Below are 57671 nucleotides of genomic sequence, written 5' to 3' on the forward strand. Positions count from 1 at the left end.
AGGCATCTTTCCCGGCCCGTTATCTCGATTTCTTTCTCTGTGCCGCCTCCCCGTTTCCAAGAAGGCGGCACGCTGTCTTTACAATATATCAATGAACTTATTTCTCTGTCTTTCGTTCGCCCTGTCTCCCAAAGCGGCTGCAAATGTACAGCCTTTTTTTTATCCGCCAAGCTTTTTCGAAAAAAAATACCTTTCCTTTTGCCGGCCGATATCAGAAACAGAACCTATGTGAACGTGGCGCCCCGAACGCCCTTTCCGCAAACCCCGGAACTGCTCCGTTGGCGGGGTGCAAATCTACCACCCTTTTTTAAATCCACAAGGATTTTTCAAAACTTTTTTCCCCTTTTTCAAAGCACCACGCACAACCCCCTGTCAACAAGCAACTTGCGCACGGAAAATTCCCCGAAAAAAGGGACAACAATTTAATACTTTTTACCTGAACCGCAAAATAACGGAACGTAAAAATTGACGCCACCCGCGTTAGGCCTGCCCGCCGGAAGGGGGCGCAGCGCCATCCCACGCAGCAAAGCAAAGGATACAGAACAGCACACGGCCAGACAAAAGGAGGGAACGCACAAAATAGTCCTACAAACTTGTATTTACTTCTAAAAACAAGGGATAGCCTATCTTACTCCTTGGACTTGTTCTGATCTTTCCATATATTGGTAAGGGTAGCGTAATCGTATTCTAAAACGGAAGGCTGTCTTTCCAAACTAAAATCGGCAAAGGCCCTTTGAAGAATATCCTCTATAAGATAATCCTCATGCACCTTATCGGGATGGAATTCTTCCTTAATACTTATGCTGAACATTTTGGCGGTAGTATTGTACCAAAAGGCACGCCAGCCACTTCGTAACTCTTTCACCAGATCAAAGGCCGTGACCCCTGTTTGCCTATAGATCAACTTTACCAAAATCTGACCTTCCGTTCGCGTCAGTTTCTTTAGTTCCTCCGAGAATTCGTCTTCAATGAATTTTTGAACCTTGCGCGTAAACCTTCGTTTATGGGAATTCTTTTTTATGTGAGCCAAACTGTCGTTGAGCTCCACCAACCTTTCGGCAGCCAATTTGGCATAGGGATACACCTTCATGGTCTTCCTCCTTAAAATATAATACCTTAACTTATCATTATACGAGGAGAATTTAAGTCTGCCAAATACATAAACCTCATTTAAGGCAATGGAACTTTGGAGAACGGAGTCGCCCTCCATTATAATATACTGCTGGGCCAAGGAATCCAAAGTCTCTTCAGGAACCTGAGCCATCCCCGTAAATCCCATTATCCCTAAAAATATTACCAATAATTTTTTTTCCATTAAATCTTAAAATACAAAAGCCTTGCCAAAATTAATGATAAAGAAAGCAGCTTGCTATTAATTAAAAGTGAATATTGTTAAGTTTGCATTCAAAATATACGTAAATGAGCGCTAAAAAGATTCTTACCAAAAAGTCCATTGATTTTTTAGAAAAATATTTAAATAATCCTTCCCCCACCGGATATGAATGGGAAGGACAAAAATTATGGATGGAGTATTTAAAACCTTATGTAGATACTTTTATCACCGACACTTATGGAACCGCTGTGGGGGTCATAAACCCAGAGGCAGAATACAAGGTGGTCATTGAGGGGCATTCCGATGAAATATCCTGGTACGTAAACTACATTACCGATAACGGCTTGATCTATGTAATCCGCAACGGAGGAAGCGATCATCAGATTGCCCCCTCCAAATGGGTGGATATCCACACTAAAAAAGGCATTGTAAAAGGAATATTTGGATGGCCGGCCATTCACACCAGGGATAGCTCTAAAGAGGAATCCCCTAAATTGGACAACATTTTTATAGACATAGGTGCCAAGGATAAGGCCGAAGTGGAAAAAATTGGGGTGCACGTAGGATGTGTCATTACCTATCCGGACACTTTCCAAATTCTAAATAAGGATAAATTTGTTTGTCGCGCCTTGGACAACCGAGTGGGCGGTTTTATGATCGCGGAAGTAGCCAGGCTACTGAAGGAAAATAAAAAGACCCTTCCGTTTGGTCTTTATATTACCAATTCAGTGCAGGAAGAAATTGGACTTAAGGGAGCTGAAATGATCACCCATAGAATAAAGCCGAACGTTGCCATTATTACCGATGTCTGCCACGACACCACAACCCCTATGATCGAGAAAAAGAAACAGGGCCATACCGAAATTGGCGCAGGACCAGTAATCTCCTATGCCCCAGCTGTACAAAACAAACTTCGGGAACGTATTATTGAAACTGCCCAAACCAGCAAGATCCCATTTCAACGGATGGCCGCTTCCAGATATACAGGCACCGATACGGATGCCTTTGCCTATAGCAATGGCGGAGTGGCTTCTGCCCTGATCTCACTGCCACTTAGATACATGCACACCACCGTGGAAACGGTTCATAAGGACGATGTTGAAAACGTAATTAGACTTATCTACGAAACCCTTCTGAACATCAGGAAAGGTGAAACTTTTAGTTATTTTGAATAATACCGATCCAATCCTCCCTCCGGGGAGGATTTTTTTCGTTTTATAATTGAACAATTGTTACTCAAATAATTTTGCATGGATGATGGATGAATTAATAGATGTATTGGATGCCAACGGGAATTACACCGGCAAATCCATCATGAAATCGGAGGCACATAAAAAGGGGGTTTTTCACCCAAGTATCCATGTTTGGCTTTACACCAAAAACGGAGAAATACTTATTCAACAACGTGCCAAAAACAAAGACACCCATCCGGGACTTTGGGATGTTTCCGTAGCCGGACATATAGGCGCCGGCGAGGATGTAGTCCATTCTGCCATCCGGGAAGTAAAGGAAGAGATTGGACTTGAGATCACAAGTAAGGACCTGCACAAAATAGGGGTATTCAAATACAGCCACCAACACCAGGAAGATTTATTGGACCGTGAGTTCCACCATACCTTTTTATGCGAACTAAAGATGCCTTTGGCCACACTTGAAATGCAGGAAAGCGAAGTGGCCGATCTTAGCCTGATTTCAATGCATACCTTCCAAAACGAACTGGAAAGCAAAACACATTCCAAAAAATACGTCCCTTACGATAGGGATTATTATGAAGCCGTATTTAAGGCCATTAAGAAAAAGCTATAAATTTTTCAAAAACGCTTCCGGTCTATCCATACTGTAGGTTTCCTGTCCTCCATTCACCATATCCTTGACCACAAAGGAATTGTTGTTCATTTCCTGTTCCCCTATCAACACCACATAGGGAACTTTCCTATTATTGGCATATTTCATTTGCTTCTGCATCTTGGCACTAGAAGGATAAAGGTCACATTTTACACCTGCCCTTCTTAATTTATTTATTAGCCTTAAAGAAGTTAATGCTTCCTTGTCCCCAAAGTTCACACAGAGTACCTGTAAGGATCGGTCTATAGCTTCCGGAAACAGTCCCAACTCTTCCAGCACCAAATAAATACGGTCAAGACCAAAGGATATTCCTACCCCGCTAACATTTTGAAGTCCAAAAATACCGGTAAGATCGTCGTAGCGACCCCCTCCACCAATAGAACCCATGCTTACCCCTTCCGGAGCGGCCACCTCAAATATGGCCCCGGTGTAGTAATTAAGCCCCCTTGCCAAAGTAACGTCCAATTTTAAATTTGCGGAATGTAGCCCTAATTCTTCCAAGGTTTCAATGATAAACCTTAGCTCCCCTACCCCTTTGCTCCCTTCCTCGGAATTCTTCAGCAGATCGTTTAAAACCGAAAGCTGTTCCAAGTTAGTGCCCTTGAGAGCGAACAAGGGGGCCGCTTTCTTAATTGCCGCCTCGGAGATATTCTTTTCCCTCATTTCTTTGGAAACGCCATCGATCCCTATTTTATCCAGCTTATCCAGGGCCACGGTAAAGTCGATCAGTTTATCGCGTTCCCCGATTACCTCGGCAATCCCGGCCAATATCTTCCTATTGTTGAGCTTAATGGTTACCCCTTCCAACTTCAGATCTGAAAAAACGGCATCGTACAGCTGCACCAATTCCACTTCCTGCAATAGTGAATCCGACCCCACTACATCGGCATCGCACTGAAAAAATTCGCGAAAACGCCCTTTTTGGGGCCTGTCTGCGCGCCAGACGGGCTGAATCTGATATCTTTTAAACGGGAAATCGATTTCGTTTTGGTGCATTACTACGTAACGGGCAAAGGGCACAGTAAGATCATAGCGAAGGGCTTTTTCCGAAATCTTTGAAGTTAAGGCAGTAGAGTCCTTAGTAGAGTACAAATCATCATCCACCTTATTCAAAAAATCCCCGGAATTAAGGATTTTAAAGATGAGTCGGTCCCCTTCATCGCCATACTTCCCCATTAGGGTCTCCGAATTTTCAAAGGACGGGGTTTCTATGGGTTGAAAACCGTAGGTCTGAAAATGCTTTTTTACCACATCAAAAATATAATTGCGCTTATGGATCTCTGAGGGGGAAAAATCCCTGGTCCCTTTTGGTATGGATGGTTTTTGTGCCATTTTTTTTATTGTGTTGTAAATATAGTGGATTGTAGAATTTTGCCGGTGCCGGAACCATTAAAATTAACCTATAAGGTTATCGAACCATTGGTACAGTTCCCCTTTGGTAATTGCGCCCCCCTGCCTTATCAAATTAAACTTATCCAGGTTTTTATCCGCAGAATACGCCTTGGAGGCCGTTAAATATTCCACAAAATCCGATTGGTAGTTTTTTCTGAACCAGGAAAAGCCCTCTTTGGTACCAAGATCAATGTCCGGGTTCATCACTTTTACCGAAATCAGCTTCATCTCTTTTTCCTGTAGATGGAACAAATGCATTTGTTGGGCGGAAATATTTTCCAGAAACTGTACTTTGGACAATACGCCCTCCCAAATTAAATCGCTAAATACATCCAGTTCCTCTTCCGCTACCTCCGGTTTTTCCTTCTTCAACTTTTCCCATTCTTCACCGGTGATGGACTGTGTAGCCAAAAAGTTGATAAACTCTTGGTGCAACTCCTCCAATTGTTCTCTTGTTAGTCTTGTATATTTCATTTCGCCACTAAATTTCGAAAACGTCCTACCCTTGAAACCAAGGCGGACCTATGAAACAATTGTTTTGCTGTAAATTTTAAGGTAATTAACATAAAAAAGGCCACATAAATGCGGCCTTCTGTATTACTAAACCGGGTAATATTACCCTTTTGCCTCTGCAACCACTTCAAATGCAAAATCGAATACCACATCCCTGTGCAATCGTATTTGGGCATTGTAAGGACCTGTCCTTTTAATGGCACCACCTTGAATGGCAATATATTTCCTATCAAGGGAATGTCCGGCCTTTTCCAAAGCATCTGCCAAATCTATATTGGTGATAGATCCGAACAATTTATCCCCAGCTCCGGCCTTGGCGGTCAATTTAATTTCCAATTGCTTAATGGCTTCCGCAGTTTTATTGGCAGCATCAACAATCTTCTTCTCTTTATGTGCCCTTTGCTTTAAATTTTCAGCCAATACTTTTTTGGCTGATGGCGTAGCAAGAGAGGCCAATCCTCTAGGGATCAGGTAATTTCTACCAAAACCATTCTTTACGTTCACCAAATCATCTTTAAAACCTAGGTTTTGTACGTCTTCCTTTAATATAAGTTCCATCGTCCGTTTCTTTTTATTTTAATAAATCGCCTACATAGGGCATTAAAGCTAAATGACGCGCTCTTTTTACGGCAACGGCCACTTTGCGCTGATATTTCAAGGAAGTACCCGTAAGTCTTCTAGGAAGCAATTTACCTTGCTCGTTTACCAACTTTATTAAAAAATCAGGATCTTTGTAATCTACATATTTAATACCTGACTTTTTGAAACGACAATATTTCTTTTGAGTATTGGTCTCTATATTAAGAGGGGTAAGATACCTGATCTCCCCATCTTTTTTACCTTTTGCCTGTTGTTCTATTGATGCCATAATCCTTATGCTTTAGCTTTTAACTTTGTTCTTCTTCTCTCTGCCCATGATACGGCGTGCTTATCTAATTTTACGGTCAAAAAGCGCATAATCCGTTCGTCCCTTCTGAATTCCAATTCGTAAGGGGCAACCACGTCGCCTTCTGCCGTAAACTCGAACAAATGGTAAAAACCACTTTTCTTGTGTTGGATAGGGTAGGCCAATTTCTTTAGCCCCCAGTTTTCTTTGGCTACCATCTTGGCACCTCTGTTAATTAAGAAATCCTCAAATTTCTTAACTGTTTCCTCTATCTGAACATCAGATAGAACGGGATTTAAAATGAAAACAGTTTCGTAATTGTTCATATGTTTAAAATTTTTTAAGTGTGCAAAAGTAATTATTTTTTATACATATCACAAGAAAATGAAAAAATCTTCGTTATACCTAGAGAAAACATAAGATTGAACTTAACCAAAAACATTTAAACTATGGTCATTGCCATTTACACAACAATTACTGCAATGTTTACAACTTTTGTTGTACATCAACGTGATTTTTAAGTACTTTGTCGATGATTTAACCCCACAAATCAACCATTTATGAAATTAAGAAGCATTATCGTGGACGACTCGTCCATGCAGCGGATGGCAGTTGCCAAACTGGTAAATAACCATCCGAATCTGGCTTTGGTAGCTGAGTACAGTAATGCCATTGAGGCCAAGAACGGCATCAAAAACAATGAAATCGATTTAATTTTCCTAGATGTAGAGATGCCCATTATCACCGGATTCGACCTATTGGAATCCCTAGATAACAGTCCACAGGTAATATTGATCACCGGAAAACCGGATTACGCCCTTAAGGCATTTGATTACGATGTAACGGATTACCTTCACAAACCTATCACCTTGTCACGTTTTGATGCTTCCGTTAAACGGGCCGTAGCCAAATATGAACAGATCAATAAGGTAACGGAGGACGAAGAACATATCTTTGTCAAGAGCAACCTGAAAAAAAGAAAGGTTATTTTGAACGAGATAAAATGGATCGAAGCTTTGGGCGACTACATAAAACTAGTTACGGATGAGGCCAATATCGTAATTTTATCAACAATGAAATCTTTTGAAAAACAGTTGCCGGAAGATAAGTTTTTGAGAATCCACAAATCCTATATTGTCAATTTGGAGAAAGTAGAGAAGTTTAATAGTAAAAATGTAGAAGTTAGTGGAAAACAAATACCTCTAAGTAGAAATAAGAAAACGGAATTGGCAGAGGCTCTGAATAATTTTTAATTATATGTGGTCTACATTGTAGATAACCCTAACGCCTCTGTAATAAGAAATGGCATTAAAGGATTTTTCAATTCTTTTAATGCTATTTTTTGTTTTCACCAAAGAGTAATTCCCCCCAATCTTTACCATAACGTTCTTGATGTATTGATTTCGAATTCTTGCCACGGGCGGATATTCGGGTCCCAATACGTTTTCCCTAAAACTATTTCTCAACGATTTGGCAAACCATTCTGCAGCATCGTTAAGTTTATTGTAATCCTTGTGCTTAAACGTAATTTTGATAATTCTGTTTATAGGAGGATATTTATACTGTTCCCTTTCATATATCTGTTCCTGGAACATTCCGTTATAATCACCGGTGGTCACCTGCTGCAATATCCTATGGTCGGGATTATAACTTTGAATAATTACCTTGCCCCTCTTCTTGGTTCTCCCTGCCCTGCCCGCCACTTGGGTAAGCAATTGAAAACTTCTTTCATGGGCCCTAAAATCCGGGAAATTCAACAGGGAATCCGCGTTCATTATTCCTACCAGGTTTACATTCCTAAAATCGAGTCCCTTGGTCAGCATTTGGGTACCCACTAGAATATCCAATTCCTGTTGCTCAAAGGAAGTAATGATCTTTTCGTAACCGTGCTTGCCCCTGGTGGTATCCAGATCCATTCTCCCCACATTGGCTTTTGGGAACAATGTATTCAGCTCCTGTTCCACCTGTTCCGTACCGAAACCCTTGGTATCCAAAGTGGCTTTTCCACAGGCCTGGCAAGTTTCCTGAAGGGCTATATGATAGCTGCAATAATGGCACCGCAATTGTTTTCTAAGCTGATGGTAGGTTAGGCTTACATCGCAATTTGGACATTGGGGGGCATGCCCGCAGGTGGTACATTCCATAATGGGCGCAAACCCGCGTCTATTTTGAAAGAGAATTACCTGCTCCCCGTTCTCCAATGTCGTTGTAATTTCCTCCAGAAGTCGCTCCGAAAAATGCCCTTTCATCCTTTTCTTTCGGGACTGCTCCTTTATATCTACCAATTCCATATCCGGCATAAGCACATTCCCATATCTTCTTTCTATATGGGCATATCCGTACTTGCCAACCTTTACATTGTAAAAGCTTTCCACGCTTGGCGTGGCAGATCCCAAGAGAATATCGCTACCGTGCAAATTGCCCAAAACAATGGCGGCGTCCCGGGCATGATATCTGGGTGCGGGGTCATATTGTTTAAAAGAGCTTTCATGTTCCTCGTCCACAATAACCAATCCCAAATCCTTAAAGGGCAAAAATAAAGCGGACCTAGCCCCTATGACTATCTGCGCAACCGGCTTATTTTCCAGAACATTGTTCCAGACCTCTACCCTTTCCTGAACATTGTACTTGGAATGATACACCGCCACTTTTTCACCAAAGTAGGCCTGTAATCTGGAAATCAACTGGGTAGTAAGGGCAATTTCGGGAAGTAAATATAGTGCTTGCCTTCCCTGGCTTAAATATTCTTCGATCAGCTTAACATAGACCTCTGTTTTCCCTGAAGAGGTGACCCCATGCAAAAGTACTACCTTGTTATCTTTGAACGACTTTTTGATGTCCCCGAAAGCGGCCTTTTGATAGTCGTTCAAGGATTTTAAGGTTTCTGTTTCCCCATCTTCTTCATACACCACCCGATCGGTCCTAATAAATTCTACTTCCAATACACCCTTATCTATCAACGTCTTGATTATGGAACCGGAACTATTACTGGCCTTTTCCAAATCACCTACTTTTACAGGCTTTTTTGTTACAGCCTGTATTTGAAACAAGGACAATACCACCTGGCTCTGTTTAGGGGCCCTGGACAAACCGTTCAATAAGACCTCCAAATGCTCTTCCGACCTATATTTTTTTCCTAGTTGGACATATCGTACCAATTTGGGTTTATATTGCTCGTACACCTCCTCCTTGAGAAAAATGAGATTCTTTTGTAGCAACCTATTTAAAACCGGGATGATATTCTTTTTGTCCAGAATATCGCTTATTTCCCGGACCCTAAGTATTGATTGATGCTGTAAGGCCTCATAAACCATAAATTCATCATCCAGCAAATCGTTTTCCTCTATATGCGCCCTATCGTTCCTCAGAATCAAGGTTTCACTTTCCAAAAGCAGTGCACTGGGTACGGCAGCGCGAAAGACCTCCCCAATGGAACACATATAATATTGGGCCAACCAATGCCAGAACTTTAGTTGGATATTGGTTACAAGGGGAAAATCATCCAAAATTTGATCGATTTCCTTTGCTTCGTAAACTGTGGGTGCCGTGTTGTGGATTTCGAATACTAGGGCCGTATAAATTTTTGACTTTCCGAAGGGGACAGCAACCCTCATTCCCGGACTTAGCACTTTCGCCTCTTCCTTTGTAACCTTATAGGTAAAGAGTTTTTCTAAAGGAATGGGTAAAATAACATTGATAAAATCCTGCATATTCCCCAAAGTTCTATCCTTCCACCCTTATCCACGTCTGTGTGCGGTAGATGAAAGCCAAATATCCCCTTACCTTTAGCTCATCGGGGTTATCGGGATTTAGCCATAATTTACACCTAAAGGTCATGGCCTGTTCCGGATCGAACAGGGTTTTGCCCTTCCATTCCCCATTGCCAACGTGTTCTACATCCTCAATTATTTTCATCCCCAATATGGGCCGGTTCTTCTTGTCTCCCTCACATTTTCCGCAAACGGCATTTTCCTTTCCTTCTTCCAAGATCTTCACAACATGGCCGTGCATAAGTCCATCTTCCTCATAGATCCTGATAATGGCCTTGGGGTTACCTGTCCTGTCATCTATGGTCTTCCATTTTCCGAAGATGCTCTGTGCTTGGGCGGACATGGAAAAAAGTATGCAAACACTCCAAATGGCCCATCTATTCCTTTCTATCCTGTTTTTCATATTTTTTCCTTAAAGAATTTAACGAGGCATTCAGCTCAAACCCCAGTAGCAAGATATTGGAATTTAACCAAATAAATACCAATAATATCAACAAACCTCCCAATGCCCCATATAATTCATTGTATCGGGCAAATTTTTCAACATATACCCCGAACAAATAGGAAGTAAGGATAAATAGCAAGGTAGTCATCAAGGCCCCGGCGGAAAAAAACTTGGCCTGCCTTCCCTCCTTGGTTCCAAAATAGTATAGAATGGCCGTTATAAAATAAGCCAACATACCCAAAAACAAAAACTTGCCCCATTGCACCAAAATAAGCTGACTTTCATCCACCTCCAACTCTACTCCCCTATGCGTTATATCATATAATCCGATAAGCACATATGCCTCGAAATAAACAAAAATGACGGCTCCCAATAAAAGCAGTACGGACAGCATCAACCCTACCATAAGGGCATATACATATTGTTTAAACATGCTGCGGTTGAGATTTACATGGTAGGAATTTTCAAATCCTACAAAAATTGCATTCACCCCATTGGCCATTAAAAAAATGGAGGTTATAAATGCAATGGCGGAGGAAAGGACATCACCTCTTTCCTGCTCACTGATCTGCAAATAAATTTGACTGAAATAATCGCCCGTTGCCCTTGGCAAAAACGATTCCAAGAAAATTAGGAATTCGGTGTCAAAGTTGGAATTCCCAACAGAAACATAGGGAATAATGAAAGGGATTAGGGTAACCAAAAATATCAACAATGGAAATAGTGCCAAGAACAGACTAAAGGAAATAGAACTGGCCCTTGTTGACAGGGCCCCTTTTACAATTCCCATAACATACATCTCCATAAGGTCATAAAAGGAAAGGCCCTCAAAAGCGGGCAACTTAATTTTTTTCATTAGTCCCACAACCCAACTTACTATGGGGATCCCCTCCAGTTTGCTTTCTATTTCCTGGGACATTTACACGGCTTTGAGACTAAGGTCCATATTGTATATAGAATGTGTCAAGGCTCCCGAAGAGATGAAATTTACCCCACATTCCGCATATTTACGTACGGTTTCCCCATTAATTCCACCTGAAGATTCTGTAAGGCACTTATCCCCTATCATTTTTACCGCTTTCCGGGTATCCTCAAAACTGAAGTTATCCAGTAAAATTCTATATATTCCTTGGGCCTGCAGAATAACCTCTACTTCTTTCAGGTTCCTAGCTTCCACGATAATTCTCAAATCCAATTTTTTATCGGCCAAATATTGTTGCGTTTTTTCAATTGCCTTTGTGATACCCCCGGCAAAATCGATATGGTTGTCCTTGAGCATAACCATATCGTATAGGGCAAATCTATGGTTTTCACCTCCACCTATCTTTACCGCCCATTTTTCCAAAGCCCTTATTCCAGGGGTTGTTTTACGGGTATCCAAAATCTTGGTATTCGTACCCTCCAAAAGTTTTACAAAATAATTGGTCTTGGTGGCAATGGCACTCATTCGCTGCATTCCGTTAAGTACCAATCTCTCTGCCATTAAAATACTTTGGGAACTTCCCGAAACATAAAAAACGATATCCCCAAACTTCACGGGGGTCCCGTCCTTGATCAACTCTTCCACTACCAAGCTGCCATCCACGTATTGGAAAACTTTTTTGGCAAAATCCACTCCGGCAATAATACCATGGTCCTTGACCAAAAGCTTGGCCTTTCCGGTTGCATTAGCGGGAATACATGCCAATGAACTATGGTCTCCATCGCCCACATCTTCCCTTATTGCATTCTTTATAATTAAATCGAGTTCCTCCCTAAATTGCCCTTCCGATATCATGTACTATTTTTTCTACGCTAATTTACTAAAATGTTTGTGCAATTCCTCCTAGGTTAATTCAATCCATACCCAAATGCCCAAAATAAAGTTGACCAATAGGAAAACTTTAAAAAACTGCCGTAAATAAAACCAGGGCAATTGGCAGAATTACCGTATTATCCCCGGCGGCTTCCTTTTGCAATTTAAAATTTACACATTACATTTGCCCCATGACCATAAAACTTTTAGTACTAGGAAAAACGGACAGTTCCCACTTAAGCCGATTAATCGAGGAATATCAGAATAGGTTAAAACACTATATCAAATTTGAATTGGAAATAATCCCCGACCTGAAGAATACCAAAAATCTATCCGAAAACCTACAAAAGGAAAAAGAGGGGGTCGCCATACTCAACAAACTGAACGCAACGGACGTACTTGTACTTCTGGATGAAAACGGGAAACAGAAAACTTCCGTTGAATTCTCGGAATACCTACAAAAAAACATGAACTCGGGCCTTAAACAACTCGTATTTGTTATTGGTGGCCCTTACGGGTTTAGTGATGCGGTATATCAAAAAAGTCAAGGTAAGATCAGTTTATCAAAAATGACCTTTTCGCACCAAATGGTAAGACTGTTTATGGTAGAACAATTGTATCGGGCATTTACCATTTTGAGAAATGAACCCTACCATCATCAATAGCAATAAGCGATTATAAATGAGGAGGTCCCCCATTTATAGTACATGACAAAATTTAATTTCGCAAGATTTTCCTCAATTTTTTACCCAGACCCTAAAGGGAGAAATCAAGGGAAATCAGGCTCCCTTTAGGGTTTGGGGTAAAACGGATTTTACGAGAAACCTTGTTAAAACGATTTTTGTCATGTACTTTCCCATCAATTTTAAGTTTACCCCCTTCCTATAACCGCTAAAGGTTCCGTTTCCAGAATTTGCTTCCAAAAAAAATAAAAAACTGCCTAAAATTAAATTCCAGACAGTCCTTAGTCCTTATTAGCAGGTTTGCCCTAATATAAAACCCTGAATTTAATTGTATTATCTATCTTTTTTAACGCCTTTAGAACATCCTTGTTATACTCTTTGTCCAAATCGGAAATTACATAACCCACTTCGTTATCCGTGGAAAGATACTGTCCTGAAATATTCATATCAAAACGGGCCAAAACTTCGTTGATCTTCGCCATAACCCCCGGAACATTTTTGTGAATATGTAAAAAACGATGTGCATTATTCTGTTTGGGCAGTCTAATATTTGGAAAGTTTACGGCGTCTACCGTATTCCCTGAATTAATATAATCCATTATTTTATTGGGAACAAAATCTGCAATATCGCGCTGTGCTTCTTCGGTACTACCTCCAATATGGGGAGTTAGAATAACGTTTTCCAAGCCTTTAAGCTCTGTTAAAAACTCACCGTTACTTCTAGGTTCCTCCGGAAATACATCTATTGCTGCTCCTGCAATTTTTCCACTTTTCAGGGCATTGGCCAAAGCTTCTATGTCCACCACAAAACCTCTGGACAGATTTATGAACAGGGCACCATCCTTCATTTGGTTAATTTCCCTTTCCCCTATAAAATTCTTATTGGCCTTATTATCGTCTATATGGAGGGTCACCACATCGGAAACATTTAACAAATCCTCCAAGGTACTGCATTTGGTAGCATTGCCCAAAGCCAATTGGTCCCCTACATCGTAATAATAGACGCGCATCCCCAGAGCCTCGGCCAATACCGACAATTGTTTTCCAATATTGCCATAACCAACAATACCCAGGTTTTTACCACGCACCTCTTTTGAATTGGCAGCGGTTTTATTCCATTGACCGGCGTGGATCTCTGTACTACGAGGGAAAATACTCCTCATTAACATGATGATCTCACCAATGGCCAGTTCCACAACAGAGCGCGTATTGCTATAAGGGGCATTGAAAACCACTACTCCCTTCTTCTTACAGGCCTCCAGGTCTATTTGGGTAGTACCTATACAAAAGGCGCCGACCACCATTAATTTGTCCGCCGCGGCCAATACATTTTTGGTGACCTGGGTCTTGGAACGTATCCCTAGGACATGTACTCCTTTAATTTTTTCTATCAGCTCTTCTTCCGTTAAACTATGTTTTAACAGTTCTACGGAAAATCCTTCTTCGGAAAGGGTATCGAAAGCATTTTGATGGACATTTTCCAGTAATAAAATCTTAATTCTATTCTTTGGGTACGATATTTTTCTTGGCAAGTTGTTCACAAATAAAAATTCATCTAAATTAGGTGTAATATAGTCTGCGTTTCTCGCAGCCTTTTCTCTATGCACATTCTCGGTATAGGCAAAAAATTTATCCGCAATACCGGCTTCGCGCATTACATAATCACTATAACCGTCTCCTATTACCTGTACTTCCCCTTGTAAATCCAAGTTTTTTAAACAGGCAATTTTTCCATTGTGGGAGGCCAATACGTTTTCCTCGTCAAATCCTATTATTCTTCCGTTTTCGTCGAATCTAAATGTATTGGCATACACCCTATCCGCAGGAATGTTGTATTCGGCGACTATGGGGTCTATAAACTCTTTAAAACCACAGGAAATCACATAAATATCATCGGAATAATTATGAAAAAATTCCTTGTTGGACGCTATGGATTTGGATATCTTTTGGCGAAGCAATTGTACCAAATTTTCCAAATCGTCCCTGTGCGCATTTAATAGATTGATCCTTTTTTCCAAGGACTGGGTAAAGGAAATATCACCATCAATGCCCAAATTGGTTATTCTTTGGATTTCCCGTATTATATCTTCCTTATCCGACCTTCCGTTAAGCGTGATTTCCGCCAAAACATCCAGTGCCTCTACCCTAGTAAGGGTACTATCAAAATCAAATACATATTTTCTGCCTACCGCAACCATTGAATCTGAATTTTAAGGGGCAAAAGTATGAATTAATTTTGTCCAACTCCCTATTATAGCTAAGAAAAGTAATCGATACTTGATTTTTGCCGGTTTATATAAGAAAATGATTTTTTAGCCCAACCAAAATTAAGAAATCGATAAAATTTTTCCATTGCCTATTCTTTTGGCCAATTTTAAAATCTATGAATTATCACTACTCAAGTTAAAAGGATAGGGGACAGATAAGATCTACCGATGTTCTTGCAATGGCCCAATACACCTTTAGCGAACCCCAAGATAAAACAATCCGGTCAGGATGGCCAATCCAAAACTCAGTAATGTACCTATTAATATGTACTCCGTGAGTTTTCTTGAGTTACTTTCCTTTAGATCATTGAACCTAAAAACAGATTTGGCGGTAATCAACAAACCAATGGCCTCCCATCTACCTAAAATTATAAAGATCAATACAAACAACCGCTCTATAATCCCAATATACTTCCCCGCATTGGGAAGGGATTTATGGTCCAATTCTATTCTGTGCGACATCCCTTCCAATAATTTGGCCATAATTATGGATGATGGGTAACTTACAAATACCACGGCAGTAACCAAGGGCCAATTCATGCCCTGAATAAGACCCACCGTATGCCCTATTAAATCGGAATTAAAGGCACAGCAATACAAAACAACCAAATGCAATACTTGGTCTACAAAGAAAGGAATGGCCTTATTCTTAAAATAAGGGTTGGTATATATTTTTGACAAATCGATGACATAATGGGAAAGTGCAATAATAATTGCCCACCACCATAATTCCATGTCCCAAAGGAATAGCATAATAAGTCCAAAATGAATCAATATATGGAAATACAGGTATTTGGACGCTATTTTGTTGGCCTCTTTGTGCACCACCCATTTTACGGGTTGTAACAAAAAATCCCCCAAAAGGTGGGCCAGCAACAGCTTGGTAAACAATATCATTCCTTAATGTTTTTTAAATTTTCATCGTAATATGCCAGCAAACCCAACACCAAATCCATCCTGGCCCGCTTCAATCGTTGACTTACTGCCGATTGTCTTATCTTTAATTGGTCCGCAACCTCCTGTTGGGATGCGTTTGGCTTTTCTAGGGCCAAACTTACCATTTGTGCCGAAACCGTAGACCAATCGTCCATAAAATTCAATGCAAGCTTCAACATGAGGTTAAAAGTGTCATCCTTTTCGTCATCGCCCGTAATTATGGCCAAATTAAGCTTTTGTTCTTTTAGGGTTTCAAAAATTCTACCGGAACGTTGGTAGGCCTTCCCGTTGGACTGACTTACACTACTGCCCACAAACGTTTCGGATCCCAGGCCTATTCCCATTCGTACATCCAAGTTCTTGATAGATTTAATGAGGGCCTTGATCTGGATCGCCATAGGCAAGGCTTTTCTCGGAGTAGTCCTTATTTGAAATTCATCCCCTCTATAAATCTCCCAGTCATGGGGCGTTTTCCCCTGACGGCCAAGATATTTTTTTAGAATTTCCATCCATTCCGAGGCTGCATAGCGGTCAGAATTAATGATATCCCCTGTAATTATAGCTATCATATATAAGTTAAAATGCTAATATACTAAAATATAATCTAAAATGCTAATAATTAAATTTATAAGTTAAAAAGATTATAATAAATGAACTCATCCAAACTTTTTGATTGAAGCGAACCTGGTCAGGCCGGTTTCAGCCAATTGGAAAAAGTTTAGCTGAATTCAATAATTAAAACCAACGACGAACGATTACGCAATACTTTTGATACTCCTTCCCGAAAATATTCGTCAATACTTCCTCCTCGGGTAAAATCTGAAAGGTGTTCATATAATACACAAATCCAGCTGCCAATAGCGTATTAAAGGCATTTCCCAGATACAGTCCCCAGCTCAAAAGCAGTAGTAACAATGCCAAATACATAGGGTTTCTGGAGTATTGATAAAGACCACTGGTAACCAATGTTGACACTTTGGAAGGGCTAAGTGGGTCTATACTGGTTTTTGAACCAAAAAATTGAAACAGGGAAACAGCCCCAATTAATAATGCCAAAAACAAAAGCAAATACATTAAATAATCCCTTCCAAAAAAATCAAAATAGCCAACTGGTAAATAGGTAGCCAATAGATACATAAATAACCCAAAAATTAAAGCAATGATAAGGGGCGGGATTTTTAACCTCATAGATATGGAATAAAATGATAAAAAATAAAATTATTACTTTTAGACCTTTAGTTGGATTATCCAACCCGAGCTAAAAGAATTATAAAAATAAATAAAATGCAATTGGTATTTGCAACACACAACCCCAACAAACTAAAAGAAGTGCAAATCCTATTTCCAAAGGAAATAAAACTACTGTCCTTAGAGGATATTGGCTGCATGGACGAAATTCCTGAAACCGCAAACGATTTGGAAGGCAACGCTACCCTTAAGGCCAATTTTGTTACAGAAAATTATGGTTACCCTTGCTTTGCGGACGACACCGGACTTTTAGTGGATGCCTTGGACGGGGCTCCGGGGGTATACTCTGCAAGGTATGCCGGGGAACAGAAAAATGCGGACGACAATATGGACAAACTATTGCTCCAATTAAACGGAAAAACCAACAGAAAGGCACATTTTAAAACAGTTATCGCCTTAAATATCAACAATGGACAATTCCTCTTTAAAGGAATTGTTGAAGGAGAAATAACCACTCGAAAAAAAGGTGGACAAGGTTTTGGGTACGACCCTATTTTTAGGCCCAAGGGGTATGACAAAACTTTTGCCGAAATACCAATTTTGCTAAAAAACAAAATTAGCCACAGAGCCAAAGCAATAGAGGAATTACTTGCCTTTTTCAAAAGCCGAACGTATGTCGACAAATAAATCAGGACAAACACCCATCATAATTTCCAGAATAATGGAACGTAACGAGACCCTTGGTGGAATACTGATCGCCGTATTTGCCGCCCTACTTTCCGTAGCGGAACTCGTAAACAACGATCTGGAAGAGGAAATGATGATTGCCCACAGTCAGTTCGTAAACTATTCCAATTGGTACCAATCCAAAAGTATAAAGCAAAGCTTAAAGGAAAGTGAATTGGATTATTTGACCGCCCTAATGGAAACAGGGATAATACCCGAGGACAAAATAACCAGCATTAAAACCAAAATAACACGGACCAAAGGCATGGTTTTGAAATACGAAGCGGAAAAAACCGAAATTCTGGTAGGATCGTCCAATGTACCAAGAGAATATTGGGCACAGGACCTGGACGGGGAAATGGGAAAAATTACAGGAATAAACCAATGGGAACAGCTCTCCCAGGATTACGAAACGGCCACCAAAAAATTCGATCTGGGAAAATTACTATTTCAAATATGTATCGTACTAGGGGCCATTTGCATCATTATCCGTGATAATAAAAAATTACAGAAAAACTTTATTTTACTCATGTTGGTGTTCGGAGCCATTGGAATTATAATTTCGGTATACGGTTTTATATTGGCTCCCTAAAAACTGCTTTCAAAATAAAATATTATAATTAAAAAATTAGCATTACCTTTGCCGCTTCAATTAACGCCGCTGGTATAGCATGTGTTGCCCTGAGTCTAAATAGGTTATAAAAATAATCGCTCTATGCAACATACATATTTGCGATTATTTAAAACATATTATGACAAAATTTGAAGCATTGGGGCTTAAGAAGTCCCTCTTGAATGCTATTTCCGATTTAGGATTTGAATCCCCTTCAGAAGTACAGGAAAAAGCCATTCCAATCTTATTGGAAAGTGAAACCGATTTAGTTGCCCTTGCCCAGACAGGTACGGGTAAAACCGCAGCGTTTGGATTCCCGTTAATTCAAAAAATAGATAACGAAAGTAGAACCACACAAGGTTTGATCCTTTCCCCTACTAGGGAACTTTGCCTGCAAATTACCAATGAGCTTACCTTATATTCCAAATATGAAAAAGGGGTCAATGTTGTGGCAATCTATGGTGGTGCCAGTATTACAGATCAGGCCAGACAAATAAAAAGGGGCGCCCAAATAGTGGTAGCTACTCCTGGTAGAATGAAAGACATGATAGGCCGTGGCTTGGTGGATATCTCCAAAATTGATTATTGTATTCTGGATGAGGCCGATGAAATGCTGAATATGGGCTTCATGGAAGATATCAAAGATATTCTATCCAACACTCCAAAAGAAAAGTCCACTTGGCTATTTTCTGCAACCATGCCAAGGGAGGTATCCGTGATAGCGAAAAAATTCATGCACAATCCGCAAGAAATTACGGTAGGAACAAAAAATTCAGGAGCTACTACGGTTCAACATGAATACTATATAGTAGGTGGGCGCGATCGTTATCCGGCTTTAAAAAGACTTGCCGATACCAATCCCGATATCTTCTCCGTTATTTTCTGTAGAACAAAAAGGGACACCCAAAAGGTAGCTGAAAAGCTTATCGAGGATGGTTACAACGCCGGTGCATTGCACGGGGATCTAAGCCAGAACCAGAGAGATTTGGTGATGAACTCCTTCCGCAAGAAACAAATACAAATGTTGGTCGCTACAGATGTAGCCGCACGTGGTATTGATGTTGATGACATTACGCACGTCATCAATTATCAATTGCCCGACGAAATAGAGACCTATACACACCGAAGTGGACGGACGGGAAGAGCCGGTAAATCCGGTATTTCCATGGTTATTGTGACCAGAAGCGAACTTAGGAAGATCAAGGCCATTGAAAATAAAATCCAACAAGCTTTTATTTCCAAAAAAATTCCTACAGGAATGGAAATATGTGAAATACAGCTGTACCATTTGGCCAATAAGATCAAGGATACCAAAGTAAACGAGGATGTGGACAATTACTTGCCTGCTATAAATGACGTGCTCCATGGTATAGACAGGGAAGAACTTATCAAAAAAATAGTTTCCGTAGAATTTACACGTTTCTTTAATTACTACAATAAAACCAAAGATCTAAATACCTCCGATTCCGGTGATCGTGCAGAAAGGGGAGGATCCAGGGATGGGGATAGCCGTATCCCAGCTGACGGAAACGTTAGATATTTTATCAATGTAGGGGAAAAGGATGGCTATGATTGGATGTCCTTAAAGGATTTCATAAGGGATACCGTTAATTTGGGCAAGGACGATATTTTTAAAGTTGATGTGAAAGACAGTTTTTCTTTCTTTAATACGGATGCAGCTGCTACCGAAGCCATTTTGAAAACTTTCACTGAATTTAAGGTAGATGGCAGATTTGTAAATGTTGAGGTTTCTAAAAATCCAGGCGGAGGCGGAGGCGGAAGCGGAAGTCGCGGAAGAAGGGACAGAAGCAGAAGTGGCGGAGGCCGGGATTCTAGGGATAGCGATCGCAACAAAGGAAGAAGAAGGGAAAGAAGCACTACTAAAGGAAGTTCCCCCAGTAGTTCAGGAAAAAGAAGGACTAAAAGAAAAAGTGATTTCTTTTAGTTAATTGTATATTAAAAAAATACGCTTCGGCGTATTTTTTTAGTTAGTTTACCAATTATAAACATGGATTTTATTTAATGAAAAATTATTTCTTGCCCCTACTGCTCGTTATTGTTTCTTTTGGATATTCCCAAAACGACAAAAATGAAGAAGAGGTAAAACAATTAAAAGCTGTTGTCCATAATGCCCAGACCGATCAACCAATGGAAAGTGTCCATGTCGTAAACCTCAACGAGGTGGTGGGAACGATTACCAATGAAAAAGGAGAGTTCAATATCCCTGCCAAGGTCAATGATACCCTTTATTTTACTTTTTTAGGATTTAAATCCCAAAAAGTAAGGGTTACCAATGATATGTTCAAATTTAAAGAAACAAAAATTTCCCTGACGGAATTGGCATATGCCTTGGAAGAAGTAATCGTTAGACCCTACTCCCTTACCGGCTATTTGGAAATTGATGTCAAGAACCTACCCTTGAACAATGCTTTTCAATACAGTATTTCTGGTTTATCCGTAGGTTATGAAGCCGGGAGCAAGAACCCAAGTGCGGTCACCAAGGTATTGGGGGCCATACTTAATCCCGCGGATCTATTGAGAAATTTATTCGGAAAGAAACCCAACCAATTACGCAAACTACGTCAAATGAAGGAAGACGATCAAATTAGGGATCTTTTGGCCTCGAAATTTGACAGGGAAACCTTGACCGAGCTACTGCAATTGGAAAAAGTGGATATCGAGGATATCCTTAATAATTGTAATTACTCCAAATCCTTTATAACTACGGCCAATGATCTACAGATCCTGGATGCCATTAGCAGTTGCTATGAAGAATACAAGGTCCTGAACAGGGAAAAGTAGTCCCGGGCCACAATATTCCGGTTAAACAAAGAACTGGACGAGCTTCAATTTAACTTTTTTACAAGATTATTTCTAAAAATGTTCCCTAATTTCGTGCACTTCCTATTTTATAGTTAAAATATGTTTCCAACGGTTATTAAATGAAATTGAATAGAAGACAATTTATCCTAAAAATGGTTTTGGGGTCCGTTAGTTTTGTTGTACTTGATTCTTTCTGGCTGGAAACCAATTTTATAGAGTGGACCGAACATGACATATCTGTAACGGAGTCCAATAAAATAAAGGCCGTTCACTTAACCGACCTTCATTTGCATAGAATAAAATCGGTCCATGAATCCATTGCGGACCGAATTAACAAAGAGCGACCGGACGTCATCCTTTTCACCGGGGATTCCATAGAACGGAACAAATACCTAACAGTTTTGGATGATTTTTTAGGTTTATTAAATATCCAAATTCCAAAAGTGGCCATTTTGGGCAATAAGGAGTCTTCGGGTAGAATTGATCTGCAAAAACTAAAGGACATTTATGGGACCTATAATGGTAATTTGCTTATCAACGAACCGTACTTGCTAAAAACCAACAACAGGGAAATTAACATTATCGGATTGGACGACTTGGTTCATGGTAATCCAGATTTTAGAAAAGCTACAGAAGGGATAGACACAACCTTATCTACTATTGTCCTTAACCATTGTCCCGCTTATAGGGAGCAAATAGACCTTATTGGAGAAGAACAATATATTAAACCAACACTCATACTTTCCGGGCATACCCATGGCGGACAGGTAACGTTTTTTGGAAAGCCCTTTTTTACACCGCAAGGAAGTGGTGAATATGTTAAAGGTTGGTACAATAATGACATTTCAAAAATGTACGTATCCAAAGGAATCGGCACAACCTCTATTCCAATACGTTTTGGTGCCAGGGCGGAGGCAAGCATCTTCTACATCTAAGTGCCCATTTCCTTTAATGCACGCTGCTCCTTATAATCCTTTACCTAAGCCATAAAAACATAGCCCACGGTTATTTTAGTCTCCCCAAGTCCTGTCCTTTTTCCAATATGGATTTTAAATTCCGAAGCCCTTCCTCAAAATCCTTACCAACCGCTTTATCCATGCTCATAAACAACATGATAACAGACATTGGAAACTTATTCTCGCCCTTAAAACCCCAGGTAACCTTGGTCTTTCCATTTCCCGATTCCGAAAGATCCAAATAAGAATTGGAGGTAGACCTAAAAGGTTTTATAAACCTCAGCTCGGTCTCTACTCTTTCTCCTTTTATTATTTTTATTATTTCCTGTTCCCCCTCACCAACATCCTTGTTGCCGTTCCAATAATTTATGGCCCCTACCTCCCCATCGGTTCCCGTGAATTTCTTTTCCATATTGGGGTCCTTTTTATCCCATGGTGACCATTCCTGCTGTTTTTTTAAATATTTAATAGTATTGAATACTTCAGCTTTTGGCTTGGAAATTTCTATGGTACGGGAAACATCATAACTTTTAGGTGCCATTAGGGCGAAAATTGCAATTAATACAATGATCCCTATAATAATATAAAGCAATGTAGCCATAAGTTTTTGTGTGTTGGTTAGTCTTGTAATAAATATACGGAAAATATCATTTTGTTCCATGGTAACGGGACAAAACATCACTCAAGCTCCGCACTGATTTCTTGGTCCAATCCAATCTTTTTTCCAGTTTCTCCTCCTCGGTCAACCTCCAATTAATGTTACCCTTGCGCAGTTGATTTGTTAAGGTGTGCAAAATTATTGCGGCCGATACGGAAATATTGAGACTTTCGGTAAACCCGACCATGGGTATTTTCAGAAAGGAATCCGCCTTATCCAATACCTCCTTGCTCAACCCATCGCGCTCCGTTCCAAAAAATAGTGCTGTCCTCCCATCAAACTTAAAATCGGCAAGGGAACAATTGTTCCCACGGGGAGTAGTGGCTACAATTTTGTACCCTCGGCACCTTAAAGTATCAATACAATCCGTCGTATTATTGTATCTTTTTATATCTACCCATTGCTGGGCACCCATAGCTATGTCCTTGTCCAGTCGCTTGCCAAACCTACTTTCTATAAGGTGGGCCTGCTGCACCCCAAAAACATCACAGCTTCGCACCACGGCACTGGTATTGTGCATTTGGTAAACGTCCTCTATAGCTACCGTTATATAATTTGTCCGTTCCTCCAATATGTCCAAAAAACGGGCTTTCCGCTCAGGGGTTATGAAATCCTCCAAATAGTCCAGTAACTTTTGATCTGTCATAAACCTAAGGTATTAAAAAAGAAAACGTTTAATTTTACAAATATTACTATATTCTATCACAATGAAAAAAATAGTAGTTTTAACAGGTGCGGGAATCAGTGCGGAAAGCGGAATAAACACTTTTAGGGATGCTGATGGATTATGGGAAGGCCATGATGTAATGAAAGTGGCCACGCCCCAAGGGTTTCAAAAAAAACCCGATCTAGTGCTCAATTTTTACAACGAGAGAAGAAAACAATTGCTCAAAGTCTTCCCTAATTTGGCCCATAATGCCTTGGTTGACCTGGAGGCCCATTTTGATGTCAGCATCATTACCCAAAATGTGGACGACCTTCATGAACGGGCCGGTAGCTCCAAGGTGATTCATTTGCACGGAGAGTTGTTAAAGGCAAGGTGCAGCCATAATCCCAGCCAAATAATCGAGTGGAATACCGATATAAAGATTGGAGACCTCTCGGAAGGGGGGAAACAGCTTCGACCGCATATTGTGTGGTTTGGCGAGGAAGTACCATTATTGGAAAAAGCGGCCCATATTACACAACAGGCCCAAATATTAATTATTATAGGCACCTCGATGCAGGTTTATCCGGCCGCTAGTTTAGTGCATTATGTATCCAGGGATACCCCCATTTACTTTATTGACCCAAAACCTAATATTTCCCGCACCGATTTTATTGATCTCACCATTATACGGGCCAGTGCCGTAAACGGAGTGCCCCAATTGGTATCCGATCTAATTGGTGACAGGTGTTAACCCCTAAAATTTATTGCCCTTTCCGATATAATGACTTATTGAAAACCACAAAAAAGCAAGGATATTTGTGACCTACATAGAACTTTATAATGCCCTCATTAACGTTGACCATTCCAGGACCAAAAGAATGGAGATGTCCAAGCTTTTGGCAAGTAGGCCCTCCAACGTTGCGACCCTAATGGAAATTGCCTTTCAAGTATATGACCCTGTATCCTGTAAAGCAAGTTGGGTCTTGGAATTTATGGCCAAGGAACATTTGAACCATCTTTTTCCGAGTATGGATACCTTTGTTCACCATATTGGATACGTACATTTCGATTCGGCGGTAAGGCCCATGGCAAAAATATGTGAGGTACTTATGAAATCCTACTTTCAGTCAAAGGACCAAGAAACCCGCGATGCATTAAATGAAGAACACTTGGAAAGCATTACTTCCACGTGTTTCGACTGGCTCATAGGCAACCATAAAGTGGCTGCCCAAGCATATGCTATGACCAGTCTTTTATTATTGGGCAGAAAATTCGATTGGATCCATCCAGAATTGCGCTCTATTTTGGAAAAGAACTACCCAGACGGTAGTGCCGCCTATAAGGCCAGGGCCAGGATGACCTTGGCAAAACTACCCTGAGTAACGGAAATACCCTAGAACAAATAACCGAACAATCTCTCACTTCACTTTTAAACTCATTAACTTATAGCTATCTTTGCGCTTTTCCAAAATCTATCAAATAGCACAAGATGTCATTAAACAAATTAAACGCCATATCCCCTATTGATGGCAGATATAGAAATAAAATAGCTTCCCTTGCTTCCTATTTTTCAGAGGAGGCCCTTATAAAATACAGGGTACGTGTAGAGATAGAATATTTTATAGCACTATGCGAAATTCCCCTTCCCCAGCTTTCAAATTTTGACAGTTCAAAATTTAACGATTTGAGAAAAATCTATATCGATTTTGATTCCGAGGATGCCAATGCCATAAAAGAAATTGAAAAGGTAACCAACCATGATGTAAAAGCGGTTGAATATTTTATAAAAAAGAAGTTCGATAAATTAGGCTTGGCGCCCCATAAGGAGTTTATCCATTTTGGACTTACCTCACAGGATATAAACAACACGGCTATTCCCCTTTCTATTAAAGAAGCTATGAACGAGGTTTACGTACCACAATATTTAGAGGTACTGAACAAGTTAACAGCTTTGGTGAAGGAATGGGAAGCTGTACCCATGTTGGCAAGAACACACGGCCAGCCTGCATCCCCCACCCGTTTAGGAAAGGAGATAGAGGTATTTGCAGTGCGTTTGGAAGAACAATTTAATCTACTCAACGAGATTCCGAGCGCAGCAAAATTTGGAGGGGCAACAGGAAACTATAATGCCCACAAGGTGGCCTACCCCCACATTGATTGGAGGATTTTTGGACAAAAATTTGTGCATGGGAAGCTTGGCCTGCACCATTCCTTCCCAACTACGCAAATAGAACATTATGACCATATGGCCGCCTTGTTCGACTGCCTCAAGAGGATAAATACTATTATATTGGATTTGGACAGGGATTTTTGGACCTATGTTTCCATGGACTATTTTAAGCAGAAAATAAAAGCTGGTGAAGTGGGATCTTCCGCCATGCCCCACAAGGTAAACCCTATCGATTTTGAGAACTCCGAAGGGAATTTGGGAATTGCCAATGCCATTTTCGAGCATTTATCCGCCAAACTTCCCATTTCCAGGTTGCAGAGGGATTTAACCGATAGTACGGTGCTAAGAAACGTTGGCGTGCCTTTTGGCCATACCCTAATAGCCTTTCAATCCACATTAAAGGGCCTGAACAAGCTTTTGTTGAACAAGGAAAAGTTTGAGCAGGACCTGGAAAATAATTGGGCGGTGGTAGCTGAGGCCATCCAGACCATTTTAAGGAGAGAGGCCTATCCCGATCCGTATGAAGCGTTAAAGGGATTAACGCGTACCAATGAAAAGATTACCCGGCAGTCCATTTCCAATTTTATCGATACTTTGGAAACGACCGAAGCAATAAAATCCGAATTGAAACAAATTACCCCTAGCAATTATACAGGGATTTAAAAAACGCCCTATTTAAATAAGCCGCATAAAGCACCTTACGGCAAAATTTACGGTGCCATCCGCTCACTCGGATATCTTAACGGATGGTGCAAGATCTTTCTTGTACATCCCTAATATATGAAAAAGCCCTGTGTTGCCTATCGGCAACACAGGGCTTCAAAACATTATAAGCCATGACTGTTATGTTCCTTTTTTACCCTTCAAAAAACTTCCAATTTCTCCCAAGCCTTCACCCCTATAATCCGATTTTTCCATGGCCTTCATAAACTGGACCAATTGGGCAGGGTTCATATTTTTACCCAATACCCGGACCAACATGAAACCCTTATCCTCACTATCTCCATAAATGACAACTTCATCAATGGCATCATCATCGCCCAAATATCTTACGGAAGCCTTGCCAAAACTAGTGTTCATCTTCATCAGCTCGGTAAACTTGCCATTTTTTAGGATGGCGCTGATATTGGCTTTTTCTTTCTGAAACTCCCCAAGGTTATCCTTGGTTATTTTAAATGCCAGAATATTTAATTTTTTTAATGACCCTAGGGCTTCCCTTTGGTCCTTGGTTAAATCGGCCTTCCCCAAATTCAGCAAACTTACCGGTAGATCTACCGATAAGAAATTTGGATTATCCTCATTGTCCACATAATATTCCTGTAAACTTTGTGTTGATGAACAGGCCGACATGGCAAAGATCAACAACATGGCCCAGGCCAATTTCCCAATTCTTGTTTTCATATCCTTTGTTATTTAGTTTTGATGGGCTAGGGCAATGGTCTTTTTATTGATCCACTACCCTAGTTACTATTACTTGTTCTTACCCGCCTTATTAAGCTCTGATGGTAAATTCATCTTTTGGGTCAGAGATCCTATCTTGTTCAGATCAATATCCCCGGTAAGCGATAACAATACGGTCTCAAATTTTCTATCATTAATTTCAACGTTCCCATTTTTAATTCCGGTAACGAACATGAGCAATTCACTTACATGGTCCTCATCCTTCCCGCTCTTGATGTAGAACTTTACATTGGCATCCTTATCTTTTACCCTCATCAGTTCCTGTAATGATGAAGATTTCAAATATTTCTCCATGGTAATCTGCATCTCTGAGGAAATCTTCTTGTCCTCGGTAATAAAAACCTTTAGATTTTTGAGGTTCTGGGCTATATCCATAAAATCCTGTGCCTCTTTGTCATCCACCTCTACGTTTATCTTGCTCAATAATTTAAACATACTTTCATTGACCACTACGGCACTTACATTGTCCAGATCTTCAAATTTATCGAACATGGATTGTGAAAACCCTAAAAGGGGCAACACGGCAACCAATACTATCATGATATTCTTTTTCATCTTTTTTAATTTAATTGTTGTTGTAAATTTTTTGTTTTGTTTCTTCAAACTCTTTTAAATAAGCTACTTTTTCGGTTCCCTTACCAAGATTGGCAGCCAAAAGGCTTAATGCTTTTTTGGTTTCCTGATAGGCGTATTCCGCTTCTTTCCGTTCCTGATAACTTCTTCCAAAATACATACCAAATATTAAAATGCTTACGGCTGCAATGGAAATCCACTTTATATATCTTTTATTTCTAGGTCTTAGTGGAACCTGCATGGTAAACTTCTCTTCTCTGGCTACGGAAAAATACTGAAACATATAGGCATATTTTTTTAAGTGCAAAGGAACCTCTTCCTTTGTAAAGTATGCCCTCAATATTTCTTCTTCGGCAACAGTAGTAGTTGCCTCAAAATATCTTTCCAATAGTTTTTCTATATTACTTAATTCCATAATTGTGCTTTTTAACCAATTTTTCCCTCACTGTTTTTCGGGCCCTGGATAAAGTGACCCTAACCGCTGTAGCATTCATATCCAAAAGTTTTGCTATTTCCTCAAATTCGTACTCTTCCACATCCCTAAGCTGAAGGACCATTTTTTGCTGTTCCGGCAATTCCTCCATGATTTTTTCTATCCAACCTAGACTATCACCAACCTCTACCTGATTCTGTAGGGAAACATTTTCATCCTTATAATTGCTGTGTACCAATTTTAAATTTCCCGCCTGTTTGGATTTAAGTCGGTCCAAACAAAAATTCTTGGTCATCATCATGGCATAAGCCTCTACATTATTATAGCCTTCCATCATATTGTTCTTGGACCATAACTTCATTAAGATTTCTTGTGTGGCATCCTCAGCTTCTTCTTTAGAGACCAACAAACGCTTGGCCAATCTATAAAGTTTATCCTTAAATGGCAAAACCACATTTAAAAACTCAGTTTGTTGCATTTTGGTTTAGTTGTTTTATAATCCTCAATAAAGGCTTACAATGGCAAGACGACCTACATCGAATTTTGTTACAATTAGTTTCCTATTCCTTACAATGTAAGTAAATTAGCGTAATGGAAACCATATTGGCAATATTACCGTATATAATTGAAATCGTTCCCAAAAACTGATTTATACTTTTTAATGGAATGATATTTGTAAGCCACTACCCATTGTGTTTTGGCAATTATTTAAAAATTATGAAGAAGTATTTATTGGTTTTTTTAGGAGCGGGCTTGTTCCTTGGCAGTTGTAGCAAGAACGATGACCCCCAGGTCGCAGAGGAATTGGAAGAAACAATTCCTACCCCTGAAGTGGAAATAGATGTTACTGTCCAAAATTTTATGTGGCAGACCATGAATACCTATTATTATTGGCAAGGTGATGTGGCAGACTTAGGGGATGACCGTTTTACTTCCAATGACGATTACATATCATTTTTGGAAACAGAGGAAAATCCTGGGACATTTTTTGATGAAAAATTATTGTACGCGGAAGACCGCTTTAGCTTTTATTCCGAGGATTATAAGGAGTTGACCCAATCTTTTGCAGGAATATCCAAGAGCAATGGTTTGGAATTTGGTTTGAGCTTATTTGTTGATAGTGATGATGTATTCGGATATGTACGCTACATTGTTCCAAATTCCAATGCCTCTACCAAAGATATCCAAAGAGGGGATATTTTTACCGGTGTTAATGGCACTGCCCTGAACTTGGATAATTATATAGACCTATTATTTGGTGAAAACGACACCTACACCTTAAATATGGCGGAAATCTCCGGTAATGTAATTACCAGTACGGATAGGGCGGTTACTTTGACCAAGGAAGCCAACCTGACCGAAAATCCCATCTTTATTGCCAATGTATTGGAAACAGGGGGCAAAAAAATAGGCTATTTAATGTATAATGGCTTTACCAACGAATACGACGAACAGTTGAACAATGCTTTTGGCGAATTTAAGTCGGCAAGTGTTACAGATCTGGTATTGGATCTCAGGTACAATCCAGGTGGATCCGTAAATTCGGCCCGATTATTATCCAGCATGATTTATGGTACTTATACCAATAATGTTTTTCTGAAAGCCAGATATAACGAAAAACTACAATCGGAGTTTACAGATGATGACCTTATCGAGTATTTTACGGATACAACGGACAACAATACCCCTATAAATACGTTAGGACTTAGCAAGGTTTATATCATTGCCACCGGAAGCAGTGCATCGGCAAGCGAATTGGTCATGAACGGTCTGGACCCTTACATAAACGTAATCCATATAGGGACCACAACTACAGGAAAAAACGAATTTTCGGTTACCTTTGTGGACGATTTTGAGAATGGCAATGTTTACGACCCCAATAGGGAAGATAATATTAACCCCGATAATCATTGGGCCATTCAACCGTTGATCGGACGAAATGAAAATGCCAATGGTTTTTCCGAGTATACGGACGGACTATCCCCCGATATCTTATTGGGTGAGGACGTATCCAATTTGGGGGTATTGGGCAATATGGACGAACCCTTATTGGCCAAGGCCATTGCCGAGATTACTGGAACTACTGCAAAAATGGATTTTACAGTGGATATGCCGGTTAAATTGGTAAGTAGTTCCAAAATGTTCACTAAAATCAAGGACAATATGTTCATGGATATTAAAAACCCTATAAAATTGACCGAAAAATAGTAACCATTGCTCTGTTTAAAGTGCCGCTCAGGCCAATAAAAAATCTAGACCAATGCATCTAGTGTACTACACGATCAATAATACATTTACATTATGAAATGGGCATGACCGAAAATTGGTCGCCAGCCCGAAAGATTCATTCTGGCGGGCAAATACGAATTAAAATATGTGAATTACAACCGCCTGTCCGCCCGTATCCGGTAAGAACGGAAACGAAGAAGTCGGGCAGGTCTGACCCATAAAAAAACAATAAATATAAACAGATGAAAAAAATTCTGGGCCTACTTTTAATTTTTATAATTCTTTCCTGTTCCGATAAAGATGATGACGCATTCGTATACCCAAAAGAATCGACCGTACAGCACTTTATGTGGCAAGGCCTAAATCAATGGTATTTTTGGCAGGCGGAAGCCCCCAATTTAGGAGATAACCGATTCGCCTCCAATGACGACTATTTGGCCTATCTTGAAACCTATACCGATCCAGAGGAGTTCTTCTACCAAACCTGTTACCAACACTCCAATGTAGTTGGCGGCAGTTCCGCTGTTGATCGATTTAGTTTTGTTGAGGAAGATTATAAAACACTGGTAAATTCCCTTAATGGGGTATCAAAAAGTAATGGAATGGAATTTGGTTTGGCAAGAAATGCGGGCAGTACAGATCTCTTCGGATATGTGCGATATATTATTCCAAACTCCGATGCTTCTACCAAGGATATTGCCAGAGGGGATATTTTTACCAGGGTGAACGGGGTTCAACTTACCGATGCCAATTATATTAGCCTCCTTTTTGGAAGTTCGGACACCTACACCCTAGGTATGGCGGATATTTCGGGGACTGTGGTAACCGATAACGACAAAGAAGTAACATTGACCAAATCCGAAGGACTGCAAGAAAACCCAATATTGGTAGCGGAAACCATAGAGGTCAGCGGCACTAAAATTGCCTACCTCATGTACAACGGTTTTACCAGTGGCTATGATGATCAACTAAATTCGGTCTTCGGTCAATTTAAAACGGCAGGGGCAACGGAATTGGTACTTGATCTTAGATACAACCCTGGAGGGTCCGTAAACAGTTCCAGATTATTGGCCAGTATGGTATATGGTACCAATACCGACGAATTATATGTAAGACAGCGATGGAACGATAAAATTCAATCCATGTTGAACAAAGAGCAATTGGAAGATAATTTTGCCAATAAAACAGGCTCCGGAACAGCGTTGAACAGCCTTAACCTTAATAAAGTATATGTTCTTGCAACAGCTAGCTCCGCATCGGCCAGTGAATTGGTCATGAACGGCCTGGCACCCTATGTAAATGTCTTTCATATAGGCGAAACCACCAGGGGCAAGAACGAATTTTCCGTTACCATGGTAGATGATATAGATAATGACTATATCTACAGGTCCGACAGGGAAAACAAAATAAATCCTAGTAATAATTGGGCCATGCAGCCCCTTATGGGAAGAAATGAAAATTCGGACGGATTTTCTGACTATACCTCCGGTTTGGCCCCCGATGCGGTTCTAAAGGAAGACCTTGCCAACCTAGGTGTTTTAGGAGATATAAACGAACCCCTTTTTGCAAGGGCCATCCAAGAAATTACAGGGGTAAGCGCCAAAAGGGACTTTAGTGTAAAAATGCCCGTAAATGAGGTATCCAACTCCAAAATGTTTACTCCTATTAAGGATAATATGTACCTGGACAAACCTATTGATATTTCTTTTCAATAAGTACATTAATTTTATAATGCCAGTAGCCATAATGCAGAAACCCCTCTTCTCCTTGGTTTATACCATACAAAAGAGAGGTTCCTTATTGAATAATTTATAATAATTTTGTCCGGTCGAGCGGAGTCGAGACCTCATTGTAAAGGCATTACAGTAAAATAACCTCTCGACTCCGCTCGAGGAGACCGTAGTAATTTTTTAATTTACACTAAATCAATTCCTTTCAATTATTTTTATATCGAACTCACGTTAATTGAAGTAAACACCACCAGGAACAATTCCCACGGTCAGGGCATCTATGGCCAATTTGGTATTAAGATCGTAGATGGTAAGTGTTCCTTTACTGGCATAATCCCCCGCATCGGTTCCGTACAACCTGCCATTGTTTACCACCATAGTATAAAAACCAAACCCCTCCAAAACGGTCTCCATACTCAAGGTTGTGGACGACAAACTTTGTTGCAAAACCTTATCCCCCAAAATATAGTACAGGGCTCCCCTATCAAAATTTAAACTCCCGGGATGCTGAGTTGTTTCAAACTGGATATTGGTATCCACCTCATTGGTAACCGTATTGATCTTGGACAATACCCCAGCAGTTTCATCCCCTGTATAAGCAGGTTTCCCTGAGGCCAGTACCCACAAATTGCCCGAGGCATCCAATTGCATGGAATTAGGAACATCCCCTATCGTAAGCGTTTTTTCCACCTCATTGGAAGTGGTATTGATAACCGAAACCTTGTTGTTCTGTCCCCAGGCACCTTGATGGGCCACATAGACCATATCGCCCTTGGCCAAAATGGCCTCAGGGCCCATAACTACCGATATGGTTCCTTCCACGGTATAATTCTGAAGATTTATAACCGCTACGAAATCGTCCGTTTCATCTGCGGTATCCCCCCAGTTGGTTACGTACCCCTTGCCATTGGCTTCAACAAAATACCTTGGATTGTTCAATCCCTCGGTAATGCTCTCTATTTTTTCAAAGGTATATCTGTTTACAACATTTATCCTGTTGGAGACATTGGCTACAATAAAAGCCTCATCCTCCGTAAATCCTATCGACTGCACAACCGTTCCTAGATCTTCACCGTTCGTCAATTTATATATACCGTTATTTACAACGGACAGGTCCCCGGAAATAAAGGAGACTGTTCCAGTACCGTTACTAAAGGGACCTTCATTGGAAACCAAAATTCCATTGGCATAATCCCCAAGAGGTTCTTGAATCTCCCCATCATCGTTGGAACAGGACCAGAAAAGGCCGATAATCATCAGGGATAAAAATACATTTCTAATCTTCATTTGTTTTAGCTGTTTTAAAATTTAGTAATTAATTGTAGTTGAAAATTTCTATTGGGCATGGGCCTATAGGCCACATTCTGATAATTCTTATTAAATAAGTTGTTCACCTTTAAACCCAGAACAAATTTAATTTTGGAAATCCTTGGCCAATGATAATCCAGTCCTATGTTGCTAACTGTATAAGAGGGCAAAGTACCACTGTTATCGGTAGTGGTGAAGACCGATCCATTATAAAGAAATTGATAAAAGGCGACCAACTTCTTATATTGATAGGCTAAATTTGACCTCAACATATGCTCGGGAACATATAACAATTGCTTGTTGGTTTCATTATCGATCGACTTTGTAAAGGTATATTCACTTTCCCAAACCAATTCCTGGTCTCCCCATTTCCTCTTCCAATCCAAACCCAGTTCCAGGCCGTACTGGGAAACATCCTGAACGTTCATAGCCATCCAAATACCTTGCGCATTGGGCCGCCATTGAATGAGATTATCCGTTGTTATGCTATAGCCATTTAAAGTAAGGTCTATGTTTCCTACCTTAATTGTTTGGCCAAGTTCTACCTGCCAAGAGGTTTCCGGAAGTACATCCAAATTACCACTGGCCCCTGCCCCGGACCAGTACAGATCGTTAAACGTAGGAATCCTATAGTTTTTGGAGGCGTTCATACTTATAAGGTAGTCCTTGGTCACCTTATAACTACTGTTCATTGAAAAAAGAAAGGGGCTTTGATAATCGCTGACGATTTCCTGTCTCAGGTTAACCCCATAATCCCATTTATCCGAGAGTTCGTGAGTAAATAAAAAAGTAGCCGAAGCATACTTTCTTTGAGCATTTTCAATGGAAGTTCCTTTGGCCCAAATGGATGAAACATCGACGATCCCATTTAAGGCAATTTTATTGAATTGATATTTATAATCGTAGTTGGCCAAAACAGTATTGGCCTGCCCAAAACTATACTCCTCCCTTTGTTTATTGGGAAAATAGCGGTAACGTTCGTATAAATGCCCCACTTTTAAGCGAGCTACCCTCCGCTGGTCAAAACTGCCCAGCTCTATGAGCGACCTGTGGTTTAAATCCCGATAATTTTCATCGGCCGGAGCCGCCAAGGTCCCGGAAAAATCCCTATCCCCACTAAAGGTATTGTGATACAATTTTAAAATTCGCCCATCGGACAAAATAAAACCGACATTGGCATTTACATTAAGTTGATCGTATGCGCCATTTTTATTTCTCCTGTCCGTTCCCAAATACTTGTAATCGTTATCCGAGGTGATATGGTCGATTCCTATATGAAAGAACGTTTTTTCTTTACCAAGGGAAGTACTAAATGCCAGTTTACCGGTTTTAAAACTACCATAACTTGTAAGCAGAGTATTTTTCCAGCCGTCATTAAACTTAAAACTATCGTTCAAAAGAATAGTTCCGCCAACCGCACCACTCCCATATTGCACGGAGCCACCGCCACTTCTTACCACAACATCCCCATAATTCCCTGGAATCAAAGTATTGAAATCTGTCTGACCGGTAAGCTGGGAATTTATATTGATGCCATTCCACACCACGGCAGTCTGTTGGGCATTGGTACCCCGAAAAGAAGCCGAGGATACCATTCCATAACCATTTTCCTTAAAATATATATTGGAATTATACCGTAATAGATCGGTTAGGGAAGTCCCGTTTTTTTGCTGTGTGGAATCACTGACAACCTTTACTTTTGTTCCCTTTGAAAAATGAAGCAGTTTGGCATCGCTCAAAATAACCTCGTCCAAAACAATAACACTATCCCTCTGACCAAAAACTTGGGCGAAGGCCAACAGTCCCATAAAAAATAAAAATAGTTGTTTTCTTTCCATATTCAAAAAGACCCTTTACCCGAAGATCCATTTTATTTTGTGTTGAATATGGCAGGTCTCCTGACTTGCGTACTATCATTTACCTTCCCACCCTATTTTATAGGGCAGTGGTATTAGAAGAAATGATAGCCACCTACTGCGCACCGATTGAAAAATATCGGTGCCGATTCGGCACAGCTCACAGTTGCGGGAACAGTTTCGGAATTTCACCGAATTCCCTTTTAATCCTATCCCTGTAACATTGGGAATAGAAACCAAAATTCGATGCGAAACTACTACTTTTTTTGGAAGTATCACTGTTCTTTTTTTCTTTTTAGTTTGTTCGCCAATTCATGTTAATGCTACTATATATTGAAATTGCCTACTACCAACTGCCTTAGCCAACTTTGGATACCCGATACTAATCGCTATAATCATCGCAGCAAACCTGCCTAAAGGTCGGCAAAAACATAGGTTTTGGATGGAATGAAACTCATTGTCAAGGACTGGATGATTAATTGGCCGTAAGCTTTAGGCTGTATGCAGTTCGTAAAAAATTACCTACTGCCCACTGTCACTGCCAACTTTGAATCCCCAAAACCAATCGTTCTGGGCTATTGGAAATTTAGATTCAAGAAATTAATACTACTTTTGAATTCCTAAACAAACTTGTAGCCCCTTGAACAAAGTCTTTCTTTTACTACTAATTCCATGTCTTTTATCCTGCAAACAGCCTAAAAAGGAGACTATTTCCAATTCCGATTTATCACAGGCCGTAAACATAGAATACGCTAAAGGTTTTACTATGGAGAGGACATCTTCCCATATAACCATTATCAAAGTATTGTCGCCCTGGCCAGAATCCGAGGACAGTTTTACCTATGCCCTGGTACCTAAGGAACAATTGTCTACCATAACCCTGAACAGGGAGGATTACGATGCCATCATTGGGGTGCCCGTCCAAAATATAGTGGTGACCTCTACCACCCATATCCCTGCACTGGAAGCACTGGGAGAAGTCGATAAATTAATTGGATTTCCAAATACGGAATACATATCTTCCCCAAAGACCAGAATACGAATCAATGAGGGATTGGTCCAGGAACTGGGCAACAATGAATCCTTAAATTCAGAAATGGTGATCGCCTTAAATCCGGAAGTAGTGATAGGGTTTAGCATTAACCACGAAAACAGGGCTTACGAAACTATTCAAAGATCCAATATTCCGGTAGTGTACAATGGGGATTGGACAGAGGAAACTCCATTGGGAAAAGCGGAATGGATAAAATTTTTCGCCCCATTTTTTCAAAAGGAAAAAGAGGCAGATCGTATCTTCTCCTCCATTGAGGAGAATTACAATAATGCCAAGGCCTTGGCTCAAAAAGCTAAAAATAGGCCCAAGGTATTAAGTGGTGCCCTTTATAAAGACATTTGGTACCTCCCAGGCGGCAAGAGTTGGGCCTCCAAATTTATAGAGGATGCCAATGCGGAATATTTATGGTACGATACCTCCTCTACCGGAAGCCTATCATTAAGCCTGGAAAGTGTTATTGAGCGGGGCCGTGATGCTGATTTTTGGATTTCCCCTTCACAATTTGGCAGTTACTCGGCACTAAGGGAAGCCAACCAACATTATGTTCAATTTTCTGCCTTCAGAAATAGAAAAATCTATACCTATGCCAATTCCAAAGGGGAGACCGGAGGATTGCTCTTTTTTGAGCTAGCCCCCAACAGACCGGATCTGGTACTGAAAGACCTTATCCAAATTTTTCACCCGGAAATGCTCCCGAACTATATGCCTACCTTTTTTAAACCCTTGGATTAAGTGCTGCAATCTAAAACATATAGCACCTATTTTGTCCTGCTGCTGCTGGTTATGTTGGTTTGCTTTACGGTGAACGTCAGTTTAGGCTCGGTGTCCATCCCCTTAGGGGATACGTTGAATGCGATATTGGGCAATGCCACTACAGTGGATTCCTGGAGCTATATTATTTGGAACTACCGAATTCCCAAAGCATTTACGGCCATTTTAACAGGTAGTGGTCTGGCTCTCAGCGGTCTATTGATGCAGACCTTGTTTAGAAACCCCTTGGCCGGCCCCTTTGTCCTGGGCATAAGCTCTGGAGCAAGTTTAGGCGCCGCCCTACTGATTCTAGGATCTTCCCTCTTCTCCGGCATGTTTGCCTTTGGTATACTAAACGATATTTCCTTGGCTTTGGCTTCCAGTATCGGTAGCTTTCTAGTGCTATTGACGGTGATGGTGGTTGCCGCAAAGGTAAAGGACACCATGGCCCTACTTATCATTGGCCTTATGTTCGGCAGCATTACCACCGCCATGGTAAGCGTGCTGTCCTATTTTTCCACTGCCGAAAAACTACAGCAATATGTATATTGGTCCTTTGGAAGTATCGGTAACTTATCATGGAACCAACTGTTATTGTTGTTCATAATCATAGGGGTTGGAATTTTGATCGGTGTTTTTTATATAAAGCCCTTGAACGCCCTATTATTGGGAGAAAACTATGCCAGAAGTCTGGGGGTCAATATAAAACGATCCCGATATTCCATAATTGTTGCCACAGGATTATTGGCTGGCGGGGTTACCGCTTTTGCAGGGCCCATTGCCTTTATAGGCCTGGCGGTACCCCACTTGACCCGACAGATTTTCAATACTACCGATCATAAGATTTTGGTACCGGCCGTGCTGATCTATGGTGCTATTCTTATGCTGGTCTGTGATACCATCGCCCAAATGCCCAATTCGGCCAATGTGCTGCCCATCAACGCCATAACATCCATCATTGGGGCACCAGTGGTTATTTGGTTGTTGTTAAGGAAAAGAAAAATGATTTTTTAATTTCCGATCCATATTGGGTGACGTATTAATGAATTGGCAGGGCAATAAGAGGAAAAAAAACAGTAAACTTCCTCGGGGCAAGCCTGTCTGCCGACAAAGGCAGGCCCACGAGGCATTGAAAGAAAATTCAAGTTTGATTTCGACGCCCGCCTGAACGGAACGGGCAGGCAGGCGTCGGAGCATTTAAATCTCGATTATCGAGTAAAAACCAATACCTTAGCAACCCAATAAATTATCACAAATAGATACTGCCACTCCCCATATCGCCCTGAAAACGGAAAACCTGAGCATAGGCTATTCCAACAAGAAGCAACAGACCTGCATTGCCAGTAACATTAATTTTTCCTTAGTACAAGGGGAAGTTGCCGCCATTGTTGGCGTGAACGGTATAGGAAAATCTACCCTATTGCGCACCCTTGGCAATGTACAGCCCAAATTATCGGGCCGTATTAGATTGAACAGTTTGCCTATGGAGCAATTTACTACGGCCGAGCTGGCCGCCGAAATTAGTGTTGTTTTAACAGAGCCCATAGCTTCCAAAAATTTAACGGTGCTGGAACTCATTAGCTTAGGTAGGCAACCATATACCAATTGGCTGGGTACATTGACTGTAGAGGATAGGGACAAGATCTCGTTGGCAATGGACATGGTCCAAATTTCGGAATTGAAATTTAAAAAGTGTTATGAACTTAGCGATGGACAATTGCAGCGTGTCATGATCGCCAGGGCAATCGCCCAGGACACCCAACTTATTTTATTGGATGAACCTACAACACATTTGGACCTGTACCACAAGGTCCAAATATTAAAATTGCTCAAATCCATTGCCCTTGCCACTGAAAAGACCATTCTCTTTACTACCCACGAAATTGAAATAGCCATCCAGTTGTGCGACAATATGTTGATATTGGAAAGAAACCGAAGCACCTTTGGCTCCCCCTGCGAATTGATACAAATGAAAAGTTTTGAAAATCTGTTCCCTCCGGACACCATTACTTTCGACCCCCAGACGGGTTCCTTTAGAGTTAATAAGTAATAAAAACCAATCACCTTTTTTTTAACACAATCCATTATCTTTACAACAAAGACCGAGAAGTAAATGAATGAATTGCTATTCTATGCAGTCCTTGCCCTAGTAGGCCTTGCCATTGGATATTTTCTAGGGAATTATATCCAAAATCTAAAAACAAAATCCAGCCAAAGCGCCCTTTTGGAACGGGAACAGCAATTGAGAACCAACCTCAACGTCCTGGAACAAAAACTATTGGATGCTGAGGAATACAAAGCGCAATTACAATCCGAAAAGGAACAATTGGGTAATAAAATAGTCCGCTATCAGGCGGAAATGGAGAATTTAGACCTAAAAAACAGGGAACAAAAAGGGGAAGTAGAAAAATTACAGGAAAAATTCACCAAGGAGTTCGAGAATCTCGCCAATAAGATCTTGGATGAAAAGAGCACCAAATTCACCGAGCAGAACAGGGAGAACATTAAAAATATATTGACCCCTTTACAGGAAAAAATAATTCTTTTTGAAAAAAAGGTAGAGGATAGTCAAAAAGAAAGTGTGGGCATGCATTCCGCCCTAAAGGAACAATTGGCCAACCTTCAGACACAGAACCTTAAAATTACCTTAGAGGCCGAGAACCTTACCAAGGCCCTAAAAGGGGACAGTAAGATGCAGGGCAATTGGGGCGAATTGGTATTGGAGCGTGTCCTTGAAAAATCGGGTCTGGAAAAGGACCGGGAATATACGGTACAACAAAGCTTTACCCGCGAAGATGGCAGTAGAGTGCTGCCCGATGTTATCATCAACCTGCCCGACGGCAAAAAAATGATCGTAGACTCCAAGGTTTCCCTAACGCATTATGAACGCTATGTAAATGCGGAGGAGGAACTGAAGGATAAATTTCTTAAAGATCACATCAATTCCCTTAGAAAGCATGTGGACCAACTTTCCGCTAAAAAGTACGAGGACCTGTATGAAATGGAGAGTCCCGACTTTGTACTTATGTTCGTTCCCATAGAACCTGCATTTGCCATTGCCATAAACAACGATAACAATCTGTACAACAAGGCCTTTGAACAGAATATAATCATTGTGACCCCTTCCACCCTATTGGCTACCTTACGTACTATAGACACCATGTGGAACAATGAAAAACAGCAGCGTAATGCCATTGAAATTGCACGACAGGCAGGAGCCTTATATGATAAGTTTGAGGGCTTTGTGGGGGATTTGATGAAGGTGGGCAAAAAGATGGATGAAGCCAAGGCCGAATACAAGGGGGCCATGGGCAAATTGGTAGATGGTAGGGGAAATATCATTACCAGTATCGAGAAACTCAAGAAAATGGGCGCCAAGGCAAAAAAATCGATCCCCGAAACCTTGCTTAAGAGGGCGCAGGAAGATGATGATGAAAATGAGGAACCATTAAGCTTGCAATAACTGGAAGATAAAGGGGCAGAAAGCAGTAGGTAGTAAACAGTAGGCAGTTTACAGCCCAATAAGGAGGAGGCCCGATTAGATTCAGACGGGATTTTAACCTTTGTCCAAAAAATAAATTTAACCTTTGATATGAAATTTCCATTAAAAAAACAATAAATAAACAGATGAAAAAAATACTCGGATCAATCATGCTTGGCCTGGTCCTCATTATGGTGGCCTATTTTTGCTTTGTCTATTTTGTTCCCTACAGCGAAGGTATCCGCTCCGGGGAACTGATTAAAATAAGTGAGAAGGGGGTACTCGTAAAAACTTGGGAAGGCGAGATCAGTCAAGGAATATCCGGGGCACAGATTTTTTCCTTTTCGGTCCTAAAGGACGATGTAATTGCCAAGTTGAAGGAGTATCAGGGATCTTATGTAAAAGTGACCTATATAGAACGTTACAAGACCTTCTTTTGGTTGGGGGACACCAAATATTTTATCACTTCCGTGGAAAAGGAAAAATCGCCCCACATAAATTAAAAAGATGGACAAATTTAAAACCGCAAAACAATCCAGAATATCCATAACCGAATTAATGTTGCCTTCCCATTCCAATTTCGGGGGAAAGGTACACGGGGGCCACATTTTAAACCTAATGGACCAGATAGCCTTTGCCTGCGCCTCCAAACACTCCAGGAAATATTGTGTTACAGCCTCGGTGAACAAAGTGGATTTTTTAAATCCCATTGAAGTTGGGGAGTTGATTACCCTTAAAGCCTCCGTAAATTATACCGGACGTACCTCTATGGTCATAGGCGTTCGTGTGGAATCCGAGAATATAACCACTGGTAAAAAGAAACATTGCAATTCCTCTTATTTCACCATGGTTGCCAAAGATTCGGACGGACGGAGTACCCCTGTGCCAGGCCTGATCATTGAGGACGAGCAGGGAGTTCGCAGGTTTGCGCGTAGCATTCAACGAAAAAAACAGGCCATGTCCCGAAGTACCCAGTTTGATTCGTCCCAATTTAAAATCCATGACCACATAAAGGATTTGGACCAGGAAAATGTAAAAATAGACCTGGATCCCGCTTAGGGCCTGTTAACACTAAGCCCAAAAGTGGCTTTTCCGCCTTTTTCCGCATTTTTTTGTCCATTTTTGACGAGGTAGCCCACTATGTTTTACAAAAATGGCCTCGAAATCCGAAAACCCGCCTGAACGAACGGGCAGGAACCATCAAAAAATCCATGGATTTCGTTTAGTGCTAACAGGCCCTAGTTGGTCAGGGCAGCGGCCTCCTCGTCCAAAAACCAGATCAGATCACCAGAGGAAGGGGCTACCAAAGATGCTGGATAGTGCTCATGACCTTCCTCCTTTGTGATAATGGTCCTTACTTTTTCCGCCTTACTGCTGCCTGTCACCAGAAATGCAACCGTCTTGGCATTATTGATCAGCTTCCCTGTTATGGTAATCCTTCTTTGTCCCGAATCCGGATGAATCGCCACTTCGCAATTATTGGCGGAGTGCCACAGGCCTATTTCATGGGGAAAGATAGAAGCGGTGTGTCCGTCATCGCCCATACCTAGGATGACCAGATCAAATTGCGGCACCTTGTTCACTATGGGCAATTCCTCTTCCAGGACCTTTCCATATCTTCCGGCCTCCAATTCCGGTAGGTCTTCCCCACGAACACGGTGAATATTGTCCTTGGGAATATCGATCTTGGACAACAGGTGGTCTACCGTCATTTTATAATTACTCTCCGAATCGGTAGGCGGAACACATCGTTCATCCCCCCAATACAAATGGACCGTGGACCAATCCACTTCCTTGTAATGGGCGGCCATATAATCAAAGACCACCTTGGGGGTACTACCACCGGACAAGGCAATATGGGTCGTTTTATTTTCCTTTATCAATTCCTCCAAATAATCGGAAAAGCTTTTGGCCACTTCCGTTTTGGTAGGCAATATATTAATATGCATCTACTATATTTTATTTGATTAAAAATTTACAGTACATGACAAAAATTGTCTTTGCAAGATTTCTCGGAAAATCCGTTTTACCCCAAGCCCTAAAGGGAGCTTGATTTTCCTCGATTCACCCCTGCCCGACTACTTCGTTCAGGCGGGCTTTAGGGTCGGGGTCTAAAATCGAGGAAAATCTTGCGGAATTGAATTTTGTCATATATTAAGTTAAAAATTATTTAATAACACAGAAACCGGGATCATCGGCCAAGTTTTCACCGGGATTCCTCCATGTTAGATCGCCCTCCAATAAACGGTCCGAATTGGTAGGCCCCCACACTCCGGAAGAATAACCATAGATATTAACATCCGAACCATTCTTCCAATAGTCCAAAATGGGATCTACAAACTCCCATGCCGCTTCCACTTCATCCGCTCTGGCGTAAAGGGTAGCATCGCCCTGCATGGCATCCAACAATAACCTTTCATAGGCGTCCATTACATTGTTGTCTACCAGATTGGAATAATAGAAGTCCAGATTGGCACATTCTACGGTAAAGCCCTGTCCGGGAACCTTCACCCCAAATTTAATAAGGATACCTTCATCCGGTTGAATCCTAATGATCAACTGGTTGTCCTTGTTGTTCATATCGGAATTTTTAAACACCTGGTGGTGAGGCGATTTAAAATGTATTACTACTTCGGTGACCTTGGTAGGCATCCTTTTGGCGGTACGCACATAAAAGGGGACGTCTTTCCACCTCCAATTATCCACAAAGAATTTGATAGCGGCATAGGTTTCCGTTTTGGAGTTGGGATCTACACCATCCTCTTCCCTATAACCCTTCACTTTTTTACCATCTATAATAGAGGACAGGTATTGGGCCCTAACGGTATTATTGTATAGGGTTTCCTCATCGCGCATAATCCGCAACGATTTTAAGGCCTTCACCTTTTCGTTCCTAATTTCCTGTGCGCTGGCATCTATTGGTGGTTCCATTACGATCAACGAGACAATCTGCAATAAATGATTCTGGAACATATCCCTGAGCGCCCCGGATTTGTCATAATAACCGCCCCTCTTTTCCACACCGACACTTTCGGCATTGGTAATTTCTATATGGTGTATGTAGTTCCTGTTCCAGAGGGGTTCGAAAATACTATTGGAGAAACGGGTTACCAACAGGTTCTGAACCGTTTCCTTGCCCAAGTAATGGTCTATCCTATAGATCTGGGATTCCTTGAAATAGGTTTGTAGACCAATATTTAGTTTTTTGGCCGTCTCCAGGCTATATCCAAATGGTTTTTCAACAATAATTCGCTTCCAGCCATTGGTTTCGTTGTTCAATCCCTGTTCGGAAAGATTTTTGGCTATTAGCTCGTAGAGGTTGGGTGGAGTGGAAAGGTAAAAAATATAATTGCCCCCGGTACCGAATTTAACATTCAAGTCCGATATCCTGGTGGCCAATTTACCATATTCCTTATTGTAATCAGTGCCCAGATCCTCATAAAAAAACTTATCGGCAAAGTTGTTTACAAAATCAGCAGCTGCATCTTTTACCTTATCCTTGAGGTACGTACTTTCCTGGACCACTTTCCTCCTAAACTCACCGTCTGTCAGGTTGCTCCTACTTACTCCCAATACCACGAAATTATCAGGAAGCTGTTTTGCCTTGTATAGGTTAAATAAAGCCGGTACCAGCTTTCTCGCAGTTAAATCTCCTGATGCCCCAAAAATAACAAGCATTTGATTTGCTGTTTTGTTCATAATATAATTATTGGAAGTATTGTTCAATTTGTTGGGAATTTAAAACTTTGGTTCTAAAAACCGTTTAATTGACTATTTTTGATTTTTGAATTATCATGCGAAGATAAAACTAATTTAGATTATTCATTTATAAACAGGGACACTTAACAAAAGCTTCATTATTTTGTTAAATAACTTTAAGCAAAAAACATGGAAAATAGATATGATTTTGGATTGATCGGCCTGGGCGTTATGGGACGTAATTTTATATTAAACGTTGCGGACAACAACTTTTCGGCCATGGGATACGATCTGGATGATGAAAAAGTAAATGCCCTGATAGAAGAAGGTAAGGATACCAAAAGAGTAAACGCCTCCACAGATATCCAACAGTTCGTACAATCCTTATCACAGCCCAGAAAAATAATGCTTTTAGTGCCCGCCGGAAAAATTGTGGACACCGTAATAGAAAGTCTACTGCCCTATTTGGATAAAAACGACCTTATCATAGATGGTGGAAATTCATTTTTTACCGATACCGATCGTAGGGAGGCCTATTTGCAGGATAAAGGCATCCACTTTTTTGGCTCCGGTGTTTCCGGAGGGGCAAAAGGTGCCAGGCGGGGTCCTAGCATTATGCCCGGAGGAAACAAAGAGGCCTACAAGGAAGTACAACCTATATTTGAAGCAGTCTCCGCCAAATTTAAGGGAGAGCCCTGCGTTGCCTATTTGGGGCCTAAATCTGCCGGGAACTATGTAAAAATGGTACATAATGGCATTGAATATGGTCTAATGCAACTTACCTCCGAAATATATGACCTTTTAAAAAAGGCGGGGAAGTACAATAATGATGAACTTCATGCCATTTTCGATTCCTGGAACAAAGGTCGATTGCAGTCCTTTTTAATAGAAATATCGGCCGAGATTTTTAAACAGGACGATGACAAGGGGGGAGGAAGATTGGTAGACAAAATATTGGACAAGGCCAAACAAAAAGGTACCGGAAAATGGACATCCCAAAATGCAATGGATTTGGGCATTCCCATTCCCAGTATTGATATAGCCGTGAGCATGAGGGAAATTTCGGCCTTAAAGGAAGAAAGGATTTTGGCCGATAAGTTGTACAATAGGCCGGAGCCGGCTATCATGGACAAGAAAGAAATGGCCAAGTGGGCCGAGGAAGCCCTTTACTTTTCCTTTATAACCACCTATGCCCAGGGTCTCCATCAACTGGCGGATGCCTCCAAGGAATACGGGTACGACCTGGATCTTTCCGTAATAGCCAAAATTTGGAGGGCGGGATGTATAATCCGTGCCGGTCTGTTGGAGGACATATCCACCGCTTTTACCAAGAACAAACAATTGCCCAACTTATTGCTATCCCCCCAATTTGTTCCCAAGGTACAATCAACGGTAGGGGCCACGAGGAATCTTGTAGCCTATGGGGCCAAAAATGGTATTCCCTTACCGGGTCTTTCCAATTCATTGACCTACTTTGATGCCTACACCTCTGGGAGATTGCCCTTGAACCTTATTCAGGCGCAACGGGATCACTTTGGATCGCATACCTATGAAAGGACCGATATGGAAGGTGTATTCCATACGGAATGGGAGTAATCCCTAGGGATAAAAGGAACACCACAGCAATGTTTGCCATGGTGTTCCCACCTAAAAAACCACTCAATACGCAATACCAATAATTGACCTCACCAATAATGTGTTCCTTTCCATGGGGTTTCTTGAATTAAAGATTCAAAATTTTATTTTCCTTGGTAGGCCCAAGTTCATAGATCGCCCCCAATAACTCCTGCTTTAATTCCGCTACCTTGGAATACGCTCCAGTGGCCTTATAAATCTCCGCTGTACGGTAAAGTATTGCAGGTTCATAGGTTTTACCCTCAATATGCCGCCTAACGATTTCCAGGGCCTTATCCTTCTCCCCTAATTTAAAATAACTATAGGCCAGTAAATCATAGGATTCCGGGGTAGGCCTATTGCCCACTTCAATTTCCGCTACCTTTAAGGCCTTATGATACTGTTCCGTCCATTCCAAATACATGATTGCATTATAAACATTGTACATAGCACCATAATCTGGGTGCTCCACGGCCAGGGCATAGCTGTCCAAATTATTGGCCAACCCAAAGGTATCCCCCATGTAGTCGGCTATCTGGGCCTTTAACAGGAAATAATCCGGAGACATATAATCTTTGGTAATGGAATCCAAAATGCGCAATGCTTCCTTCGGGTTTTTTTCATGTGAAAATACAATCCATGCAATTCCTTTTTTGGCATGGGCATTATGGGGGTCCATCCGCAGCGATTTTAGAAAATGATCATACGAATCCTCTATTCTTCCTGCATGACCGTAGTAGTCCGCCAAATGGGTATAGGACCATAACATCTGGGAAGAATTCTTGGAGGCCTCGGCATTTTCCTTTGCCTTTTCCATGAAATGAACGGCTGCTTTCAAATCACCTTTGTGATCGTTCCATTTTGCCGATCGAATCAAATAATCAAAATCGGACATGTTCCTTAAACTATCCAAATATTGTTGTGCCTTTGGATAATTGCCCAATTCCATATGGATATCAAAAAGTAACTTCTGCGACTCCCCCTCCGAGCTTCCCATATTTCTGGACGAATTGACCAGATCCAACGCCTCTCTGAAACGGTGCTGCAAAATATAATTGCGGGCCAACGCCCTGTAATACCCGGATTTTTCTGTTCCAGTGATCTCAACCGCCCTTTTTAGGGCTTTTTCGGCCATTTTTAGCTGGGCTATATCCCCGGTCTCTTGAAAAAACCTGCTATACTCCCCTGCAACGATCCCAAAACTCATAAGCTGCATACTGTCCGGTTTGATCATGGAGTTCCATTGCTCAAAATATTTGGATGTTTTCTTGGTTCTCAGGGTGCTTAGGTATATATCATAGTCGCGTTTGTTTGTAATTTGCTCCGGTGAATTCTGGGAACAGGATAGCGTTAAGAGCGGTATTATTAACAGATAGATATATTTCATAGTTAAAAGTTTAAACCATATTGTTTACTGTTTGTGATAACCTAAGCTTTATAAACCCTTAGTTTAAACGTATCAAGGCTTGTTGGAATACCCATCAGGGCGTTTGGCTTCCGTACCACAATAATTATGGTGTTTTTAGATTAAAAACATCCTTACCTACTTACTTACGGAAGATGAATTGTATGGGTTTGAATTTAAATATTAATATTGTGTTAATATTCTAAAGTGCAAAAAAAGCACCAATAAGAATGTTGTCCCATATTTTAACTTAATTTTACCCGTTAATATTTGGACCTATGAATCCTTCAGCCTCTGGTTGGATAAATAAATTTGGGTATATAGTAAAGGATAAAAATGATTATTTTGGTTCCTTTGAAGATTTATACGCCCTTCTAAAAAGTACAGGTTTTGTTTATGGGATCAATCTGGACATTCCTCCTTTCATCATAAAAGAGATTCCTTTGTCAGAGGATGAAAAAGCGAAGATCAACCTAATAACTGCGCTCTATTTTACCTATACCCTTAAAAACAAGGAGCCCAATTTTGAAGCCTTCCTAGGGTCTATTTTTATATTTTATAAAGACCTGGGAATTAATAGGATTTCCTTTTTGAATAAATTCCTGATAGGAAAGAAAACGTCTTCCAAACTAGAAAACCTCTTAAATTCCAGAATATATCTCGAGGATAATGTTATCAGTAAAACCTTCAACAACATTATAACCAATTCGCTACTTTTTATTGATGTCCTAAGCTATAAAAGATTTCTTGAAAGGGAAACCTCCATAAAGGAATACGCCCAACGTCTGGAACATATCACCATAAACATAACCTATCATACCTTAAATTCAAAAGAGAAAAACAAAAGTGATGAAAAACTGGCCCAACTATTTGCCTCTTCACTGACCTTTATTGAAAGTGCCAAACAGGATTTTGACGGCTCCTATAGAGATCTATTGGTCAACAAATATTCTGCTTCTGAAAATAGGTATTTCCTGGATGTTGCATGCTTAACGGTGTGGGAAGACCAGTCGTTGGATTACAACGAATCCGATTTCATTTTTGGCTTGGGAAAAGACCTTGGTTTTATCCAAAATGACATCGTAAAATCGCTTATGGATGTTAAGGGATTTTTTCAATTGAATACCGACAAAATTCCCCATCTAAAAGACCACAATCTGGCCGTTCAATTTTACGATAGCATGTCCAAAATTGTAAACAAACTCATCCTAAGGAACAGCAAACGGCTTCAAAAAGAACTTTCGGAAAGCAAGGAACTCGTCTCCCTTTTATCCAAATCCACGGTGAACGATCTTAGTCCGGAAGAAAAGAAAAAGGTACAGAAATATCTAATCGATATATTCAAAAGCATCCCCTCCTTGGCGATTTTTATACTTCCTGGAGGGGCCGTTTTGCTGCCGATATTCATCAAATTGATTCCTAAATTACTCCCTTCTTCTTTTGACGATAACAGGTTTGAAGAATAGCCTAAAATTGTTCAAAAACACTACTATAAGAAAAATCTATATATACTATTTTTTACATTTATATAATTAAAAATCAATTAAATATAATCATTTACTCTAACCATAACTTAAAGTCTTTTACCCTTTCCCTACTTACTACAATCCCCTGTTCATTAAAGCGGTTCAATTTGATTTCCAGCCTAGAATTGGTATAGGACACAATGTCTTTTATATGATTTATGTTCACATAGAATTTTCTGCTCACCCTGAAAAAGGTGTTTGGATGAAGTTCCGATTCCAAGTTCTCCAAAGTATGGTCCAGCAGATAATTTCTCCCATCGATTGTGGAGACATAGGTGCCTTTGTTCTCACTGTAAAAACATTCTATATCCTCTGCATTGATAATTTTTAAATGTTGCCCTACCCTCACCGTAAACCTTTTTTTATAATCCCTTTCCAAGGGGTTTACCAATAACTTTTTTATATCCTCAAAATCGAGGGACATCTCCTGTTTTTCAGGTCTAAAATTTAAGTACTTTTTTACGGCGGTTTCCAACTCTTTATCATCTATAGGTTTCAGCAAATAGTCGATACTGTTCAACTTAAATGCCTGCAAGGCATATTCATCATATGCCGTAGTAAAAATCACTGAACTTTGAATATCAACGGCCTCAAAAATCTCAAACGATAATCCGTCCGAAAGCTGAATATCCAAAAAAATTAAATCGGGATGTTTGTTTTCCCGAAACCACAGAATGGACTCCTCTACAGAATAGAGCATAGCGGATACCCCTACCTTTAAATTGATCAATAATCGCCCCAATCTTCTGGCGGCCGGTTTTTCATCCTCGATAATGATTGCATTCATTCTAATTGGTTAATTGGTTTTTAATTGATTGCTACGGCGCTATCCTCTCATTCGTCCATATATTTCCGCATTTGCCCTTCCTCCCACTTATTAAAAAATCCAGGTTTTAATTTCAATAAATAAACTCCGGCCACCAATAGGATTGCCCCCCAAATAACCGGAATAAGGATCATGTTCCACCCCATCCAATTTAAGAAACCCTGGTCCTCAACCCCATTGTCCGTAAAAAAATTAGAGATCCTCCCTTTAAAAACAAAAAGAAGGGCATTTGCAATCAGATACATTACAATATGCGCGTAATAATTTTTAAGATTATCCACTCGTTTTTTTGCCTTGATGTACTTTTCCAAATTATCTTTTTCCATTCCCATTATTTGTATTTTTCAACTTCCCGTTTTTCTTCCTCCATATACTTTCGGATGTGTTTTTCTTCCCAGTCCTTATTGAAAAATGGATTATAAGAAAATACCTTTAAGCCATGAAACAACAACCCAATACCCCAAAATAGCCACACTGTAAAAGTCCCGAAATGCCTCCATAAAGGATTCCCCATGGCCCAAGTTCCTTATGATTTTAGCTGCGGTTATAAATACATTAACGGCCAGATATACTACAAGATGAACATAAAATCCTTATAAATCCGCCACCTTTTTTTTGGCACGTTCCCGTTTTTTCAGCTTTTCAAAACCCATTATTTCCATCTATTCCTTGGCTCATCTTCCTCCATATATTCCTTAATTTTCCGCTCTTCCCAATTTTTTCCAAAAAAGGGGCTGAGGCCAAAAACTTTTATTGCATGAAACACCAAACCTATACCCCAACCAAAGGCCGCCCAAAGGAACCAAGGGTACCTCCATTGATCGGTCCAGTAATTAAGGGCTGCCAGAAACCCTATAAAAACAAAATAGGACATTAAACCCATATAGAATTTCTTAATGGCAGCAACCCTTTCTTTGGCCCTGAAATACTTGTTTTCCCTATCTATATTTTCCATGATTTAGATTTAATTCAAAATTCGCAACCCAACCATTCTTTTTCAAAAGGAAACGTATGAAGTGTCGACTTCCTAGGATGGACCGTAATACTAAAAACTTTCATCCTCCATATATTTTTGAATTTTTCTTTCTTCCCAATTTTTCCCTAAGAACGGGTTATAGCCAAAAACTTCCATTCCATGGACAGCCACACCAAAACCCCATCCAACTGCAGGAAAGAGCACCCAAGGAAAACTACCGGTATTATAATTAACTATAGCCAAGATGGGCACTACTACACAATAGGAAATAAGATTGCCGTAAAACCCCTTTATTGCCTCTACCTGCTCTTTGGCTTTTTGATAGCGTTTTTCCTCCAAAAATGTCCCATGTGTTTGCCTAACACCTATTCTTTCCAAAAGTATCGGGAGCTTGACCCTAAAGTCCGAAGCAGATTTTCTGATCTGAACCTCTCTATTGGACAACATTTGATAACGTTCCCGAATATTCCTGAGTCCGACTCCACTACTTTTCCTAACAACCTGCTTTTCCTGTAGGTTATTCGATACACAAAGCATACCGCCCTCCTCATACACTCTTATCCTCAAGGGCCTTACAGCCGTTACTACATTGTGCTTGACCGCGTTTTCCAGTAGTAGCTGTAGGGACAAGGGGACTATTTTTGCTTCGGCATTGGTACATTTTTCCGGAATATCAAAAACTATACTATCCTCAAATCGCATTTTCAATAATCTGACATAGGTTTCCGCAAAGGCAAGTTCTTCATCCACGGCCACTAGGTCTTTGTTCTTCTGTTCCAAGACATAACGATATACTTTGGAAAGGGAGGTGGTGAATTTTTGTGCTTGTTGCGGATCCTCTTCAATTAAACTGGTGAGCACGTTTAAACTGTTAAAAAGGAAATGCGGATCCAATTGATTCTTAAGGGCATCGAACTTGGCAGAGGCGGTGCCTGCAATTATTTTCTGCTCCTTTACCCTGTTCTCCTGTCTGTACTTGAAGTACCAGGCCAAATAAAATATGGTAGATATAAAAATAGCCAGTAACAACGATACTTTGTAATGCTCCAATTTCTCCGTAGTCAGAAAAACCGGGAAAGGCATTTTTTGAATCCCTACCCTTAGAATTAAACGGGAGACAAATATCCCTCCCAAAGAGAGCACAATATTACCTGAAACACCGATGAATAATCGTTTTAAGGTGTAGAACTGTTGCCCGTATTTATTGAACAGGTATTGTATCCAATAAGCGTTGACCAGGTATAGAATTACAGCGAAAATCATATTGCCATAATACTCCTGCAAGGCACGCCTATAACTGAACCCCCCGTCAAAATTGCCCATAAACAAAAAAACTGCAAGAAATATGAAGTATATCAAGGTACCTATAAGTACTGCACTGCCTAAGTGTTTAATAAATCTTATCATTCCGCCCTATTTGCAATTATTGCGCAATCTCCGAAATTCCTCTTTCCATTATTTAAAAAAATGGAATTCTTTTGGCTTAAAGTTAACAAAAAGATTCTATTGCGGCTCAAGGTATACTGGAAGGCAAGAAGCCCAATCTTCCCTATACCAATAGGTCTCAACAAACATTTCTGAAGCAACTTTACATTCTGCATTTAATTGATTTTCACAAATAAAAAGACAGTCATCAACTAATTTACTTTCATCATATCCTGCAGCCAATTCATTGACTACCATTGCCAGAATTATCAATACTACTTTATACATAGCCCAATTACTTAAAAATTTCATTGGCCAAATGTGATCTAAATAAAAAAGGTGGAAAAATTGGATCTACCGAAGTGTAGATTTCATGGGATGAACCGGGGATGGTACAACCGTAAAAATAAAAGAGGACGCACCCCTACGTCCTCTTTTGAAGTTTTAAAAAACAGTTTCTTTACAAAACATATTTTTCAAGTCTTAACTTATGAATAATAAATTTAACATTTATTCCCCTACGAATCGCACTTTTTTGAAAAAAAATTAACCCAAACCGTAAATTTTCATTTTTGCGTTAAGGGTATTTACCCCTGATACAGAAGCTCCATTCCCACAGAATGGAACTTTCCACAAATTAACCGACAACGGAAGAGGCCGACAACAAAAACATGAAATTGCAAATTGATACTGGTCTTGAAATTTTAATTTCAGGTACAAAGAAGGAGTAGGTCCATACTAAAAATAAAAAAGAGGACGCACCCCTACGTCCTCTTTTATAAAGTTAAAAAATAGGCTTTTTACCAAATAACTTATTTTTTAAGTCTTACTTATGAATGGTAAATTTAAAAATTATTTTAAATAAATAACGCTTTTATTGAAGAAAAAATTAACACAAAACATAATTACCTGTCAAAAATACTTGTCTGAACTTTTTTTAAAAAACTTAAAATATTACTTTATATTTTATAACATAAAAAACTATAAACAAACTATTTATCCATAAAAGTAAACTCGGGCAACTTAATTATCTCCCCGCCCCTTAGTGCCGACTCATGTGCCAGAATCCCTACGCAGGTAATATTGGCGGACTGTTTGGCATTGGGGTATGGGGATTTGTTTTGAACCAGTGCATTTACAAATTCGTGCACCAAATGTGGATGCGAACCTCCATGTCCGGCTCCCTGTGTAAAAGATAGGTGCTGGTGCTCTTCGGAGTCGTACACCCCTTGGGTGGTAAAATGCTGAATTTCTTTCGGTAACAATTTTGCAAAATCGGGGCTTTCCACTTCCTGCGGAATCTCCGGCTCGGGTTTCTTTGCCGTATGCACTACCAATGGTTTCCCCTCGATCAAGGGCCATTCCACGGATTTCTTGGAGCCGTACACCTCAAAACTCTCCCTGTATTGTCTTGCCACATCGAACAATGAACGATACACTTGGGCACTTAGGTCCGAATTACGAAATTTAATATGCGTAGTCTCTACTGCATATGGTGAGTTGTAATGCAGAATCAGCTCTTCACGTATAGTTCCAGACCCAAAACAGGATACGTATTCGGCTTCGCCCCTTAAAAGGCCCAAAACGGGACCTGCACAATGCGTTGCATAATGCATGGGAGGCAATCCCGGCCAATAATTGGGCCAACCGTCCATATCCTGTTGATGGCTCGCTTTTAAGAACTGTACCTTGCCCAGCTCGCCATTTTCGTACAACTCCTTCATATATAAAAATTCCCTGGCATACACCACCGTTTCCATCATCATATAGGTGAGGCCGGTTTCCTGTGTTAATCGCACAATTTCCTCACATTCCTCCACCGTAGTTGCCATGGGTACGGTACAGGCAACATGCTTCCCCGCTTTTAGGGCTTTTATGGATTGGATACCATGATCGGGAATAGGGGTGTTGATATGTACTGCGTCTATTTCAGGGTCCAGAAGCAGGTCGTCATAGGAAGTATATCTTTTTTCAATGTTGAACACATCGGCCAGTTCCTTCAATTTATTGGGGTTCCTTTGTGATATGGCCACTAAATTGGCATTGGGATGTTTTTGGTAGATAGGAATAAATTCGGCTCCAAACCCCAATCCCACTATGGCTATATTTACTTTCTTACTGTTCATCTTTTTTATTTTAATTATAAAGTTAAAACTCCGCCTGAACGTAGTCGGGCAAGCCTATAATTTCATTGCTCCCGATAGTTATCGGGATTAGTTTCTGTAAACTTTTGGTAACCACAGTTGGCAGCTGCAGTTTACAGTTGGCAAAATGTGGATTTTATGACTGCCTATTGCTTAGGGCTAACTGCCAAAAAATCATCCAGATAAGTAATTCCATTCCACAATAGTTTATTTAAATGTCCTTTTCAAAAATTCGATTCCCTGGGCCGCAAATTCATCCTGGCTCCTTGCCAGATTTTTCCAGATACAAACTGCTCCGGCCAACTCCTTAATTTCCGGGGTAAAGCTTTCTATAACGATTGCCCCTTTGTAATCAATCGCTTTTAAACCCTCTGCAAAGTCGGTCCAAGGGGTTAGGCCGGTACCGGGAATACCCCTATGGTTTTCAGAAACCTGTACATGAAGCAATTTATCCCCCACCAACTTTATGGCTTCGGCGATGTTACTTTCCTCAATGGTCATATGAAAACCATCAAGTAACACTTTAGCACTGCTATGATTAACATCTTTAATAAAGCGAATTACATCTTCAGCAGTATTGATCATGTCCGACTCAAAACGATTTAAGGGCTCCAAAGCAATGGACAAGCCATGGCCCTGGGCCATGGTACAAGCCTTGGTAATATTGCCCACGGCAAGGTCCCATTCGCGCTTGCGTTCTTCTTTGGGAAGCATTCTGGCCTTGCCCACCGCTGCATACATGGGGCCCGCCAAAAAATCCACACCCCAAAGATTACATAGTTCAAAGCATTTTTCAATGTAGTCGAAGCAATTCTGATGTATCGAGACATCTTTATGGGTAAGATCCTTTGTTGGTCCAAAGGCTCCGCAGACAATAGGCCCCAAGCCATTGTCCTCCAAAGCTTTCCTTACAACTTCCCCATCGATCAAATCCGGGTCTTCCACCGGAATTTCCACCAAATCATACCCCATTCCTTTAATTTTAGGAAATAGGGCTACGGACCCGGTGTTGAAGGGAGATTCCCAAAGCCAAGTACTTACACCGTATTTTATGCTATTTTTCATTATTCAATTATTACTGGAATTAAGTTGCTATTGATACTTATAAATCAATTTTTTACGTCATCTATTCAAAGACCTCCCCTACCTTTAATCTGCCTTTATCACCTTCATAACGCCCTGCATGATTCTCCAGTGTCCGGGAAAGGTGCATATAAAAGGGTAGTCGCCAGGTACTGTGGGAGCGTTGAATTTTAAAACTACCTTTTCCTCCGGATTTATAATCGCCGTTGCGAAGAGGACTTCCGGCATTTCGGGAACATAATTTTTCTCTGCACCATCGGGATCCATGGCCATTTTATCGGCAGCCATACCCACCTTTTCCTTTTCGCCCACTTTGGTTATGACCAGGTTGTGCTGCATAAAATCAGTGTTCTCAAATACAAGTTCAACTGGTTTTCCAGCTCCTACAACAAACTCTGTGAGGTCATATTTCATCTCATTCTTAATGGTCTTGATAGTAATGACCACAGCACCGGAGCGATCATCCGAGGTACTTTCCACAACCGATCCGACCTCGTTGATATAGGTTTCTACCAAAAGATAGGCCAAGGGTTTATCCGCAAAAGCGCTTTTGACATTTTGGGAGTAGTCCGATTCTACCTCGTATTTCCAATCCCCGGCCAAAGAGACACTGTATGGAACCGTTTTAAGGAACATCTGTTCTTTATTGCCCCAAATACCTCCTCCGCCACCCGTATCTTCAACACGGACAGCTATCGTATTGCTGCCAGCTTTCAAAATACCGGATGGAATCCGGTACTCCCTATTGGCCTGATAATCCTTTTCCGTACCACCCACCAAAACGCCGTTCACATAGACCTTGTCCGAATCGTCTATTGGTCCTAGAGAAATGGTTCCCGATATTCCTGCAGCCTTGGAAGGGACATCCACACTTTTTCGGAACCATATAATACCATCCATCTGCAATCCTGCATCTTCTATGAGTTGGGGAAGGAGCATGGTCTCCCATTGGGAATCATCCAGACCTATTGCTTGCCTTTGGTTTTTTTCTATAGATCCTATTTTAAAATTAGGGTTGGCGGACTGGAAGGCCGTGATAAACCCCTTACGATGTTTACTTCCTGCTATATAGAGTGCCTTTGCCAACCAATCGTCGGCCAACACTTGTCTGTCCCCACTCAATTGGAACAATTTTCGCCCAATTTCCTCATTGGGTTCCCTTTCCGAAAAATAGTTAAGTGCCGCCAATTGCACTTCCGGATCTTTATCTTGGAGAATATTGGATTCCAACAAAAGGGCATCCACGGTACTGTTTTTAGGTAATATCTGTATAGCCGCTCTCCTAACCGCGGCAGAGGGATGACCAATGGCCGCTTTAACTGCTTCCATTGCCTCGGAATTCGAAGTAACAACCCCAAGTCCATCCAGGGCCCATAAGGCATGTAAGGCACCTGGATCGAGTCCCAGTGCGTCCACTTCACTATTCTTGACCAATTTTATAAGGGCTGGCACTACCTCTGTATTTCCATTCTCGACCAACAAACGTTGTGCGGTCATACGCCAAAACATATTGTCATTGGAAAGTGCCTTTACCAAGCCTTTGGAATCTTCCTTGTCCAAGGTCATGGAAGTGTTATCTTCCACATCTTTTGGTATTATACGCCAAACGCGTCCCTTGGATTTATCCCGTAAGGGGTTTTCATAGGCATTCCCCAGGCCATTTACGGCATCATAGCCCCCTCTGTCCACATTAGGGGTAGGATTGTGCTGAATTATGAAATTGTACCAGTCCAACACCCAAACCGCCCCGTCAGGTCCCACCTTGGCTTCAACGGGGGAAACCCATTCATCAGAACTGGCCATTAAATTGCCCCCATCCTTTTCCATGTATCCGGCGCCCTCCTTTTCAATTTTAGCAATATGTACGACCCCTCCAGTGGGTTCGCACACAAATGCGTACTTGTTCCAATATTTTTCCGGATAGGTTCGTGCCGTGTAAAAATGGTGTCCCGCTGCCGCCGTGAAACCTCCAAAAACATCTACCTGTCTAATGTTTTGGGTAATGGGCAACATAGCATAATGACCATCTATCTTAGTACTTCCCTTTATGGAAATACCCTTCACGTCCTTTAAATTTTTGTTGGGTATGCCCATAAAAACACTGTGGGTATTGTTGGCCGTGGAGGCAAAAATGGAGTTGTCCTCGGTAATCCCCAATCCCCATGTATTGTTACTGGTATTGGTCAAAAATTCAAAATTGCCAAAATCGCTGTCGAAACGATAAATTCCTTGACCAAATTCGAAGTCTTCCCCTGAAATACTTCCTTTGAAGCCTGAATAACCTACTACACCATAGATATTGTTGTCTATACCACCCTGAAGGTTCGACGGTCCGGCGTGGGTATCAAAAACTCCCCATCCATCCATCACCATCTCCTTAACATCGGCCTTATCATCGCCGTCCGTATCCTTTAAGAACAGGAAATAAGGAGCCTGTGAAACCAAAATCC

At 40.7% G+C, this 57671-nt stretch carries 57 protein-coding genes and 1 riboswitch (1 of these 58 running past the window's edge); of the genes, 23 read left to right on the forward strand and 34 right to left on the reverse strand.

Going from position 1 to position 57671, the window contains the following annotated elements:
- Window positions 1-426 (forward strand): hypothetical protein (locus tag D0S24_RS21265; RefSeq protein ID WP_220377795.1); only part of this gene is annotated, 426 nt, incomplete at its 5' end.
- A 202-nt stretch (window positions 427-628) separates the two neighbouring features.
- On the opposite strand, the gene D0S24_RS18885 is transcribed toward D0S24_RS21265, so the two are convergent.
- On the reverse strand, window positions 629-1315 hold the full coding sequence (locus tag D0S24_RS18885) for a DUF4294 domain-containing protein (RefSeq protein WP_117021400.1): 687 nt from the start codon (window positions 1313-1315) through the stop codon (window positions 629-631).
- 104 nt (window positions 1316-1419) lie between these two features.
- On the opposite strand from D0S24_RS18885, the gene D0S24_RS18890 reads away from it, so the two are divergent.
- Window positions 1420-2508 carry a M42 family metallopeptidase gene (locus D0S24_RS18890; protein WP_117021401.1) on the forward strand — a complete coding sequence of 363 codons (1089 nt, stop codon included), beginning with the start codon at window positions 1420-1422 and terminating at the stop codon, window positions 2506-2508.
- Between the two features lie 79 nt (window positions 2509-2587).
- A complete protein-coding gene (locus D0S24_RS18895) occupies window positions 2588-3139 on the forward strand; it encodes an NUDIX domain-containing protein (protein ID WP_309545107.1) in 552 nt (183 codons plus the stop codon).
- Here D0S24_RS18895 and hisS read toward each other — a convergent pair.
- The 5 genes from hisS to rpsF all read right to left on the reverse strand — a co-directional run bounded on the left by hisS (window position 3134) and on the right by rpsF (window position 6295).
- Window positions 3134-4510, reverse strand: coding sequence for a histidine--tRNA ligase (gene hisS / locus D0S24_RS18900; RefSeq protein WP_117021402.1), 1377 nt, complete (start codon window positions 4508-4510; stop codon window positions 3134-3136). The genes D0S24_RS18895 and hisS overlap by 6 nt on opposite strands.
- A gap of 63 nt (window positions 4511-4573) precedes the next feature.
- Complete coding sequence (locus D0S24_RS18905) at window positions 4574-5044, reverse strand: DUF6495 family protein (RefSeq protein WP_117021403.1); 471 nt, start codon at window positions 5042-5044, stop codon at window positions 4574-4576.
- Window positions 5045-5185: 141 nt separating this feature from the next.
- Window positions 5186-5641 (reverse strand): 50S ribosomal protein L9, encoded by a 456-nt coding sequence (gene rplI / locus D0S24_RS18910; protein ID WP_117021404.1) that lies wholly within the window; start codon window positions 5639-5641, stop codon window positions 5186-5188.
- Between the two features lie 13 nt (window positions 5642-5654).
- A complete protein-coding gene (rpsR, locus tag D0S24_RS18915) occupies window positions 5655-5954 on the reverse strand; it encodes a 30S ribosomal protein S18 (protein WP_176225701.1) in 300 nt (99 codons plus the stop codon).
- Window positions 5955-5956: 2 nt separating this feature from the next.
- Window positions 5957-6295, reverse strand: coding sequence for a 30S ribosomal protein S6 (gene rpsF, locus D0S24_RS18920; RefSeq protein ID WP_111625095.1), 339 nt, complete (start codon window positions 6293-6295; stop codon window positions 5957-5959).
- A 234-nt stretch (window positions 6296-6529) separates the two neighbouring features.
- Here rpsF and D0S24_RS18925 point away from each other — a divergent pair, with 234 nt between their 5' ends.
- A complete protein-coding gene (locus D0S24_RS18925; protein WP_031444569.1) occupies window positions 6530-7222 on the forward strand; it encodes a LytTR family DNA-binding domain-containing protein in 693 nt (230 codons plus the stop codon).
- Here D0S24_RS18925 and priA read toward each other — a convergent pair whose 3' ends face one another.
- The 4 genes from priA to nadC are packed head-to-tail and all read right to left on the reverse strand — an operon-like array spanning window position 7223 to window position 11961.
- A complete protein-coding gene (gene priA, locus D0S24_RS18930; protein WP_117021405.1) occupies window positions 7223-9679 on the reverse strand; it encodes a primosomal protein N' in 2457 nt (818 codons plus the stop codon).
- A 13-nt stretch (window positions 9680-9692) separates the two neighbouring features.
- Complete coding sequence (locus D0S24_RS18935; protein ID WP_117021406.1) at window positions 9693-10142, reverse strand: DUF2147 domain-containing protein; 450 nt, start codon at window positions 10140-10142, stop codon at window positions 9693-9695.
- A complete protein-coding gene (locus tag D0S24_RS18940) occupies window positions 10117-11103 on the reverse strand; it encodes a YihY/virulence factor BrkB family protein (protein WP_117021407.1) in 987 nt (328 codons plus the stop codon). The genes D0S24_RS18935 and D0S24_RS18940 overlap by 26 nt, the downstream gene beginning before the upstream one ends.
- Window positions 11104-11961, reverse strand: coding sequence for a carboxylating nicotinate-nucleotide diphosphorylase (gene nadC / locus D0S24_RS18945; protein WP_117021408.1), 858 nt, complete (start codon window positions 11959-11961; stop codon window positions 11104-11106). It abuts the gene before it with no gap.
- Between the two features lie 209 nt (window positions 11962-12170).
- On the opposite strand from nadC, the gene rlmH reads away from it, so the two are divergent.
- Window positions 12171-12644, forward strand: a complete 474-nt coding sequence (rlmH, locus tag D0S24_RS18950) for a 23S rRNA (pseudouridine(1915)-N(3))-methyltransferase RlmH (RefSeq protein ID WP_117021409.1) — start codon at window positions 12171-12173, stop codon at window positions 12642-12644.
- A 323-nt stretch (window positions 12645-12967) separates the two neighbouring features.
- Here rlmH and serA read toward each other — a convergent pair whose 3' ends face one another.
- From serA to D0S24_RS18970, 4 genes are all read right to left on the reverse strand, one after another.
- On the reverse strand, window positions 12968-14860 hold the full coding sequence (serA, locus tag D0S24_RS18955) for a phosphoglycerate dehydrogenase (RefSeq protein WP_117021410.1): 1893 nt from the start codon (window positions 14858-14860) through the stop codon (window positions 12968-12970).
- A gap of 264 nt (window positions 14861-15124) precedes the next feature.
- Entirely contained in the window at window positions 15125-15826 is a 702-nt protein-coding gene (locus tag D0S24_RS18960) for a DUF3307 domain-containing protein (RefSeq protein WP_117021411.1), read from the reverse strand.
- Window positions 15823-16434, reverse strand: coding sequence for a SatD family protein (locus tag D0S24_RS18965; RefSeq protein WP_117021412.1), 612 nt, complete (start codon window positions 16432-16434; stop codon window positions 15823-15825). The genes D0S24_RS18960 and D0S24_RS18965 overlap by 4 nt, the downstream gene beginning before the upstream one ends.
- A 166-nt stretch (window positions 16435-16600) precedes the next feature.
- Window positions 16601-17053: an isoprenylcysteine carboxylmethyltransferase family protein gene (locus D0S24_RS18970; RefSeq protein ID WP_117021413.1), complete on the reverse strand. Its 453-nt coding sequence runs from the start codon at window positions 17051-17053 to the stop codon at window positions 16601-16603.
- 96 nt (window positions 17054-17149) lie between these two features.
- Here D0S24_RS18970 and D0S24_RS18975 point away from each other — a divergent pair, with 96 nt between their 5' ends.
- The 5 genes from D0S24_RS18975 to D0S24_RS18995 all read left to right on the forward strand — a co-directional run bounded on the left by D0S24_RS18975 (window position 17150) and on the right by D0S24_RS18995 (window position 22150).
- Entirely contained in the window at window positions 17150-17740 is a 591-nt protein-coding gene (locus D0S24_RS18975) for a non-canonical purine NTP diphosphatase (protein ID WP_117021414.1), read from the forward strand.
- The gene (locus tag D0S24_RS18980) at window positions 17727-18371 is read left to right on the forward strand and encodes a DUF4337 domain-containing protein (protein ID WP_251795842.1); all 645 of its coding nucleotides are present in this window, start codon (window positions 17727-17729) and stop codon (window positions 18369-18371) included. The genes D0S24_RS18975 and D0S24_RS18980 overlap by 14 nt, the downstream gene beginning before the upstream one ends.
- Window positions 18372-18531: 160 nt before the next feature.
- Window positions 18532-20337: a DEAD/DEAH box helicase gene (locus D0S24_RS18985; protein WP_117021415.1), complete on the forward strand. Its 1806-nt coding sequence runs from the start codon at window positions 18532-18534 to the stop codon at window positions 20335-20337.
- Window positions 20338-20414: 77 nt separating this feature from the next.
- Window positions 20415-21194, forward strand: a complete 780-nt coding sequence (locus D0S24_RS18990; RefSeq protein ID WP_117021416.1) for a carboxypeptidase-like regulatory domain-containing protein — start codon at window positions 20415-20417, stop codon at window positions 21192-21194.
- Window positions 21195-21334: 140 nt separating this feature from the next.
- Complete coding sequence (locus tag D0S24_RS18995; protein ID WP_117021417.1) at window positions 21335-22150, forward strand: metallophosphoesterase; 816 nt, start codon at window positions 21335-21337, stop codon at window positions 22148-22150.
- 70 nt (window positions 22151-22220) lie between these two features.
- Here the strand turns inward: D0S24_RS18995 and D0S24_RS19000 are convergent, their stop codons facing one another.
- Window positions 22221-22772 carry an SRPBCC family protein gene (locus tag D0S24_RS19000; RefSeq protein WP_117021546.1) on the reverse strand — a complete coding sequence of 184 codons (552 nt, stop codon included), beginning with the start codon at window positions 22770-22772 and terminating at the stop codon, window positions 22221-22223.
- Window positions 22773-22818: 46 nt separating this feature from the next.
- Window positions 22819-23475 (reverse strand): RNA methyltransferase, encoded by a 657-nt coding sequence (locus tag D0S24_RS19005; RefSeq protein ID WP_117021418.1) that lies wholly within the window; start codon window positions 23473-23475, stop codon window positions 22819-22821.
- 61 nt (window positions 23476-23536) lie between these two features.
- Between D0S24_RS19005 and D0S24_RS19010 the strand changes: the two genes are divergently transcribed.
- From D0S24_RS19010 to purB, 3 genes are all read left to right on the forward strand, one after another.
- Window positions 23537-24229: an NAD-dependent deacylase gene (locus D0S24_RS19010; RefSeq protein WP_117021419.1), complete on the forward strand. Its 693-nt coding sequence runs from the start codon at window positions 23537-23539 to the stop codon at window positions 24227-24229.
- Between the two features lie 67 nt (window positions 24230-24296).
- Window positions 24297-24857 carry an adenylosuccinate lyase gene (locus D0S24_RS19015; protein ID WP_117021420.1) on the forward strand — a complete coding sequence of 187 codons (561 nt, stop codon included), beginning with the start codon at window positions 24297-24299 and terminating at the stop codon, window positions 24855-24857.
- Between the two features lie 110 nt (window positions 24858-24967).
- A complete protein-coding gene (gene purB / locus D0S24_RS19020; protein ID WP_117021421.1) occupies window positions 24968-26311 on the forward strand; it encodes an adenylosuccinate lyase in 1344 nt (447 codons plus the stop codon).
- 180 nt (window positions 26312-26491) lie between these two features.
- On the opposite strand, the gene D0S24_RS19025 is transcribed toward purB, so the two are convergent.
- From D0S24_RS19025 to D0S24_RS19040, 4 genes are all read right to left on the reverse strand, one after another.
- Window positions 26492-27049 carry a DUF4252 domain-containing protein gene (locus D0S24_RS19025; protein ID WP_117021422.1) on the reverse strand — a complete coding sequence of 186 codons (558 nt, stop codon included), beginning with the start codon at window positions 27047-27049 and terminating at the stop codon, window positions 26492-26494.
- Between the two features lie 69 nt (window positions 27050-27118).
- Window positions 27119-27664, reverse strand: a complete 546-nt coding sequence (locus D0S24_RS19030) for a DUF4252 domain-containing protein (RefSeq protein WP_117021423.1) — start codon at window positions 27662-27664, stop codon at window positions 27119-27121.
- A 10-nt stretch (window positions 27665-27674) separates the two neighbouring features.
- Entirely contained in the window at window positions 27675-28097 is a 423-nt protein-coding gene (locus D0S24_RS19035) for a hypothetical protein (protein ID WP_117021424.1), read from the reverse strand.
- Entirely contained in the window at window positions 28084-28593 is a 510-nt protein-coding gene (locus tag D0S24_RS19040) for an RNA polymerase sigma factor (RefSeq protein WP_117021425.1), read from the reverse strand. The genes D0S24_RS19035 and D0S24_RS19040 overlap by 14 nt, the downstream gene beginning before the upstream one ends.
- Window positions 28594-28832: 239 nt before the next feature.
- Here D0S24_RS19040 and D0S24_RS19045 point away from each other — a divergent pair, with 239 nt between their 5' ends.
- Together D0S24_RS19045 and D0S24_RS19050 are read left to right on the forward strand one after the other, a co-directional pair.
- A complete protein-coding gene (locus tag D0S24_RS19045; protein WP_117021547.1) occupies window positions 28833-30323 on the forward strand; it encodes a S41 family peptidase in 1491 nt (496 codons plus the stop codon).
- A 263-nt stretch (window positions 30324-30586) separates the two neighbouring features.
- On the forward strand, window positions 30587-32059 hold the full coding sequence (locus D0S24_RS19050; RefSeq protein WP_117021426.1) for a S41 family peptidase: 1473 nt from the start codon (window positions 30587-30589) through the stop codon (window positions 32057-32059).
- Window positions 32060-32305: 246 nt separating this feature from the next.
- On the opposite strand, the gene D0S24_RS19055 is transcribed toward D0S24_RS19050, so the two are convergent.
- Both D0S24_RS19055 and D0S24_RS19060 read right to left on the reverse strand, forming a co-directional pair.
- Entirely contained in the window at window positions 32306-33361 is a 1056-nt protein-coding gene (locus D0S24_RS19055) for a DUF5074 domain-containing protein (RefSeq protein WP_117021427.1), read from the reverse strand.
- Between the two features lie 14 nt (window positions 33362-33375).
- Window positions 33376-35220: a TonB-dependent receptor gene (locus tag D0S24_RS19060; RefSeq protein WP_117021428.1), complete on the reverse strand. Its 1845-nt coding sequence runs from the start codon at window positions 35218-35220 to the stop codon at window positions 33376-33378.
- Between the two features lie 32 nt (window positions 35221-35252).
- A riboswitch (cobalamin riboswitch) is annotated at window positions 35253-35494 on the reverse strand.
- A 384-nt stretch (window positions 35495-35878) separates the two neighbouring features.
- On the opposite strand from D0S24_RS19060, the gene D0S24_RS19065 reads away from it, so the two are divergent.
- The 6 genes from D0S24_RS19065 to D0S24_RS19090 all read left to right on the forward strand — a co-directional run bounded on the left by D0S24_RS19065 (window position 35879) and on the right by D0S24_RS19090 (window position 41582).
- On the forward strand, window positions 35879-37024 hold the full coding sequence (locus D0S24_RS19065; RefSeq protein ID WP_251795843.1) for an ABC transporter substrate-binding protein: 1146 nt from the start codon (window positions 35879-35881) through the stop codon (window positions 37022-37024).
- Window positions 37025-38056 carry an iron ABC transporter permease gene (locus D0S24_RS19070; RefSeq protein WP_117021430.1) on the forward strand — a complete coding sequence of 344 codons (1032 nt, stop codon included), beginning with the start codon at window positions 37025-37027 and terminating at the stop codon, window positions 38054-38056. It abuts the gene before it with no gap.
- A 241-nt stretch (window positions 38057-38297) separates the two neighbouring features.
- Window positions 38298-39092: an ABC transporter ATP-binding protein gene (locus D0S24_RS19075; protein ID WP_117021431.1), complete on the forward strand. Its 795-nt coding sequence runs from the start codon at window positions 38298-38300 to the stop codon at window positions 39090-39092.
- A gap of 63 nt (window positions 39093-39155) precedes the next feature.
- Window positions 39156-40505, forward strand: a complete 1350-nt coding sequence (gene rmuC / locus D0S24_RS19080; protein ID WP_117021432.1) for a DNA recombination protein RmuC — start codon at window positions 39156-39158, stop codon at window positions 40503-40505.
- A gap of 164 nt (window positions 40506-40669) precedes the next feature.
- Window positions 40670-41026: a 6-phosphogluconate dehydrogenase gene (locus D0S24_RS19085; RefSeq protein ID WP_117021433.1), complete on the forward strand. Its 357-nt coding sequence runs from the start codon at window positions 40670-40672 to the stop codon at window positions 41024-41026.
- A 4-nt stretch (window positions 41027-41030) separates the two neighbouring features.
- Entirely contained in the window at window positions 41031-41582 is a 552-nt protein-coding gene (locus D0S24_RS19090) for an acyl-CoA thioesterase (protein WP_117021434.1), read from the forward strand.
- A gap of 179 nt (window positions 41583-41761) precedes the next feature.
- Here the strand turns inward: D0S24_RS19090 and pgl are convergent, their stop codons facing one another.
- On the reverse strand, window positions 41762-42472 hold the full coding sequence (gene pgl / locus D0S24_RS19095; protein WP_117021435.1) for a 6-phosphogluconolactonase: 711 nt from the start codon (window positions 42470-42472) through the stop codon (window positions 41762-41764).
- 217 nt (window positions 42473-42689) lie between these two features.
- Window positions 42690-44222 carry a glucose-6-phosphate dehydrogenase gene (gene zwf / locus D0S24_RS19100; RefSeq protein WP_117021548.1) on the reverse strand — a complete coding sequence of 511 codons (1533 nt, stop codon included), beginning with the start codon at window positions 44220-44222 and terminating at the stop codon, window positions 42690-42692.
- A gap of 189 nt (window positions 44223-44411) precedes the next feature.
- Between zwf and gndA the strand changes: the two genes are divergently transcribed.
- Window positions 44412-45818: an NADP-dependent phosphogluconate dehydrogenase gene (gndA, locus tag D0S24_RS19105; RefSeq protein ID WP_117021436.1), complete on the forward strand. Its 1407-nt coding sequence runs from the start codon at window positions 44412-44414 to the stop codon at window positions 45816-45818.
- Window positions 45819-45945: 127 nt separating this feature from the next.
- Here gndA and D0S24_RS19110 read toward each other — a convergent pair whose 3' ends face one another.
- Complete coding sequence (locus D0S24_RS19110; protein WP_117021437.1) at window positions 45946-47223, reverse strand: tetratricopeptide repeat protein; 1278 nt, start codon at window positions 47221-47223, stop codon at window positions 45946-45948.
- Window positions 47224-47519: 296 nt separating this feature from the next.
- Between D0S24_RS19110 and D0S24_RS19115 the strand changes: the two genes are divergently transcribed.
- On the forward strand, window positions 47520-48707 hold the full coding sequence (locus tag D0S24_RS19115) for an LETM1-related biofilm-associated protein (protein ID WP_117021438.1): 1188 nt from the start codon (window positions 47520-47522) through the stop codon (window positions 48705-48707).
- Window positions 48708-48798: 91 nt separating this feature from the next.
- Here the strand turns inward: D0S24_RS19115 and D0S24_RS19120 are convergent, their stop codons facing one another.
- The 9 genes from D0S24_RS19120 to D0S24_RS19160 form a co-directional block, all read right to left on the reverse strand.
- The gene (locus D0S24_RS19120) at window positions 48799-49554 is read right to left on the reverse strand and encodes a LytTR family DNA-binding domain-containing protein (protein WP_117021439.1); all 756 of its coding nucleotides are present in this window, start codon (window positions 49552-49554) and stop codon (window positions 48799-48801) included.
- 47 nt (window positions 49555-49601) lie between these two features.
- Window positions 49602-49919, reverse strand: coding sequence for a 2TM domain-containing protein (locus tag D0S24_RS19125; protein ID WP_181938142.1), 318 nt, complete (start codon window positions 49917-49919; stop codon window positions 49602-49604).
- 5 nt (window positions 49920-49924) lie between these two features.
- Complete coding sequence (locus D0S24_RS21395) at window positions 49925-50107, reverse strand: 2TM domain-containing protein (RefSeq protein ID WP_251795844.1); 183 nt, start codon at window positions 50105-50107, stop codon at window positions 49925-49927.
- A gap of 138 nt (window positions 50108-50245) precedes the next feature.
- On the reverse strand, window positions 50246-50548 hold the full coding sequence (locus D0S24_RS19135) for a 2TM domain-containing protein (RefSeq protein ID WP_117021441.1): 303 nt from the start codon (window positions 50546-50548) through the stop codon (window positions 50246-50248).
- Window positions 50549-50638: 90 nt separating this feature from the next.
- Window positions 50639-51976 (reverse strand): 2TM domain-containing protein, encoded by a 1338-nt coding sequence (locus D0S24_RS19140; RefSeq protein WP_117021442.1) that lies wholly within the window; start codon window positions 51974-51976, stop codon window positions 50639-50641.
- Window positions 51977-52072: 96 nt separating this feature from the next.
- Window positions 52073-52282, reverse strand: a complete 210-nt coding sequence (locus tag D0S24_RS19145; protein WP_147321482.1) for a hypothetical protein — start codon at window positions 52280-52282, stop codon at window positions 52073-52075.
- Between the two features lie 704 nt (window positions 52283-52986).
- Window positions 52987-54120 (reverse strand): Gfo/Idh/MocA family protein, encoded by a 1134-nt coding sequence (locus D0S24_RS19150; RefSeq protein WP_117021444.1) that lies wholly within the window; start codon window positions 54118-54120, stop codon window positions 52987-52989.
- A 225-nt stretch (window positions 54121-54345) separates the two neighbouring features.
- Window positions 54346-55203 (reverse strand): sugar phosphate isomerase/epimerase, encoded by an 858-nt coding sequence (locus D0S24_RS19155; RefSeq protein WP_117021445.1) that lies wholly within the window; start codon window positions 55201-55203, stop codon window positions 54346-54348.
- Window positions 55204-55287: 84 nt separating this feature from the next.
- A protein-coding gene (locus D0S24_RS19160; RefSeq protein ID WP_117021446.1) for a PVC-type heme-binding CxxCH protein crosses the window boundary here: on the reverse strand, window positions 55288-57671 show its 3' portion. Its footprint extends 1123 nt past the window's final position; only the last 2384 of its 3507 coding nucleotides appear in the window; the start codon falls outside the window, past its right edge — the gene reads right to left on this strand; the stop codon is at window positions 55288-55290.

The sequence above is a fragment of the Arenibacter sp. P308M17 genome (assembly GCF_003426735.1).
GTDB lineage: Bacteria > Bacteroidota > Bacteroidia > Flavobacteriales > Flavobacteriaceae > Arenibacter.

Excerpts from the sequence above, each read along its gene's own strand:
- D0S24_RS18885 (WP_117021400.1), bottom strand. The coding sequence starts at position 1,315 with ATGGAAAAAAAATTATTGGTAATATTTTTAGGGATAATGGGATTTACG.
- D0S24_RS18890 (WP_117021401.1), top strand. The coding sequence starts at position 1,420 with ATGAGCGCTAAAAAGATTCTTACCAAAAAGTCCATTGATTTTTTAGAA.
- D0S24_RS18895 (WP_309545107.1), top strand. The coding sequence starts at position 2,588 with ATGATGGATGAATTAATAGATGTATTGGATGCCAACGGGAATTACACC.
- hisS (WP_117021402.1), bottom strand. The coding sequence starts at position 4,510 with ATGGCACAAAAACCATCCATACCAAAAGGGACCAGGGATTTTTCCCCC.
- D0S24_RS18905 (WP_117021403.1), bottom strand. The coding sequence starts at position 5,044 with ATGAAATATACAAGACTAACAAGAGAACAATTGGAGGAGTTGCACCAA.
- rplI (WP_117021404.1), bottom strand. The coding sequence starts at position 5,641 with ATGGAACTTATATTAAAGGAAGACGTACAAAACCTAGGTTTTAAAGAT.
- rpsF (WP_111625095.1), bottom strand. The coding sequence starts at position 6,295 with ATGAACAATTACGAAACTGTTTTCATTTTAAATCCCGTTCTATCTGAT.
- D0S24_RS18925 (WP_031444569.1), top strand. The coding sequence starts at position 6,530 with ATGAAATTAAGAAGCATTATCGTGGACGACTCGTCCATGCAGCGGATG.
- priA (WP_117021405.1), bottom strand. The coding sequence starts at position 9,679 with ATGCAGGATTTTATCAATGTTATTTTACCCATTCCTTTAGAAAAACTC.
- D0S24_RS18935 (WP_117021406.1), bottom strand. The coding sequence starts at position 10,142 with ATGAAAAACAGGATAGAAAGGAATAGATGGGCCATTTGGAGTGTTTGC.
- D0S24_RS18940 (WP_117021407.1), bottom strand. The coding sequence starts at position 11,103 with ATGTCCCAGGAAATAGAAAGCAAACTGGAGGGGATCCCCATAGTAAGT.
- nadC (WP_117021408.1), bottom strand. The coding sequence starts at position 11,961 with ATGATATCGGAAGGGCAATTTAGGGAGGAACTCGATTTAATTATAAAG.
- rlmH (WP_117021409.1), top strand. The coding sequence starts at position 12,171 with ATGACCATAAAACTTTTAGTACTAGGAAAAACGGACAGTTCCCACTTA.
- serA (WP_117021410.1), bottom strand. The coding sequence starts at position 14,860 with ATGGTTGCGGTAGGCAGAAAATATGTATTTGATTTTGATAGTACCCTT.
- D0S24_RS18960 (WP_117021411.1), bottom strand. The coding sequence starts at position 15,826 with ATGATATTGTTTACCAAGCTGTTGCTGGCCCACCTTTTGGGGGATTTT.
- D0S24_RS18965 (WP_117021412.1), bottom strand. The coding sequence starts at position 16,434 with ATGATAGCTATAATTACAGGGGATATCATTAATTCTGACCGCTATGCA.
- D0S24_RS18970 (WP_117021413.1), bottom strand. The coding sequence starts at position 17,053 with ATGAGGTTAAAAATCCCGCCCCTTATCATTGCTTTAATTTTTGGGTTA.
- D0S24_RS18975 (WP_117021414.1), top strand. The coding sequence starts at position 17,150 with ATGCAATTGGTATTTGCAACACACAACCCCAACAAACTAAAAGAAGTG.
- D0S24_RS18980 (WP_251795842.1), top strand. The coding sequence starts at position 17,727 with ATGTCGACAAATAAATCAGGACAAACACCCATCATAATTTCCAGAATA.
- D0S24_RS18985 (WP_117021415.1), top strand. The coding sequence starts at position 18,532 with ATGACAAAATTTGAAGCATTGGGGCTTAAGAAGTCCCTCTTGAATGCT.
- D0S24_RS18990 (WP_117021416.1), top strand. The coding sequence starts at position 20,415 with ATGAAAAATTATTTCTTGCCCCTACTGCTCGTTATTGTTTCTTTTGGA.
- D0S24_RS18995 (WP_117021417.1), top strand. The coding sequence starts at position 21,335 with ATGAAATTGAATAGAAGACAATTTATCCTAAAAATGGTTTTGGGGTCC.
- D0S24_RS19000 (WP_117021546.1), bottom strand. The coding sequence starts at position 22,772 with ATGGCTACATTGCTTTATATTATTATAGGGATCATTGTATTAATTGCA.
- D0S24_RS19005 (WP_117021418.1), bottom strand. The coding sequence starts at position 23,475 with ATGACAGATCAAAAGTTACTGGACTATTTGGAGGATTTCATAACCCCT.
- D0S24_RS19010 (WP_117021419.1), top strand. The coding sequence starts at position 23,537 with ATGAAAAAAATAGTAGTTTTAACAGGTGCGGGAATCAGTGCGGAAAGC.
- purB (WP_117021421.1), top strand. The coding sequence starts at position 24,968 with ATGTCATTAAACAAATTAAACGCCATATCCCCTATTGATGGCAGATAT.
- D0S24_RS19025 (WP_117021422.1), bottom strand. The coding sequence starts at position 27,049 with ATGAAAACAAGAATTGGGAAATTGGCCTGGGCCATGTTGTTGATCTTT.
- D0S24_RS19030 (WP_117021423.1), bottom strand. The coding sequence starts at position 27,664 with ATGAAAAAGAATATCATGATAGTATTGGTTGCCGTGTTGCCCCTTTTA.
- D0S24_RS19035 (WP_117021424.1), bottom strand. The coding sequence starts at position 28,097 with ATGGAATTAAGTAATATAGAAAAACTATTGGAAAGATATTTTGAGGCA.
- D0S24_RS19040 (WP_117021425.1), bottom strand. The coding sequence starts at position 28,593 with ATGCAACAAACTGAGTTTTTAAATGTGGTTTTGCCATTTAAGGATAAA.
- D0S24_RS19045 (WP_117021547.1), top strand. The coding sequence starts at position 28,833 with ATGAAGAAGTATTTATTGGTTTTTTTAGGAGCGGGCTTGTTCCTTGGC.
- D0S24_RS19050 (WP_117021426.1), top strand. The coding sequence starts at position 30,587 with ATGAAAAAAATTCTGGGCCTACTTTTAATTTTTATAATTCTTTCCTGT.
- D0S24_RS19055 (WP_117021427.1), bottom strand. The coding sequence starts at position 33,361 with ATGAAGATTAGAAATGTATTTTTATCCCTGATGATTATCGGCCTTTTC.
- D0S24_RS19060 (WP_117021428.1), bottom strand. The coding sequence starts at position 35,220 with ATGGAAAGAAAACAACTATTTTTATTTTTTATGGGACTGTTGGCCTTC.
- rmuC (WP_117021432.1), top strand. The coding sequence starts at position 39,156 with ATGAATGAATTGCTATTCTATGCAGTCCTTGCCCTAGTAGGCCTTGCC.
- D0S24_RS19085 (WP_117021433.1), top strand. The coding sequence starts at position 40,670 with ATGAAAAAAATACTCGGATCAATCATGCTTGGCCTGGTCCTCATTATG.
- D0S24_RS19090 (WP_117021434.1), top strand. The coding sequence starts at position 41,031 with ATGGACAAATTTAAAACCGCAAAACAATCCAGAATATCCATAACCGAA.
- pgl (WP_117021435.1), bottom strand. The coding sequence starts at position 42,472 with ATGCATATTAATATATTGCCTACCAAAACGGAAGTGGCCAAAAGCTTT.
- zwf (WP_117021548.1), bottom strand. The coding sequence starts at position 44,222 with ATGAACAAAACAGCAAATCAAATGCTTGTTATTTTTGGGGCATCAGGA.
- gndA (WP_117021436.1), top strand. The coding sequence starts at position 44,412 with ATGGAAAATAGATATGATTTTGGATTGATCGGCCTGGGCGTTATGGGA.
- D0S24_RS19110 (WP_117021437.1), bottom strand. The coding sequence starts at position 47,223 with ATGAAATATATCTATCTGTTAATAATACCGCTCTTAACGCTATCCTGT.
- D0S24_RS19115 (WP_117021438.1), top strand. The coding sequence starts at position 47,520 with ATGAATCCTTCAGCCTCTGGTTGGATAAATAAATTTGGGTATATAGTA.
- D0S24_RS19120 (WP_117021439.1), bottom strand. The coding sequence starts at position 49,554 with ATGAATGCAATCATTATCGAGGATGAAAAACCGGCCGCCAGAAGATTG.
- D0S24_RS19125 (WP_181938142.1), bottom strand. The coding sequence starts at position 49,919 with ATGGAAAAAGATAATTTGGAAAAGTACATCAAGGCAAAAAAACGAGTG.
- D0S24_RS21395 (WP_251795844.1), bottom strand. The coding sequence starts at position 50,107 with ATGGGGAATCCTTTATGGAGGCATTTCGGGACTTTTACAGTGTGGCTA.
- D0S24_RS19135 (WP_117021441.1), bottom strand. The coding sequence starts at position 50,548 with ATGGAAAATATAGATAGGGAAAACAAGTATTTCAGGGCCAAAGAAAGG.
- D0S24_RS19140 (WP_117021442.1), bottom strand. The coding sequence starts at position 51,976 with ATGATAAGATTTATTAAACACTTAGGCAGTGCAGTACTTATAGGTACC.
- D0S24_RS19145 (WP_147321482.1), bottom strand. The coding sequence starts at position 52,282 with ATGTATAAAGTAGTATTGATAATTCTGGCAATGGTAGTCAATGAATTG.
- D0S24_RS19150 (WP_117021444.1), bottom strand. The coding sequence starts at position 54,120 with ATGAACAGTAAGAAAGTAAATATAGCCATAGTGGGATTGGGGTTTGGA.
- D0S24_RS19155 (WP_117021445.1), bottom strand. The coding sequence starts at position 55,203 with ATGAAAAATAGCATAAAATACGGTGTAAGTACTTGGCTTTGGGAATCT.